This is a genomic window from Hyphomonas sp. (assembly GCF_016125515.1).
GTDB lineage: Bacteria > Pseudomonadota > Alphaproteobacteria > Caulobacterales > Hyphomonadaceae > Hyphomonas.
In genome coordinates, this window is record NZ_WGLO01000019.1 from 1 (window position 1) to 55,756 (window position 55,756).

Annotated in this window: 53 protein-coding genes, 1 tRNA gene and 1 pseudogene (1 of these 55 cut by a window edge); 27 read left to right on the forward strand and 28 right to left on the reverse strand. The window is 64.9% G+C overall.

All coding sequences use genetic code 11. The features are described from left to right. The first annotated feature begins 148 nt into the window (after positions 1-148). Positions 149-469 carry a DoxX family protein gene (locus tag GC148_RS13650; protein ID WP_291071749.1) on the forward strand — a complete coding sequence of 107 codons (321 nt, stop codon included), beginning with the start codon at positions 149-151 and terminating at the stop codon, positions 467-469. A 280-nt stretch (positions 470-749) separates the two neighbouring features. Here GC148_RS13650 and GC148_RS13655 read toward each other — a convergent pair whose 3' ends face one another. From GC148_RS13655 to GC148_RS13665, 3 genes are all read right to left on the reverse strand, one after another. Further along, positions 750-1,085, reverse strand: a complete 336-nt coding sequence (locus tag GC148_RS13655; RefSeq protein ID WP_291071526.1) for a hypothetical protein — start codon at positions 1,083-1,085, stop codon at positions 750-752. A gap of 184 nt (positions 1,086-1,269) precedes the next feature. Continuing rightward, positions 1,270-1,346: transfer RNA gene (locus GC148_RS13660), tRNA-Met, on the reverse strand. Between the two features lie 57 nt (positions 1,347-1,403). Continuing rightward, a complete protein-coding gene (locus GC148_RS13665) occupies positions 1,404-2,531 on the reverse strand; it encodes an NAD(P)/FAD-dependent oxidoreductase (RefSeq protein WP_291071528.1) in 1,128 nt (375 codons plus the stop codon). Positions 2,532-2,653: 122 nt separating this feature from the next. Between GC148_RS13665 and GC148_RS13670 the strand changes: the two genes are divergently transcribed. Further along, on the forward strand, positions 2,654-3,370 hold the full coding sequence (locus GC148_RS13670; protein WP_291071529.1) for a hypothetical protein: 717 nt from the start codon (positions 2,654-2,656) through the stop codon (positions 3,368-3,370). Between the two features lies 1 nt (position 3,371). Here GC148_RS13670 and trxB read toward each other — a convergent pair whose 3' ends face one another. Beyond that, positions 3,372-4,340, reverse strand: coding sequence for a thioredoxin-disulfide reductase (gene trxB / locus GC148_RS13675; protein WP_291071531.1), 969 nt, complete (start codon positions 4,338-4,340; stop codon positions 3,372-3,374). Positions 4,341-4,422: 82 nt separating this feature from the next. Further along, on the reverse strand, positions 4,423-5,409 hold the full coding sequence (locus GC148_RS13680) for a cation diffusion facilitator family transporter (RefSeq protein WP_291071533.1): 987 nt from the start codon (positions 5,407-5,409) through the stop codon (positions 4,423-4,425). 117 nt (positions 5,410-5,526) lie between these two features. Here GC148_RS13680 and GC148_RS13685 point away from each other — a divergent pair, with 117 nt between their 5' ends. After that, the gene (locus GC148_RS13685; RefSeq protein ID WP_291071534.1) at positions 5,527-6,243 is read left to right on the forward strand and encodes a VOC family protein; all 717 of its coding nucleotides are present in this window, start codon (positions 5,527-5,529) and stop codon (positions 6,241-6,243) included. Positions 6,244-6,339: 96 nt separating this feature from the next. Here GC148_RS13685 and gyrB read toward each other — a convergent pair whose 3' ends face one another. Next, on the reverse strand, positions 6,340-8,781 hold the full coding sequence (gyrB, locus tag GC148_RS13690; RefSeq protein WP_291071536.1) for a DNA topoisomerase (ATP-hydrolyzing) subunit B: 2,442 nt from the start codon (positions 8,779-8,781) through the stop codon (positions 6,340-6,342). 164 nt (positions 8,782-8,945) lie between these two features. Further along, a complete protein-coding gene (locus GC148_RS13695; RefSeq protein WP_291071538.1) occupies positions 8,946-10,997 on the reverse strand; it encodes a DEAD/DEAH box helicase in 2,052 nt (683 codons plus the stop codon). Positions 10,998-11,145: 148 nt separating this feature from the next. Here GC148_RS13695 and hemN point away from each other — a divergent pair, with 148 nt between their 5' ends. Beyond that, the gene (gene hemN, locus GC148_RS13700) at positions 11,146-12,501 is read left to right on the forward strand and encodes an oxygen-independent coproporphyrinogen III oxidase (protein WP_291071540.1); all 1,356 of its coding nucleotides are present in this window, start codon (positions 11,146-11,148) and stop codon (positions 12,499-12,501) included. Between the two features lie 3 nt (positions 12,502-12,504). On the opposite strand, the gene GC148_RS13705 is transcribed toward hemN, so the two are convergent. Both GC148_RS13705 and fghA read right to left on the reverse strand, forming a co-directional pair. Next, complete coding sequence (locus GC148_RS13705; protein WP_291071542.1) at positions 12,505-13,026, reverse strand: DsrE family protein; 522 nt, start codon at positions 13,024-13,026, stop codon at positions 12,505-12,507. Between the two features lie 4 nt (positions 13,027-13,030). Next, positions 13,031-13,870, reverse strand: a complete 840-nt coding sequence (gene fghA / locus GC148_RS13710; RefSeq protein ID WP_291071544.1) for an S-formylglutathione hydrolase — start codon at positions 13,868-13,870, stop codon at positions 13,031-13,033. Between the two features lie 74 nt (positions 13,871-13,944). Between fghA and GC148_RS13715 the strand changes: the two genes are divergently transcribed. Next, positions 13,945-15,036 carry a glutathione S-transferase N-terminal domain-containing protein gene (locus GC148_RS13715; RefSeq protein WP_291071545.1) on the forward strand — a complete coding sequence of 364 codons (1,092 nt, stop codon included), beginning with the start codon at positions 13,945-13,947 and terminating at the stop codon, positions 15,034-15,036. A gap of 5 nt (positions 15,037-15,041) precedes the next feature. Here the strand turns inward: GC148_RS13715 and GC148_RS13720 are convergent, their stop codons facing one another. From GC148_RS13720 to GC148_RS13735, 4 genes are all read right to left on the reverse strand, one after another. Further along, entirely contained in the window at positions 15,042-15,323 is a 282-nt protein-coding gene (locus GC148_RS13720; RefSeq protein WP_291071547.1) for a hypothetical protein, read from the reverse strand. Positions 15,324-15,340: 17 nt separating this feature from the next. Next, the gene (locus tag GC148_RS13725) at positions 15,341-15,646 is read right to left on the reverse strand and encodes a hypothetical protein (RefSeq protein WP_291071549.1); all 306 of its coding nucleotides are present in this window, start codon (positions 15,644-15,646) and stop codon (positions 15,341-15,343) included. A gap of 103 nt (positions 15,647-15,749) precedes the next feature. Next, the gene (locus GC148_RS13730; protein ID WP_291071550.1) at positions 15,750-16,130 is read right to left on the reverse strand and encodes a VOC family protein; all 381 of its coding nucleotides are present in this window, start codon (positions 16,128-16,130) and stop codon (positions 15,750-15,752) included. 101 nt (positions 16,131-16,231) lie between these two features. Next, complete coding sequence (locus GC148_RS13735; RefSeq protein ID WP_291071552.1) at positions 16,232-17,338, reverse strand: S-(hydroxymethyl)glutathione dehydrogenase/class III alcohol dehydrogenase; 1,107 nt, start codon at positions 17,336-17,338, stop codon at positions 16,232-16,234. A 123-nt stretch (positions 17,339-17,461) separates the two neighbouring features. Between GC148_RS13735 and GC148_RS13740 the strand changes: the two genes are divergently transcribed. From GC148_RS13740 to GC148_RS13750, 3 genes are read left to right on the forward strand one after another with little or no spacing between them, the layout of a single operon-like run. Continuing rightward, positions 17,462-18,607 carry a hypothetical protein gene (locus GC148_RS13740; RefSeq protein WP_291071553.1) on the forward strand — a complete coding sequence of 382 codons (1,146 nt, stop codon included), beginning with the start codon at positions 17,462-17,464 and terminating at the stop codon, positions 18,605-18,607. An 11-nt stretch (positions 18,608-18,618) separates the two neighbouring features. Beyond that, positions 18,619-19,083 (forward strand): MarR family winged helix-turn-helix transcriptional regulator, encoded by a 465-nt coding sequence (locus GC148_RS13745; protein WP_291071555.1) that lies wholly within the window; start codon positions 18,619-18,621, stop codon positions 19,081-19,083. Positions 19,084-19,114: 31 nt separating this feature from the next. After that, positions 19,115-20,236 carry an alpha/beta hydrolase gene (locus GC148_RS13750; protein WP_291071557.1) on the forward strand — a complete coding sequence of 374 codons (1,122 nt, stop codon included), beginning with the start codon at positions 19,115-19,117 and terminating at the stop codon, positions 20,234-20,236. Here GC148_RS13750 and recF read toward each other — a convergent pair. The 6 genes from recF to GC148_RS13780 all read right to left on the reverse strand — a co-directional run bounded on the left by recF (position 20,145) and on the right by GC148_RS13780 (position 26,146). Further along, positions 20,145-21,257 (reverse strand): DNA replication/repair protein RecF, encoded by a 1,113-nt coding sequence (gene recF / locus GC148_RS13755; RefSeq protein WP_291071559.1) that lies wholly within the window; start codon positions 21,255-21,257, stop codon positions 20,145-20,147. The genes GC148_RS13750 and recF overlap by 92 nt on opposite strands. Before the next feature lie 22 nt (positions 21,258-21,279). Continuing rightward, positions 21,280-21,618, reverse strand: coding sequence for a putative quinol monooxygenase (locus GC148_RS13760; protein WP_366063963.1), 339 nt, complete (start codon positions 21,616-21,618; stop codon positions 21,280-21,282). A 61-nt stretch (positions 21,619-21,679) separates the two neighbouring features. Further along, positions 21,680-22,801 carry a DNA polymerase III subunit beta gene (dnaN, locus tag GC148_RS13765; RefSeq protein WP_291071563.1) on the reverse strand — a complete coding sequence of 374 codons (1,122 nt, stop codon included), beginning with the start codon at positions 22,799-22,801 and terminating at the stop codon, positions 21,680-21,682. Between the two features lie 189 nt (positions 22,802-22,990). Beyond that, the gene (locus GC148_RS13770; RefSeq protein ID WP_291071565.1) at positions 22,991-24,421 is read right to left on the reverse strand and encodes a chromosomal replication initiator protein DnaA; all 1,431 of its coding nucleotides are present in this window, start codon (positions 24,419-24,421) and stop codon (positions 22,991-22,993) included. A 540-nt stretch (positions 24,422-24,961) separates the two neighbouring features. Further along, entirely contained in the window at positions 24,962-25,225 is a 264-nt protein-coding gene (gene rpsT, locus GC148_RS13775) for a 30S ribosomal protein S20 (RefSeq protein ID WP_291071567.1), read from the reverse strand. Between the two features lie 138 nt (positions 25,226-25,363). After that, on the reverse strand, positions 25,364-26,146 hold the full coding sequence (locus tag GC148_RS13780; RefSeq protein WP_291071569.1) for an enoyl-CoA hydratase: 783 nt from the start codon (positions 26,144-26,146) through the stop codon (positions 25,364-25,366). Positions 26,147-26,345: 199 nt separating this feature from the next. On the opposite strand from GC148_RS13780, the gene GC148_RS13785 reads away from it, so the two are divergent. Then, a complete protein-coding gene (locus tag GC148_RS13785; RefSeq protein ID WP_291071571.1) occupies positions 26,346-27,710 on the forward strand; it encodes an AarF/ABC1/UbiB kinase family protein in 1,365 nt (454 codons plus the stop codon). Between the two features lie 100 nt (positions 27,711-27,810). Here GC148_RS13785 and GC148_RS13790 read toward each other — a convergent pair whose 3' ends face one another. Next, entirely contained in the window at positions 27,811-29,085 is a 1,275-nt protein-coding gene (locus tag GC148_RS13790) for a cytochrome P450 (protein WP_291071572.1), read from the reverse strand. An 87-nt stretch (positions 29,086-29,172) separates the two neighbouring features. Between GC148_RS13790 and GC148_RS13795 the strand changes: the two genes are divergently transcribed. Beyond that, the gene (locus GC148_RS13795; RefSeq protein ID WP_291071574.1) at positions 29,173-29,829 is read left to right on the forward strand and encodes a TetR/AcrR family transcriptional regulator; all 657 of its coding nucleotides are present in this window, start codon (positions 29,173-29,175) and stop codon (positions 29,827-29,829) included. After that, positions 29,826-30,002, forward strand: a complete 177-nt coding sequence (locus GC148_RS13800) for a rubredoxin (protein ID WP_291071576.1) — start codon at positions 29,826-29,828, stop codon at positions 30,000-30,002. Before GC148_RS13795 ends, GC148_RS13800 begins: the two co-directional genes overlap by 4 nt. On the opposite strand, the gene GC148_RS13805 is transcribed toward GC148_RS13800, so the two are convergent. Beyond that, the gene (locus GC148_RS13805; protein WP_291071578.1) at positions 29,999-30,781 is read right to left on the reverse strand and encodes a hypothetical protein; all 783 of its coding nucleotides are present in this window, start codon (positions 30,779-30,781) and stop codon (positions 29,999-30,001) included. The two genes, GC148_RS13800 and GC148_RS13805, sit on opposite strands and share 4 nt — an antisense overlap. An 82-nt stretch (positions 30,782-30,863) precedes the next feature. Between GC148_RS13805 and GC148_RS13810 the strand changes: the two genes are divergently transcribed. Then, positions 30,864-31,331 carry a hotdog domain-containing protein gene (locus tag GC148_RS13810; RefSeq protein WP_291071580.1) on the forward strand — a complete coding sequence of 156 codons (468 nt, stop codon included), beginning with the start codon at positions 30,864-30,866 and terminating at the stop codon, positions 31,329-31,331. Positions 31,332-31,337: 6 nt separating this feature from the next. Here the strand turns inward: GC148_RS13810 and GC148_RS13815 are convergent, their stop codons facing one another. Continuing rightward, positions 31,338-32,387 (reverse strand): TerC family protein, encoded by a 1,050-nt coding sequence (locus GC148_RS13815; protein WP_291071582.1) that lies wholly within the window; start codon positions 32,385-32,387, stop codon positions 31,338-31,340. 421 nt (positions 32,388-32,808) lie between these two features. Between GC148_RS13815 and hisS the strand changes: the two genes are divergently transcribed. From hisS to GC148_RS13850, 7 genes and pseudogenes are all read left to right on the forward strand, one after another. Continuing rightward, complete coding sequence (hisS, locus tag GC148_RS13820; RefSeq protein ID WP_291071584.1) at positions 32,809-34,290, forward strand: histidine--tRNA ligase; 1,482 nt, start codon at positions 32,809-32,811, stop codon at positions 34,288-34,290. Further along, the gene (locus GC148_RS13825; RefSeq protein ID WP_291071586.1) at positions 34,287-35,408 is read left to right on the forward strand and encodes an ATP phosphoribosyltransferase regulatory subunit; all 1,122 of its coding nucleotides are present in this window, start codon (positions 34,287-34,289) and stop codon (positions 35,406-35,408) included. The genes hisS and GC148_RS13825 overlap by 4 nt, the downstream gene beginning before the upstream one ends. After that, positions 35,405-36,079: pseudogene (gene hisG / locus GC148_RS13830) on the forward strand (ATP phosphoribosyltransferase); the annotation flags it as partial. The gene GC148_RS13825 and the pseudogene hisG, both read left to right, overlap by 4 nt. A 461-nt stretch (positions 36,080-36,540) precedes the next feature. Next, entirely contained in the window at positions 36,541-37,749 is a 1,209-nt protein-coding gene (locus GC148_RS13835; protein ID WP_291071590.1) for an aspartate aminotransferase family protein, read from the forward strand. A 4-nt stretch (positions 37,750-37,753) separates the two neighbouring features. Continuing rightward, on the forward strand, positions 37,754-38,149 hold the full coding sequence (locus GC148_RS13840; RefSeq protein ID WP_291071592.1) for a GFA family protein: 396 nt from the start codon (positions 37,754-37,756) through the stop codon (positions 38,147-38,149). A gap of 241 nt (positions 38,150-38,390) precedes the next feature. Continuing rightward, entirely contained in the window at positions 38,391-41,054 is a 2,664-nt protein-coding gene (locus GC148_RS13845; protein WP_291071594.1) for an AAA family ATPase, read from the forward strand. Positions 41,055-41,265: 211 nt separating this feature from the next. Next, complete coding sequence (locus GC148_RS13850; RefSeq protein ID WP_291071596.1) at positions 41,266-41,772, forward strand: helix-turn-helix transcriptional regulator; 507 nt, start codon at positions 41,266-41,268, stop codon at positions 41,770-41,772. On the opposite strand, the gene GC148_RS13855 is transcribed toward GC148_RS13850, so the two are convergent. Beyond that, on the reverse strand, positions 41,769-42,896 hold the full coding sequence (locus GC148_RS13855) for a carboxynorspermidine decarboxylase (protein ID WP_291071598.1): 1,128 nt from the start codon (positions 42,894-42,896) through the stop codon (positions 41,769-41,771). The genes GC148_RS13850 and GC148_RS13855 overlap by 4 nt on opposite strands. Positions 42,897-42,995: 99 nt before the next feature. Next, positions 42,996-44,210: a saccharopine dehydrogenase family protein gene (locus GC148_RS13860; RefSeq protein ID WP_291071600.1), complete on the reverse strand. Its 1,215-nt coding sequence runs from the start codon at positions 44,208-44,210 to the stop codon at positions 42,996-42,998. Between the two features lie 136 nt (positions 44,211-44,346). Between GC148_RS13860 and GC148_RS13865 the strand changes: the two genes are divergently transcribed. Continuing rightward, complete coding sequence (locus GC148_RS13865) at positions 44,347-44,667, forward strand: antibiotic biosynthesis monooxygenase (RefSeq protein ID WP_291071602.1); 321 nt, start codon at positions 44,347-44,349, stop codon at positions 44,665-44,667. Between the two features lie 4 nt (positions 44,668-44,671). Here the strand turns inward: GC148_RS13865 and GC148_RS13870 are convergent, their stop codons facing one another. Beyond that, complete coding sequence (locus GC148_RS13870; protein WP_291071603.1) at positions 44,672-45,139, reverse strand: DUF1499 domain-containing protein; 468 nt, start codon at positions 45,137-45,139, stop codon at positions 44,672-44,674. Positions 45,140-45,355: 216 nt separating this feature from the next. Here GC148_RS13870 and GC148_RS13875 point away from each other — a divergent pair, with 216 nt between their 5' ends. The 4 genes from GC148_RS13875 to GC148_RS13890 all read left to right on the forward strand — a co-directional run bounded on the left by GC148_RS13875 (position 45,356) and on the right by GC148_RS13890 (position 48,719). Beyond that, complete coding sequence (locus GC148_RS13875) at positions 45,356-45,610, forward strand: GlsB/YeaQ/YmgE family stress response membrane protein (protein WP_291071605.1); 255 nt, start codon at positions 45,356-45,358, stop codon at positions 45,608-45,610. A 185-nt stretch (positions 45,611-45,795) separates the two neighbouring features. Beyond that, positions 45,796-46,722, forward strand: a complete 927-nt coding sequence (gene argF, locus GC148_RS13880) for an ornithine carbamoyltransferase (RefSeq protein WP_291071607.1) — start codon at positions 45,796-45,798, stop codon at positions 46,720-46,722. A 65-nt stretch (positions 46,723-46,787) separates the two neighbouring features. Continuing rightward, complete coding sequence (locus tag GC148_RS13885; protein WP_291071609.1) at positions 46,788-47,723, forward strand: radical SAM protein; 936 nt, start codon at positions 46,788-46,790, stop codon at positions 47,721-47,723. Positions 47,724-47,795: 72 nt separating this feature from the next. Then, positions 47,796-48,719, forward strand: a complete 924-nt coding sequence (locus GC148_RS13890) for an Hsp33 family molecular chaperone HslO (protein WP_291071611.1) — start codon at positions 47,796-47,798, stop codon at positions 48,717-48,719. Positions 48,720-48,727: 8 nt separating this feature from the next. Here the strand turns inward: GC148_RS13890 and GC148_RS13895 are convergent, their stop codons facing one another. Then, complete coding sequence (locus GC148_RS13895) at positions 48,728-50,221, reverse strand: M20 family peptidase (RefSeq protein WP_291071613.1); 1,494 nt, start codon at positions 50,219-50,221, stop codon at positions 48,728-48,730. 122 nt (positions 50,222-50,343) lie between these two features. On the opposite strand from GC148_RS13895, the gene GC148_RS13900 reads away from it, so the two are divergent. After that, positions 50,344-51,717 (forward strand): MFS transporter, encoded by a 1,374-nt coding sequence (locus GC148_RS13900; protein WP_291071615.1) that lies wholly within the window; start codon positions 50,344-50,346, stop codon positions 51,715-51,717. On the opposite strand, the gene GC148_RS13905 is transcribed toward GC148_RS13900, so the two are convergent. Both GC148_RS13905 and ubiG read right to left on the reverse strand, forming a co-directional pair. Further along, the gene (locus GC148_RS13905; RefSeq protein ID WP_291071616.1) at positions 51,714-52,325 is read right to left on the reverse strand and encodes a DUF924 family protein; all 612 of its coding nucleotides are present in this window, start codon (positions 52,323-52,325) and stop codon (positions 51,714-51,716) included. The genes GC148_RS13900 and GC148_RS13905 overlap by 4 nt on opposite strands. Next, entirely contained in the window at positions 52,322-53,098 is a 777-nt protein-coding gene (gene ubiG, locus GC148_RS13910; RefSeq protein ID WP_366063965.1) for a bifunctional 2-polyprenyl-6-hydroxyphenol methylase/3-demethylubiquinol 3-O-methyltransferase UbiG, read from the reverse strand. Before ubiG ends, GC148_RS13905 begins: the two co-directional genes overlap by 4 nt. A gap of 94 nt (positions 53,099-53,192) precedes the next feature. On the opposite strand from ubiG, the gene GC148_RS13915 reads away from it, so the two are divergent. Together GC148_RS13915 and ptsP are read left to right on the forward strand one after the other, a co-directional pair. Further along, the gene (locus GC148_RS13915; protein WP_291071619.1) at positions 53,193-54,440 is read left to right on the forward strand and encodes an aspartate kinase; all 1,248 of its coding nucleotides are present in this window, start codon (positions 53,193-53,195) and stop codon (positions 54,438-54,440) included. A gap of 23 nt (positions 54,441-54,463) precedes the next feature. Beyond that, positions 54,464-55,756: the 5' portion of a phosphoenolpyruvate--protein phosphotransferase gene (gene ptsP, locus GC148_RS13920; protein WP_291071621.1), read on the forward strand. 978 nt of this gene lie beyond the right edge of the window; the window shows 1,293 of its 2,271 coding nt (coding positions 1-1,293); the start codon lies at positions 54,464-54,466; its stop codon lies off the right edge, out of view.

Here is a 55,756-nt window from a genome sequence, read left to right on the forward strand (position 1 = left end):
ACCCGCGCAATCGTATCCACGCCCTTCAACTCCAGCTCCATCCGCTACCAAAACGCGGATGGTCAAACACTCCAAACGGGGGGTCAAAGTTGGACGCCGATAACCCCGTCTAAGGGGTCAAACTTGCACGCCGAAACACATTTCCGGCCTGTCCAAGATCGCGGGTTTCGCCGCCATGCAGGGCTATATGGAGGCCTATGGCCTGCCCGGCGCACTTCTCGTTCCGGCCATTGCATTTGAGCTGGGAACAGGCACGGCGTTGCTGGTTGGCTTTCGCGTGCGAACGGTTGCGTTCCTGCTTTCGGGGTTCTGCATCATCACCGCGCTCATCTTCCATCGCGATTTCTATGACCAGATCCAGCAGATCATGTTTCTGAAAAACGTGTCGATGGCGGGGGGACTGTTGCTGCTCGCGAAAGCCGGAGCGCCTATGCTGAGCATGGAAGCCCTCTTCCGCGCCAAGGGGTGAGGAATGCATTCACCAACCAGATGACGGAGCCTTGCCTTCAGCAGCCTGCGGACACCGACGTTCGGCGGACTGTGCCGGATGTCTGAATAGGGCCAGCTCGGCTCTGATGTTCTATCTCAGCGACCGGCAGGGTCACCTAAGTGCTGTCGTTCGGCTGCCTCAAGGGAACCAGGCCGGACTTCGCCGAAAGCAGCCATAGACTCTCTGCTAGTTCATGCCCATTTCGGGCACAAAAGCGAATATCGGCCAAGCGGTTTGCCTTCGGCGATCGTATCCTTCTCTAGCGGGTTCTAATTCGCTTCTCCAGCCATGCGATCAGCAGCAGACTTGCTCCAACAAAGCCGAAGAGAGGGATGCGCATCGCATTCGTAGCGGGATTAATCAGGCCATTCTGGAAAAGAAAAAACGCATTCAAACCCAGGTAAGCTGTGCCAGCGAGAGCAATAGCCGCTCTGGAATGCGCCGCGCCACTGAGTGACCACAGCGCCGCGAGCAAGACGATCGTATTCGATGCAATCCGCATTGGCTCGGTCTGATCCACTAGGAAGTGGACAAGGACATCTATCACTTGAACTGCGATCAATAGCGCAGAAGGCAGCAGCCGGTTCGACTTCAAGGCGTCCTCCAGCCCGGCCTCGGGCTTTTTTTAGGTGTACGCGCCGTTCGACCCGGCCTACCTTTTCAAGTCGACCGCCGCAATCGACGACTTCCTGCAGCGCGTTGCGTGTCAGTTGCGTGTTAGTTCGATCTCCGAGTTTCAGATCGACCAGACAAAAGTTGATCAAAATCAGGGCGGTGAATGGTGGTTCGGGAGAGACTTGAACTCTCGACCTCGCGATTATGAGTCGCGCGCTCTAACCAGCTGAGCTACCGAACCATTCGCCGCATCAGCGAAGGCGCCTGATACACATTGGGGCGGGAGCGTGCAAGCGCCCTATCCTGCCAATTCCCTGACATGCTCTGCAATCGACAGCGATGAGGTCAGGCCCGGGCTTTCGATTCCCAGGAGGTTGATCAGGCCGGGGCTGCCATGGGTTTCGGGGCCCTCGATGCGGAAATCGCCCGACGGGGCGCCTTTGGGCACCAGTTTGGGCCGCACGCCGGCGTAGTCGGGGCTCAGGCGCTCGATCGTCAGGCCGGGCCAGAAGCGGGTGATCTCGGCGTGGAACAGTTTCGCGCGGGCTGGGTCCACTTGATAGTCGAAGGGTGGGCGGGCCTCGTCCGGAAGCCATTCGGCATCTGGACCCAGCTTGCCGCGCCCGGCGAGGTCGATCGTCAGGTGCAGGCCGAGGCTGGACGAGGTCGGCATGGGATAGATCAGCCGCGAGAAGGGCGTGTGGCCCTGGATGGTGAAATAGCTGCCCTTCACATAGTGCGGCGCCGGCAGGTGGGCCGTGTGCGGGCCTTCGATGGCGCCGGCGATGCGGATCGCATGGTGGCCGGCCGCATTGATCACTGTGCGGGCGAGGATGGTGGTGGGCGTGTCGCCGCCGGTCTCGAGGCGGACATGGCCGGTCTCGACGGCGCCCGAGAGCATCGGCGTGCCGAAGGCGATGGAGCCCCCGGCATCCTCCAGCTCGCCCTGGAGGGCGAGGAAATAGGCATGGCTGTCGAAGATGCCCGAGACGGGCGACTGGATGGCGCCGGTGACCTGCGCGCTGAGGGCGGGCTCGACCTTGCGGGCGCCGGCGCCGTCGAGGAGACGCAGCTCTTCCACGCCGTTCTCCTCGGCCCGGGCGATGATGGCCGGCAGGCCGGCGGATTCTTCTCCGACGCCGACCACAAGCTTGCCGCAGCGTTTCACCGTGACGCCGTGCGCATCGAGATAGGCATAGAGCAGGCGCCGGCCGTGAACGCAGTGGCGCGCCTTGAGGCTGCCCTTCGCATAATATAGGCCGGCATGGATCACCTCGGAATTGCGCGAGGAGGTGTGCATGGCGATCTGGTCTTCGGCTTCCAGGATGATCACTTCGCGGCCGGCCCGGGCCAGCGCGCGCCCGCACGCGAGGCCGATAACGCCCGCGCCGATGATCACCACGTCTGCCTCGAAACTGTCTGCCATGCGCCGCCGGGGTCCGCCTGTTTGCGCCGCCCGCTCGCCGGACGGCCTGAAACGGTCTAGTATCAGGACTAATGCGTATCCGCAGCCTGATTCTCGCCGCGTGCGTTGTCTTAGCGGCTCCGATGGCCTCCGCCGACATGGCGAGCGCCAATGATGCCTTTCGGGCCGGGCGCTACGATGCGGCGCTGGTGGAGGCGAGCGCGGCCGGGCCGAGCGCAGACGCCTATGCGCTGAAGGCGCGCGCGACACTTGCCAAGACGATGTGTTCCAGTCTGGAACCTGATCCGGCACTGATCCGCGAGGCGCTGGCCTCGGCCGATGCGGCGCTGGCGCTCGATCCGCGGCATGGGGAAGGGCGCCTGCAGAAGGCGATTGCGTTGTCGCTTCTGACCCGGCCGATGAGCCTCGGGGAGGCGAACAGGTCCGGGTACGGACCGGAGGCCAAGGCGCTGGCCGAAGCGGTGCTTTCTGACGATCCGGCAAACCATTACGCGCTCGGCTTCCTGGCGGTGTGGCATGTCGAGGTGCACCGGCGGGGCGGCACGCTGGGCGCCGCCATGCTGGGCGCCAGCCTGAAGACGGCGGGCGCCGACTATGCCGAAGCGATCCGACTGGCGCCGGACGATGCCGGCCTGCGCTGGCAATGGGCCCGCGCGCTGGCAGCCTTCGATGCGAAGAAGTACCGCAGCCAAATCGAATCAGAGCTGGAGGCGGCCCTTGCAATTGATCCGCAGACTGATCTCGAACGTGTGATGCAGAAGCGGGCGGAGACGTTGCTGAACGAGCTCACCAGCAAGCGGGCCCGCGACGTCGAAGACATCGCGAACCGAATGCACTAGCCTATTCCGCCGCGACCGCCTCGGCGTGTGCGGCTTCTTCGGACAGCCAGCGTTCGGCTTCCAGCGCGGCCATGCAGCCCATGCCGGCGGCGGTGACGGCCTGGCGGTAGGTCTCGTCGGTGACGTCGCCGGCCGCGTAGACGCCCGGGATGGAAGTCCGGGTGGAGCCGGGCTCGGTGATCAGGTAGCCGTTCTCGCGCATCGGCAGCTTGCCCACGAAAAGCTCCGTAGACGGCGCATGGCCGATGGCGATGAAGACGCCGTGTACCGGGATGTCGCGCGTCTCGCCAGTCTTCACGTTGCGGATGCGTGCGCCGGTCACGCCGAGCGGGTTTTCGTCGCCGATCACGTCGTCCAGCGCCGAATCCCAGATCACTTCGACTTTCGGGTTCTTGAACAGGCGGTCCTGCAGGATCTTCTCGGCGCGGAATTGGTCGCGGCGGTGCACCACGATGACCTTCGAGGCGAAGTTGGTGAGGAAGAGGGCTTCTTCCACGGCCGTGTTGCCTCCGCCGATGACCATGACTTCGCGGCCTCGGTAGAAGAAGCCGTCGCAAGTGGCGCAGGCGGAAACGCCGAAGCCCTTGAATTTTTGCTCGCTCGGCAGGTCGAGCCATTTTGCCTGCGCGCCGGTAGAGATGATCACGGCATCGGCCGTGTAGACCGTGCCGCTGTCGCCGACGGCCTTGAAGGGGCGCGAGGTAAAATCCACGCTGGCGATATGGTCGTTCTCGACCTTCGCGCCCATTTTCTCGGCGTGTTCCTGCATCTTCACCATCAGTTCAGGGCCCTGGATCTCGGCAAAGCCCGGATAGTTCTCGACTTCCGTGGTGATGGTCAGCTGGCCGCCCGGCTGCGCGCCGGTTACGACCAGCGTGTCGCGCAGGGCGCGCGCGGCATAGATCGCGGCGGTCCAGCCGGCCGGGCCGGAGCCGATAATGAGGATTTCTGCGTGCTTGGTCTCGGCCATCCGGGCCTCCCGTCGAGTTCGTTGCCGCTATATGGGCGCTGATTCCGAGGGTTAAAGCGCTGCGGACGCCTTCGCAATGCGGCTATGCGGCAGACGGGCTCACTTCACCGATCACTTCCACGGTGGCGTGGCTGGCGCCGAAGGCGTGTGCCAGGCGTTCCTTGACCGCGCGGCGCACCGATTCGGCATTCGCGCCGGGCCGGGTGATGACTTCCAGCGTCACCAGCGGTCGCGATTCGGTCAGCGCCCAGGCGTGGACGTGGGAGACGTCCGACACACCGTCGACGTGTTCTTTCAAGTCGGCGATGATCCGGCTGGCTTCGAGGCCATGGGGCGTGCCCTCGATCAGGATATGGCCGGACTCCCGCACGATGCGCACGCCGCCGAAGAGGGCAAGACCGGCCACGAGGATGGAGAGCAGCGGGTCGGCCAGCATCCAGCCCTGCCAGAGGATCAGGGCGGCGGCCAGGATGGCCGCGACCGAGCCCAGCATGTCGCCGGCCACGTGCCATAGCGCACCGCGCAGGTTCAGGTCGTCCTTGTGCTCGCCCCCATGCAGGATGGCGAAGGCCATCACATTGACCACGAGGCCGAGCACCGCGACGCCCAGCATCAGCCCGCCCGTGATTTCCACGGGATTGAACAGGCGGTGGACGGCCTCCCAGACGATCCAGGCCGCCAGCAGGATCAGCAGCACGCCGTTGGTGAAGGCGGCGAGCACCTTCATCCGGCCGAAGCCGAAGCTGCGCGCCGGATCGGCCGGCCGAGCGGATAGCGTATAGCCGAGCCAGGCCAGCAGCAGCGATCCGGTATCGGTGAGCATGTGGGCCGCGTCTGCCAGCAGGGCGAGCGAGCCGGACAGGAGCCCGCCGATGACTTCCGCCAGCATGAATCCGCCCGTCAGCAGCGCGGCGAGCACGACCCGGCGTCGGGCATCGGCGGTGGCCATGTCGGCATGGTGCTGGTGGTGGGCGTGCCCTGCATGGTCGTGTGTATGGGCCAGGCCATGCGCATGGGCATGGTTGTGGGCGCTTTCGGCGGGGCAGTCGGAGGGGGCGTGATCGTGCATGAGGCGGAGGTGGCGCGGGTTTCGGGCGGGGTCAACGGGCGCGTGATAGCATTACGTCCCGAGTTGGGCCTATGCTCACCAGACAAGCATCAATCAATGTATGCTAGGGAGGACAAAATGGCCGGAGTTCGGCTGCGGCAACTCGTGATTGCTGCTGAAACACTGGATGTCGCGGAGGCATTGGCAGAGGTTCTGGGCCTTGGGGAAGGGTTTCCCGATCCGGGCGTGGCGGAATTCGGCCTGGTCAACCGGGTCTACGCGATTGGTGACCAGTTCCTGGAGGTCGTGGTGCCCACCGCGCTGACGGCGCCGGCGGGCCGTTTCCTCGCCCGGGGCGGGGAGGGCGGCTACATGGCGATCTTCCAGACGGATGACCTTGCGGCGACGCGCGCGCGGGTCGATGCGCTGAAGATCCGCCGCGTGTGGAACGCCGACCTACCGGACATCTCCGCGAGCCACCTTCATCCCGCTGACATGGGCGCGGCCATCGTCTCCCTCGACGAGGCGCGCCCCGCAAGCAGCTGGCGCTGGGGCGGGCCGGACTGGGAGAAACGCAGCGTTCCGGGGAAGTTGACGGGGGCGGTGATCCACACGGTGGAGCCGCAGCGGATGGCTGCGCGCTGGGCCGAGGCGCTGGGCGTGAAAGCCGAGGCTGGCCGCGTGGCGCTACGCGATGCGGTGCTCGAGTTTCGTCAAGGTGCGGAAGAGCGGATGGTGGCGTTCCAGATCGGCCTGCCGGATAAGGAGGCAGCGCTGGCGCGGGCGAAGGCAAGGGGTCTGGTCGTGACGGGCAACGAAGTGCGTGTGGGCGGCGTGGGGTTGGTGCTCTCCTGAGCTGAAAGCTCGCGCTCGATTTGCCGATCGTCCCGGCGCACGAAAGCCGGGATCCAGAATTGAGTCGCTAAGCTTCAGGGCAAGTTGGCCTGATGCCTAGACATCCACCTCGGCTTCCAGCGCAAACTCTTCGATGAACTCGCGGCGGGGCTCCACGATGTCGCCCATCAGTTTGGTGAAGAGTTCGTCGGCTTCGTCGGCGTGTTCGACCTTGACCTGCAGCAGGGTCCGGGCGTTGGCGTCGAGCGTAGTTTCCCAAAGCTGGTCGGCGTTCATTTCGCCGAGGCCCTTGTAGCGCTGGACCTTCATCCCCTTGCGGCCGGATTCCAGCACCGCATCGAGAAGGCTGGCTGGTCCGTGTACGGCAATGTCGCCGCCCTTTTCCTGGCGCAGGATTGACGGCGTGCCGTAAAGCTCGGCGACGCCGGCGGCGCGCTCGGCCAGGCGCACGGCGTCCTGGCTGGCGATCAGCGCCGGGGGCAACACGGCGGTCTCATCGACGCCGCGCACGGTGCGTTGCAGCACCAGCGCGCCTTCGACAAAGCGGCCAGCCCAGGTGTCTTCGCCTTCTTCGGCCAGCCAGTTGAGGCGTTTGGCCGTTTCCTGCGCTTCGGCCTCGCCCGCATTCGGGGCGAGCGCCCCGGCGAGGGCGGCATGCTCGATGAGGTCGGCCGGTGCGCGCAGGGCAAGCCGGCGCAGGCTGGCGCGGAAGTTTGCGGCCTGGCGCACACGGTCGCGCAGGTCTTCGCCGCCGATCTGCGTGCCGTCATGCAGGATCAGCGTTTCGCCGCTCGTGCCTTCCTCGATGAGGTAGGCTTCCAGTTCGGCGTCGTCCTTCACATAACGCTCGGACCGGCCGCGCGTCACTTTGTAGAGCGGCGGCTGGGCAATGTAGAGGTATCCGCGTTCGATGATCTCCGGCATCTGACGATAGAAGAAGGTCAGCAGCAGGGTGCGGATGTGCGCACCGTCGACGTCAGCATCGGTCATGATGATGATCTTGTGATAGCGCAGCTTGTTGATGTCGAACTCGTCGCGGCCGATACCGGCGCCGAGCGCCATGATCAGTGTACCGACCTGATCGGACGACAGCATCTTGTCGAAGCGCGCGCGCTCGACGTTCAGGATCTTGCCGCGCAGCGGCAGGATCGCCTGGTTGTCGCGGCTGCGGCCCTGCTTTGCAGAGCCACCGGCCGAGTCACCCTCGACGATGAAGATCTCGGACTTCGCGGGGTCTTTTTCCTGGCAGTCCGCCAGCTTGCCGGGCAGGGAGGTGATGTCGAGCGCCGACTTGCGGCGCGTCAGTTCGCGCGCCTTGCGGGCGGCTTCGCGCGCGGCAGCTGCTTCGACGATCTTCTCCATGATCTGGACGGCTTTTTTCGGGTTCTCCTCGAACCACTCGCCGAGCTTCTCGCCGATCAGGCTTTCGACCACAGGGCGCACTTCGGACGAGACGAGCTTGTCTTTCGTCTGTGAGCTGAATTTCGGGTCCGGCACCTTGACTGAGAGCACGCAGGTCAAGCCTTCGCGGGCGTCATCGCCGGAAATCTCGACTTTCGATTTCTTCGCGATGCCGGTTTCGTTGGCATACTTGTTGATGATGCGCGTCAGCGCACCGCGGAAGCCGGCTAGGTGCGTGCCGCCGTCGCGCTGGGGGATGTTGTTGGTGAAGCAGAGCACGGACTCGTGATAGCTGTCGGTCCATTCCAGCGCCGCTTCCACGGTGATGCCGTCCTTCTCGCCGATCACATAGACCGGCTCGCCGATCAGCGATTGCTTCTGGCGGTCGATATGCTGGACGAAGGCTTTGACGCCGCCCTCATATTGCAGGGTGACCTCGTAGGGCTCGGCATCGCGCTCATCGCGGAAAATGATCTTCACGCCCGAGTTCAGGAAGGCGAGCTCGCGCAGACGGTGTTCCAGCGTCTTGCGGTCATAGTCGGTCATCGTAAACGTCGAAGACGATGCCAGGAAGCGCACGGCGGTTCCGGTGTAGGGCTTGCCATTCTCACGCTTCGGCGAGGGGCCGCGCTTGACCAGCGGGGCCTCGACACGGCCGCCATCGATGAAGCGCACGAAATGCTCGAAGCCTTCGCGGTGTATCGTCAGGTCCAGCCAATCGGACAGCGCGTTCACCACCGACACGCCCACGCCGTGCAGGCCGCCGGAGACCTTGTAGGAGTTCTGGTCGAACTTCCCGCCCGCGTGCAGCTGGGTCATGATGACCTCCGCCGCCGAGACGCCTTCGCCGGCGTGCATGCCGACCGGAATGCCGCGGCCATTGTCAGTGATCTCGGCAGAGCCGTCGGGGAACAGCGTCACCGTCACGCGGTCGGCATGGCCGGCGAGGGCCTCGTCGATCGCGTTGTCGACGACTTCGTAGATCATGTGGTGGAGGCCCGACCCGTCGTCGGTGTCACCGATATACATGCCGGGGCGCTTGCGCACCGCATCGAGGCCTTTCAGGACCTTGATGGAGTCCGCGCCATAGTCGCCTTCGCCCGTTTCAGGGCCTTCGGGGATCGTGTCATCCGCCATGTGGAAGTTCTTTCTCGGTGATTCTCGTAGAAGTCCCGAATTATAGAGGGTTTACCCCGCCAAGGGAACGTCTCCGGGGGTTATTTCGCAGTCGCAAAAGCGAGCGAAAAAACCCCGCCGGAACAAGGTGTTGCGGCGGGATTCTGAGCCAGATTGCGCGGGGTCTAGTCGAACCCGCCGGGCGGCTTGCGGTTTGCCGGTTTTGCGCCCGGTTTTCCGCCCTTGGAGAACCCGGTCTTTCCCTTGAAACCAGTCTTGCCGCGCGGTCCGCCTGCGCCCGGTTTCGGACGTCCCTTGCCACCCTTGGCGGGCTTTGCTCGGTCGTCCTGCACATAATCCACCGGCGAAAAGGCACGCGACGGGGCTTCGTCGCGCGTGCGTTCGCGCGGAGCGGCCGGCCGTTCGCCGCGAGAGGCGGGCGGGCGGTCTTTCTTGTAGGCCGGGCGGGGCTGATCCTCGCGGCGCTCGCGGCGCGGCGTGTCGGAGGAGAACGGTTCCAGTTCTGGCACACCCGGCAACGGAAACGCCTGCAGGCTACCTTCCAGGCGGCCGGACTCGCCCACGGTGTCGAACAATTGCTGCGCGCCTTTCGGCGTCAACTCGACATGGGTGTTGCCCGAATTAATGCGGATCTGGCCGATATCGTCGCGGGCCAGGCCGCCGGCTTTGCACAACATTGGAAGCAGCCATTTCGGATCGGCATTCTTCTTGCGGCCCACATTGATGGCGATCCACACGGCGCCCGGAATGTCGGCGCGCTCGGTGCGCGGGCGTTTCTCGCGCGGGGCGCGGTCCTCGCGCGGCGTCCATTCTTCGCGGGGGGCACGTTCGGCGCGCTCACGCAGTGCGCGTTCGGGACGGTCCCAGTCGCGCTCCGGCTTGTCCCGGCGCGGTGGCCGGTCATCGACATCGCGCAGGTCCTCGGGCGCCGAGCGGCCTTCGCGCGAGAGGCGCAGGAAGGCTGCTGCCACCTGTTGCGGGCCGTGCAGGTCCAGCATGGCCGAGATGATCGCTTCTTCGCTTTCGTGAACCGGACGCGACAGACGCGGATCCGCCAGCAGGCGCTCATCGTCGAGGCGGGCGATCTCGTCGGCGGAAGGCGGCTTGCCCCAGGTGGCGGAGATCTTGGCATCCTGCAGCAGGCGTTCGACGCGGCGGCGGGCTTTGGGCGCAACCAGCATGGCGCTGACGCCCTTGCGGCCCGCGCGGCCGGTGCGGCCGGAACGGTGGAGCAGGGTGGCCGGATCGCGCGGCAGGTCGGCATGGATCACGAGGCCGAGATTCTGCAGGTCGAGGCCGCGCGCGGCGACGTCGGTGGCGATACAGACGCGGGCGCGCCCATCGCGCAGGGCTTGCAGGGCGTTGGAGCGCTCCTTCTGGCTCAGCTCTCCCGACAGGGCGACGACCGGGAAGCCCCGGTTGCCCATGCGGCTCATCAGCTTGTTCACCGCGGCGCGGGTGGAGCAGAAGACCAGCGCGCTTTCGGAATCCGAATGGCGCACGATGTTGACGATGGCGTTCTCTTCGTCGCCGGGGGCGACCAGCATGGCCTTGTACTCGATGTCGAGGTGCTGGCTCTTCTCCGCTTCGGTGGTCACGCGCGCGGCGTTCTTCTGGTAGCGGGAGGCGAGCGCGGCGATGCCTTTCGGCACCGTGGCCGAGAACATCAGGGTACGGCGTTCTTCGGGCGTGCCCTCGAGGATCAGTTCGAGTTCCTCTCGGAAGCCCATGTCGAGCATCTCGTCGGCTTCGTCGAGCACCACGACGCGCACGCCGGCGGTCACCAGCGAGCCGCGCTTGATGTGGTCGGCGAGGCGGCCGGGCGTGCCGATCACGATATGCGCGCCGCGTTCCAGCGCGCGGCGTTCGTCGCGCATGTCCATGCCGCCCACGCAGGTGGCGAGGCGGGCATTGGCGATGCCGTATAGCCAAGTGAGTTCGCGGGCGACCTGCATGGCCAGTTCGCGCGTTGGTGCGACGATCAGCGCCAGCGGGGCAGAGGCCGGGGCGAGCGTGTCTTCACCGGAGAGGAGATCTTCCGCCATGGCGAGGCCGAAGGCGACGGTCTTGCCGGAGCCTGTCTGGGCGGAAACGAGAAGGTCCTTGTCGGCCAGGTGCGGCACCAGGACGGCGGACTGCACCTGCGTCAGATCGGTATATCCGCGTGCGGACAGGGCGCCGGCGAGTGCGGCGGGTAAGGTATCGGGGAGGTTCATGTACGGGCTTTCGGGCGTCAATCCGGCCTATTGGCACGTTTGGAGGCCTGCGGCTACGCCCAACCTGCCGTAACTGAAGCCCATCCGGCGCTGGTTTAGGGGAAATCCCTTAGGGTGTTCCCGCAAGGGGACGTGTACGTCCGCAACCATGAAACCCGCATGGATCCCTTTCGCGTCGCGCGCGGTCCCGCGCTATACCAGCTACCCGACAGCCGCAGACTTCTCTGCGGCCACCGGCGAGCTGGAGGCGCGCCGGTGGGCCGCTGATGTGGCCCGGGGCGAACCAATCTCCGTTTACCTTCACGTGCCCTTCTGCGAGACGCTTTGCTGGTATTGCGGCTGCGCCACCAGCGTGCCGAATGGTTACCGCCGGGTGCGCGACTATGCCGGGCGGCTGAAGGCGGAAATCGCGCTCTGGGCTGCTGCGCTGGGTTCGCATGGCGGCATTGGTCACCTTCATTTCGGTGGCGGATCGCCGAACGCGCTCCAGCCGGGTGACTTTGCCGCGCTGGTCGAGACGTTGCGCCGCGAATTCGGTATTCGCCCGGACGCCGAGATCGCAGTCGAGCTTGACCCGCGCACCATGCATGACGGCCAGGTGGAGGCGTTCGCCGCTGCCGGTGTCACACGGGCGAGCCTCGGCGTGCAGACGCTGGCGCCGGACGTGCAGACGGCCGTCAACCGCATCCAGCCGCCGGAGATGGTGGCCCGCCTGGTCAACGATCTGCGCAGCGCGGGCGTCAAGGCGATCAACATGGACTTGATGTACGGCCTGCCGTATCAGACCGTGGGCGATGTCGTCACCGCGGCGCGCTTTGCCGCCGAGATGGGCGCAGCCCGCGTGTCGGTGTTCGGCTATGCGCACGTGCCCTGGTTTGCCAAGCACCAGAAGGCCATAGACGCAGACGCGCTGCCTGGCCTTGAAGCGCGGTTCGAACAGGCCGAAGCGGCCACCGAAGTGCTGCGTGCGGCTGGATATGAACTGATCGGACTGGATCACTTTGCGCGGGCCGACGATCCGCTGACCTTCGCTGCGAGGGAAAGGCGGCTGCGCCGGAACTTCCAGGGGTACACGGATGATCCGCACGAGACGCTGATCGGCATCGGCGCCACTTCGATCTCGCAGTTCCGCGGAGGCTTCGTGCAGAACCTGAAAGACCGGAAGTCCTGGGGCGAAGCGATTGTAGACGGCTGTCTGCCAGTCGAACGCGGCATCGCTCTCACCGACGAGGATCGTCTGCGTGCCCGCGCAATCGAGCAGCTGATGTGCCAGCTCAGTGTTGATGCCTGGGCGGTGTGCCGCGAGATGGGCGCGGCCGAAGGCAGCCTCGACGGCGCGCTGGAACGCGCGCGGGCGCTGGTGCCGGCAGGCCTGTGCGAAGTCGATGGCAGCCTTGTAACCGTGCCGCCCGCCGCCCGCCCATTCCTGCGCACGGTGGCGCAGTGCTTCGACGGACGTACGCCGGCCGTTGAAGACACAGCGCGCCACGCCAAGGCGGTCTGAACGTCAGAACGGATTCAGCGTGTAGCCGTGCTGCTGCAGCAGGGCATGCGCCGTCATGGCCGACAGCGCGAGCGTGACGCCGGGCAGCAGGTCGTCCGGCGTGATGCCGCGTGCTGCAGCCGTCTGCCCGCAGAGCTGGATCGAAGTCCCCGCGGCAACCAGCTCGGCAATCAGCGGCGCGTTCGGGTTCGGCCCGCCGCGCTTCGCGTCGTTCACGAGGTCGATCGCCGCCGGCCCGTGCACCACGATCGCGACCGACACATACGGATCCGGAACGCCCGCCAGCGCATGCATATTCAGGAAGCGCGCCGCGCTGTCGAGATTGCGGTTGACCGCGTCGCCTTCGCTGGCGGCGGAGATGTCGAACGCCACCTTCAAGTGCGCATCGGCGGGCAGCGCCGTGCCCGGCACCGGAGCGGTCTTGCCGAAGGAAGGCACGCGCGGCCCGGCAACAAAGTCCTCAGGCCCGGCGAATGCCGGCAGGGTTAGACAAAAGGCAGCAGCGGCAAGAACGGCCAAGCGCATCAGATCACTCCTTGAGGGCACCAGCATGGTGGGCGATGTGTTCGTCCATGTAGGTTGCGATGAAATAATAATCGTGACCGTATCCTTCGCGAAGGCGGTAGTCGAGCCGCTGGCCATTCGTTTCGCAGGCCGCGATGAAGATCTCCGGTTTAAGCTGCGTTTCGAGGAACGTGTCGGCCGTGCCGGTATCGACCAGGATCGTTGCGCGGCTCTGGCGCTCCTTCACAAGTTCGGTGGAATCGTACTGTTCCCAGGCGACCGAGACGGGCCCCAGATAGGCGGTGAGGGCTTTCTCGCCCCAGGGCACGCGGGCCGGCGACGTGATCGGAGAGAAGGCCGAGCAGGATTTGTACGTACCCGGAAGCTTTAGGTGCAGCGTGATCGCGCCGTGCCCGCCCATCGAATGGCCGAAGATACCCTGACGCGCCATGTTGGCCGGGAAATTTGCGGCGATCAGGCCGGGCAGTTCATCGGTGATGTACTCGTCCATGCGGTAATGCGTCGACCAGGGCGCCTGCGTAGCCGTCAGGTAAAAGCCGGCCCCTTGTCCTAGGTCATACGCCTCATCATCGGGCACATCCTCGCCGCGCGGGCTGGTATCCGGCGCGATGATCATCAGGCCGTGGCGCGCCGCATGCTCCTGCACGCCGGACTTCTCCATCATGTTTGCCCAGGTGCAGGTCAGTCCGGAAAGATACCACAGCACAGGCACCGGCCCGTGGGCGGCCTGCGGCGGGGTATAGACGGCAACGCGCATGGTGCAGCCCAGCACCGCGCTCGCATGGTCGTGCACCGAAAGGGTGCCACCGAAGGACTTCCAGGAAGATACAGGTATCAGTGCCATGTCGCTGCTTACTCTCTTGAACCGGGGCCACAATGCCCCGATAGAACATCGGCCATCAAGGCGGGAGGCCAGTTTTGAATCGTTACGTGCTCTTTGGCGCCGAAGTGAGCTATTTCTCCGGCAAGGCTAGGGCCTATCTGCGCTGGCGCGGGGTCGACTTCGAAGAGCGCCTCGCGACGCGCGAGGTCTACCGCGACGTGATCTTGCCGAAGGTTGGCTGGCCGGTGATCCCGGTATTGGAAATGCCGGACGGCCGGATCGTGCAGGACACTGCCGACATTCTCGATTCGGTTGAGGCATTGGAAAAGGCCTCGCCGCCGGCGATGCCGGAGGGCGCGTTGCAGCGTCTCGCCTCGCGCCTGTTCGAACTCTTCGCGGATGAGTGGCTGGTGCTGCCCGCCATGCACTACCGATGGAACTATAACGAAGACTGGGCCTACCGCGAATTCGGTGCGATCTCGGCGCCGGACGCGCCGCTCGCCGAGCAATACGCCATTGGCAAGAAGAATGGCGAACGCTTCAAGGGCGCGCTGCCGATGCTGGGCGTCAGCGAAGAAACGCGCGACGGCATCGAGGCCGCTTACGAGACCTTCCTGCGCGATCTGACCGCGCATCTGGAGCGCCACCCCTATCTTCTCGGCGCTCGCGCCTCGCTGGGCGATTTCGCGCTCAACGGCCCGCTCTACGCCCACCTGCTGCGCGATCCGGAAAGCGGCCGGCTGATGAACAAGCTCGCGCCCCGCGTGGCGGACTTTGTGCGCCGAGTGCAGGCCGGCGAGGGCAGGGACGGGACGCTCGCGCCGGACGATGTCGTGCCCGAGACGCTCTCGCCGATCCTCCGTGTACAGATGCACGACCAGATGCCCGCGCTGGTCAAGACGGCAGAACTGTTCGGCAAATGGGCGGCCGGCATGACACCCAGCGCAGACCTGCCGCGCGGCTTCGGCATGATCGAGTTCGAGACCGGCGGCTTCGAGGGCAGCTGCGCAGCGCGCAGTTTCCCGCTCTGGCGCCTGCAGGCGGTCACCGACGAGATCGAGGCGATGAGCGCCGCAGACAAGACGCGGGCAGAGGCCTGGCTCGATGCGCTTGGCGGCGCGCCGTTGATGACGTTCCGCCTGCCCGCCCGCATCCACCGCGCGGACTTCCGCTTGAAATTGGCCTGAGCGTTTCAGCGCGCCAGCGGAAAGGAGACGGAAAATTCGTCCTCGATATACCCCTCATGAGCCGTCATGTGCAGGGTGGCGGCCTCGGTGAAATGTTCGAGCGATGGGAAACGTTCAGAGATTCGCGCCCGCAGCGGCGCCGATAGCGGATCGCGCATGTGCGCCACCAGCGCCTTGGTCCACGGCGCAATCACGTCGATCGCATTGCCGTCAGCGATTGCCGCATCGATGATCCACACCATGGCGCCGGACTTGAAGGCATCGAGCTGGGGCGTATCGGCGGGCAAATTGCGGCGTCCGGGGTCTAGTTCAGCGACCGGCCGCCATCGTCATAACGCGAGAAGCCGACATCGTATCCGAACGGATGATCTTTGGCTTCAGCGTCGGGCGCCGTCACATAGATCTCGATTTCCCCGGCCAGCTTGAAGCCAAACCGGTTGCTAACCTCCACAATCATGTCGGCGGCCTCTTCGGCATTGCTAGCCCAGGCCTTCATGGAAATGACCGCTGGGCCGGGCTCTGTACCGAACTCTGCATTGGCCTCGACAATCCGGCCGTCTGCCACGATGGCATAGTGCGTGAAGCCGCCGGCGGTTGTTTCGCTGGTCATCCGTTTACCTCGTTCTGGCCAGCGCCGGTCGCGCCGCAGTGCAGGAATGCGGGCTCCGCAACGGGCCGGTTCTGCCGGCCAGCCATCACGGAGCCCTGCTCACTCAGCCAGCGCGGTGCAGGGCGCAGAGCTTGTTGCCATCGGGGTCGCGCAGATAGGCCAGATAAAGCGCGCCCGGTCCTTCACCGCGCCAGCCCGGCGGATCCTCGATGGGCTTGCCGCCCGCCGCCGCGCCGGCCTTGTGCCAGGAATCGGCCTGATCGGTGGTTGCCATGGCAAAGCCAATCGTCATGCCGTTGCCATGTGTTGCCGGTTGCCCGTCGATCGGAGGGGTCACGAGGAACACGCCGCCATTGTGCAGGTAGACGAGCCGGCCCTTGGGATCGGTAATGCCCGGCTTGCCGCCCACCGAGGTAAATAGCGCGTCGTAGAATCTCTTCGATCTGTCGATGTCGTTCGACCCGACCATCATGTGGCTGTACATATTTTTCTCCCTGGTGCGTCCAACCCGGAGCGCACGTGGCGCACTATCTGCGCTTCAAAGCTGGCCCTGCCAACCAAAAACTTCTGTGCTGGTTCGCGCCGTCAATACACCACCACGCTGCGGATGCTCTTGCCTTCGTGCATCAGTTCAAACGCGTCGTTGATCTTGTCGAGGGTCATCACGTGCGTGATCATCGGGTCGATCTCGATCTTGCCGTTCATGTACCAGTCGACGATCTTCGGCACGTCCGTGCGGCCTTTGGCGCCGCCGAAGGCCGTGCCGCGCCAGTTGCGCCCGGTTACCAGCTGGAAAGGCCGTGTGCTGATTTCCTTGCCGGCTTCAGCCACGCCGATGATGACTGACGTGCCCCAGCCGCGATGGCAGCACTCGAGCGCCTGGCGCATCACGATCGTGTTGCCGGTGCAATCGAAAGAATAGTCCGCTCCGCCGCCCGTCATCTCGACAATGTGCGCCACCACATCCTTGGTCTCTTTCGGATTGACGAAATGCGTCATGCCGAACTTGCGGCCCCATTCCTCCTTGGACGGATTGATATCGACGCCGACGATCATGTCGGCGCCCGCCATGCGTGCGCCCTGGATCACGTTGAGGCCGATGCCGCCGAGGCCGAACACGACAACATTGTCGCCGACCTGCACCTTCGCCGTGTTGACCACAGCGCCGACGCCCGTCGTCACGCCGCAGCCGACATAGCAGGCCTTGTCGAACGGCGCGTCCTCGCAGATTTTCGCCACCGCGATCTCCGGCAGCACGGTGAAGTTCGAGAAGGTCGAACAGCCCATGTAGTGATAGATCGTCTGGCCCTTGTAGCTGAACCGGCTCGTTCCGTCCGGCATCAGGCCCTTGCCTTGCGTCGCGCGGATGGCGGTGCAGAGGTTTGTCTTGCCGGAAAGACAGCTTTTGCACTGGCGGCATTCCGGCGTGTAGAGCGGGATCACATGATCGCCCGGCTTCACGCTGGTGACGCCCGCGCCCACTTCGCGCACGATGCCTGCGCCTTCATGGCCCAGTACGCTCGGGAAGAGGCCTTCGCTGTCCAGCCCGTCCAACGTATAGGCGTCCGTGTGGCAGATGCCCGTCGCCATGATTTCCACCAGCACTTCGCCGGCCTTCGGCCCCTCCAGGTCCAGCTCGACAATCTCGAGCGGTTTCTTGGCTTCAAAGGCGACGGCGGCGCGTGTCTTCATGGGGAGGTCTCCTTGTTTCCGGTCCTACCTAATCCGCTCCGCCCAGCGAATCTACCTCCCGGGTCTTGACAAAGGTTCGGTATCAAATTAAAAAGTATGACATCGCACCAAATGGAGCGCTCCATGTCTTCCCGGCGAGGTGTCCTGAAACTGATTGGCGGCGGCATCGTGCTCGCCGCGGCCGGCGCTGGCGGCTTTGTCGCGCTGAACCAGCCTTCCCGGGCCGCCCGCGAGGCCTGGCGCACGGCGGGGCAGCCCGCCGAGTACCGCCGCCGTTTCCTGTCCTATGCGTTGCTTGCGCCCAACCCCCACAACCGCCAGCCCTGGATCGTGCGTCTCGACGGCGATGATGCACTGACGCTCCATGCCGATCTTGGCCGCCTGCTGCCCGCCACCGATCCGTTCGACCGGCAGATCGTCATTGGCTGCGGCGCTTTCCTAGAACTCCTGCGGCTCGCTGCGGCGGAGGAGGGCTACAGCGCCGAGATCGTCCCGTTCCCGGAAGGCGCGGGTGACGTCACCGACCGCCTCGACGCGCGCCCAGTGGCGCAGGTGCGCTTTACCCCGAGTGCGGCCACGCCGGATCCCTTGTTCGCGCACGTGCTGGCCCGACTGACCAACCGGGAGGTCTATGCGCCCCGCGATGTCGAGCCGGAAAAGCTCGCCGCCCTCGCTGCCGCCGGCACCGCCTTCGGGACGGAGGCCGACACGTGCAGCAATGACGACCTCGCCGCCCGTCTGCGCGACCTCACCTGGCGCGGCCATGAGCGCGAATCCCTCACCGATTACACCATGCAGGAGAGCATCGACCTGATGCGGATCGGTCCGGCCGAAGTCGCGGCGCACCGCGACGGCCTCACGCTCGAAGGCCCGGTCATGGGGCTGGGCCACCTCGTGGGCGCGGTGACGCGCGAAACGCTGGCTGATCCGGACTCGGCCGCCTTCCGACAGGGGCTCGACATGTTCCGCGCCCGCGCGGCATCGGCCCGCGCGTTTGCCTGGCTGACGAATGACGGCGCCGACCGTGCCGGCCAGATCGCGGCGGGCCGCGCCTACATGCGCCTTACCCTGGAAGCCGCCGGGCAGGGGCTCGCCGTGCATCCGTGGAGCCAGACGCTTCAGGAGTATTCCGAGATGGCAGAACTCTATGACGAAGTGCACACACTTGTCGGCGGCGCCGCCCGGGTACAGATGCTGGTCCGGGTCGGCTATGCGCCGCCGGTCGTGCATGCCCCGCGCCGGGGTCTGAACGCCTTGTTCGCGACATGAAGGAGACGCGCGTGTCTCCCAGATCCAGGCCAGCCCCCGCCGACGCCGGCGCGGTCTATTTCCAGCTCTTCAACGAGATCGGCATCATCGCGCAATTGTCGGCAAACCGGCTCCAGCGGATCCTTCCGCACGGCCTGACCATGGCCCAGTTCGGCCTGCTCAACCACTGCGTCCGGCTGGGCGATGGCTGGGGGCCGGCGCGACTGGCCGCCGCTTTCCAGGTCACCAAGGGCACCATGACGAGCACCCTGCAGCGTCTGGAAGCAAAAGGCTTCATTCGCTTCGATCCGGATGCAGAGGATGGCCGCAGCAAGCGCGTCGTCCTGACCGCCGCTGGCCGGGCCGCGCGCGACGAGGCGCTCAAGGCGCTGCAGCCGGCGCTGACAGATCTTCCTGAGGGATTTCCGCCCGCGCTCGCCCGCGAAATTCTCCCCACGCTAGAACGATTGCGGATCTGGCTCGACACGCACCGCTGAACCCGACATCATCGGGTGGTGGGAGGATGTCATGAAGTGGGTAGTCTGGGTCATCGGCCTTCTGGCCTTCGCCATGGGCACAAGCTGGTGGGCTGCGGGCAGCAGCCTCAAGCCGCTTGATGACATCGAACGCGCGCGCGCGCCCGGCCAGTTCGTGCAGCTGCCCGGCGCTAAGGTGCACTACCGTTTCTCAGGCCGTGAAGGCGCGCCGCTGATCGTCATGATCCACGGCTATTCCACACCCGGCTTCATCTTCGAGCAGAACGCTGCCGCCCTGCGCGATGCCGGCTTCCGGGTGTTGCAGTTCGACCATCTCGGCCGAGGCTGGTCCGACCGGCCGGATTCGAGATACGACACCGATTTCTACGACTGGGAACTCCTCGCGCTGCTCGATGCCCTGTCGATCAAGGAACCGGTCGGCCTCGTCGGCCTGTCGATGGGCGGACCCATCGTGGCGGAATTCGCCGTGCGCCATCCCGAACGGGTCGCGCGCGTCTTCCTGTTCGTGCCGGCGGGATTCGACGTCGCGGGCCTCGATGGCTTCCGGGCCGATCTCGTCCGCACGCCGGTCATCGGCGACTGGATCTGGCGGATGGTGGTGATGAAGAACATCATGGATGACCCGCAGTATGACGAGTCCGGCCTTGCGCCGGAGAACCGGCTTCAGGGAGATTTCCGTGAGCAGATGAAATATCGCGGCTATGGCGGCGCGCTCCTGTCGACCGTCCGCCACTTTCCGCTCTCCGGCCGCGAGGACACGTACCGCGCGCTCGCCGCGACCGGCATTCCCGTGGCCGCCGTGTTCGGCGACAAGGATCCTACAGTCCTCATCTCCAGCGCCGACAAGTTCGCCGAAACGATGCCGAAAGCTGACCTGCATGTGCTGGAAGGCGCTGATCACGGCCTGAACTATAAGCGTCACCAGGATGTGAACCCGATCCTCACTGGTTGGTTCGAGCAGGAAGCGCGCTGGTTCAACGATGAGCTGGAGGCTGTGGATGAAGTGGCGGGCGATACGGCCATCGACGACGAATTCGGCTTCGATCAGCCGCCGCTCGAGGTCACGCCTCAACAGTCGCAGAAGATCTATCCACGCGAACCTTCTGTGCGCCCGTGCCGAACGTCTCGAATAAATACAAGTCGGTGCCAGTAAGCCAGGCCTGACCGTTCATCGCCGTCAGTTCAGTGAACAGCGCCGTGCGCCGGTCGGGGTCGAGATGCGCCACCGCCTCGTCCAGCAACAGCAGCGGCGCCGGTCCCGTGCCGCTCTCGGACAGCGCACCTGCCGAGGCAAGCACCAGCCCGATCAGCAAGGCCTTCTGCTGGCCGGTCGAGGCTTCGCCCGCCGGCGCGCCGGATGGCCGGTGGATCACGCCGAGGTCAGACCGGTGCGGCCCGCTCAGCGTCCGCCCCGCTGCAATGTCGCGCCGCCGCCCGCTGCGATAAGCATCGGTCAGCAGGTCGAAGATCGTGCGGAAATCCTCGCCCTTTAGCGCCGCCGCTTCGGCCTCGCCCTCCAGTGACAGGTCGGCCTTTGGGAAGTGCCCGTCCGGGCGCGCGTCGATGGCCGCCTGCAGCTCACTCAGCACCAGCGCGCGGTTCACCGCCAGCTCCGCGCCCGCCTCCGCCAGCCGCGCCTCAATGGCATCGGCCCAGGCCGGATCGACATGCCCGCGCTCCAGCAGCGCGTTGCGCTCCGCCAGCGCCTTCTCGTAGCGCGAGGCCGCCGTGCCGTGCGAGGGCTGGTGTGCCATCACGATGCGGTCGAAGAACCGCCGACGCTCCGACGCGCCGCCCCGGAACACGCCGTCCATCGCCGGGGTCAGCCAAAGGATACGCATCCGCTCAGCGAGGTCCCCGGGGCTCGCGGGTGCGCCATCGATCCGCACCGAACGCTTCGCCGTGCCGCCCTGGTCGAGCGACACGCCGATCTTCTGGTCGTCGTCGAGGGTTCCCGCGATGGTCCAGCCGCCCGGCGCGCCATGCCGGGTCATCTCCGCCAGCGTCGCTGCCCGCAGACCGCGCCCGGGGCCGAACTGGCTCACCGCTTCCAGAAGGTTGGTCTTTCCCGCCCCGTTCGCGCCATAAAGGCACACCGGCCGTCCATCGAGCTTCAGGGCGAGGCTCTCATAATTCCGGAAGTCGGTGAGGGTGAGACGGGTAAGAGCGGTCATCCGGGCCTTCGCCGCGCCTGTATCAGGCGCCTGTCAGACCATGCCCGCCGACGGGCTGGGTTTCAGCAATGCGCTGCATGCCTGCGATCAGCGGCCGGCCTTCGGCAATCGCCGCCTGCACGGAGGGCAATGCCAAGCTGGCCCGGTGGCTCTCCGGCGAGTCCCAGGCTTCGGTGATCCACAATGCATCGGGGTCGGCCGGATCGTTGGCCACGACATAGCTCAGGCAGCCCGGCATATCGCGCAGGCCTGTGAGCAAGATCGCCGACAGCCGGTCGCGCGCGCCGGGCGTTGCCGCGAATTTTCCGATCAGTCCATACATGGCCGTCTCCGGTTCCGGCCTGGTGGCACATGCCGCCAGGCCTGCAAGCGCTGCCGCGCCGATCAGGACCTCCCGCCGGTGCAGCGTCTGGATCACGCGCCTAGACGCGAAGCGGCATCAGCACGTAGCGCGCAGACTCGTCAGACGGGTCGAGCACCAGGGCAGGGGAGGCCGGATCGTTGAACATGAACTCGGCCTCGTCGGCTTCGATCTGTCCGGCAATGTCGAGCAGGTACTTCGCGTTGAAGCCGATCTCCATCGGGTCGGCGCTATACTCGGCTTCGATTTCCTCGTTGCCCGCGCCGGTCTCGGCATGGTTCACCGCCAGGGTCAGCCGGCCTTCGCTGAGGCTCAGCTTCACCGAGCGCGAGCGCTCTGCAGAAACGGTCGAGACGCGGTCGACTGCGGCTTCGAAGGCCTTGTTGTCGACGGTCAGTTTCTTGTCATTGCCCTTCGGGATGACGCGCGCATAGTCGGGGAACGAGCCGTCGATTAGCTTAGAGGTCAGCACGGCGCGGCCGGCGCGCACAACGATCTTGGTGTCGGACACTTCCACCGCCACATCGTCCTCGCGTCCGTCGATCAGGCGGCGGATCTCGTTGACGGTCTTGCGTGGCACGATCACGCCGGTCAGCTTGTCGCTGCCCTTGGGCGCTTTCAGCTCGGCCAACGCCAGGCGGTGGCCATCGGTCGCCACCGAGCGCAGCACCGGCTTGCCGGCATCATTCTTGGCCGCATGCAGGTACACGCCGTTCAGGTAATAGCGGGTCTCCTCGGTCGAGATCGCGAAACGGGTCTTGTCGATCAGGCGCGCCAGGTCGCGGGCGCCGAGGCTGAACTGCACGCTGCCTTCATCGGACGCCATCGTCTGGAAATCGGCCGCCGGCAGGGTCGGCAGTTCGAACTTCGAGCGGCCGGCGGTCAGCACCAGGCGCTGCGTCTCGGGGTCCAGCTCAATCTGCACTTCCGCGCCCGACGGCAGCTTGCGCACGACGTCGAACAGTGTGCCGGCCGGTGCTGTCACGGCGCCGTCGCGCGACACCTTCGCCTCGGCCGAGTCGATCGCTTCGATGTCGAGATCGGTCGCCGTCAGGCGTAGCTCGCCCTTCTTTGCTTCCAGCAGCACGTTGGACAGAATGGGGATTGTCGTCCGGCGTTCGACAATGTTCTGCACGTGGCTCAACGCATCCAGCAGGGCACCGCGTTCGATCGTCAGTTTCATCTTCGGGTCCGTCCATCACGGGGAAGCCGCAGCGCCGCTTTCCCAGGTCTTCTAGTTTCTGCTTCCGTCGGGGTCCGGTTCCCGGTCATACCGGGAATCAGCCCGCTCCGGTCCCGGAGCGGGCTGGAGACCCTTAACCAAGTTCTCGAAAAAGCCAAGCGCCTGCGGGCCCGGCCCGCAGGTCCAGCGTCAGCTTTGACCGCTCTCGAGCAGGTCCAGCACGATTGCCTCGACCTTGGCGACGTCCTCGGCAATGCGCACATCGTCCGGCACGGCTTTCTTGATGCGGCGGAACGCGTAAAGCACGGTTGTGTGGTCGCGCTTGCCGAAGGCCCGGCCGATCTGCGGGAAAGATTTCCGCGTCATCGTGCGGCAGAGGTACATCGCGATCTGGCGCGGGTAGACATAGGCCTGCATCTTGCTCGGCCCTTCCAGATCGGTCTTGTTGATCGGGAACACTTTGAGCGTAGCCTTCTTGATCACGTCGATCGTCGGCTCGCGCGTTTCACCCGAATGCCTGCGGATCACGCGGTCCAGCATGTCCATGGTGGGCGTTTCTTCACCGAAATTGGCTTCCGTGAAGAGACTCCACACCGCGCCGGTCAGTTCGCGGCCGGGGCCACGGATGCCGGAATTCAGTTTCTGAATCATGTCGTCTCCGAGGAGGAAGTCTGGGTGGTTCGCCGCAATATGGCGGGCGAGGCGGGTCAGGATTTCACGGCGCATGGCCCCGTCGGGCAGGCCGACTTCGACGGCCGTGGCGCCTTTGATCTCTCCGCGCAAACGTTGACCGAAGCCAACGGTCTCGCCCGGAGCCGCGTCGCCGACCAGAACCACCTGTCCGCCATTGCCGGTGACCTCGCGGATGTTCTGGTAAAGCTCGTTCTCTGTGCCGGGTTTTCCGGCGATGCGATGCAGGTCATCGACGATCAGGATCGCGGCGGTGCGCAGGCGGCGCTTCAGGCCGCTGGTGTCGCGCGCCTTCACGCCGTCGAGATAGGCCGACATGAATTCCTCGGCGGTCAGGTAGACGACCTTGCGCTTGGGATCGCGCACTTCGACCTCGGCCCGCAGCGACATCACGATATGCGTCTTGCCGGTGCCTTGCGGACCGTAGAGCAACGTGATCGGTGTGCCGGCCGGAAGCCCTGCAGCGATGCGCTTGGCCATCTCGGCGGCGATCTGGTTCGACGGACCCACCACAAGGTTGTCAAAGGTCATCGCAGGTCCGCCGGTCGACGGGGCCGGCATCACGTCATCGGCCTCGGCTTCCGCGCCGGCTTCCCACGGGTCGCCGATCAGATCGCGCAGCTCCGCCGGAGCCGTCCGCCAACAGATCAATTTGAGCGCACGGCCCTGCGGGTCCATGCCCGCCCAGAGACGCTCGATTTCACGCTTGTGCCGCGTATTCACGCGGTCCAGTGCGACCGGATCACGCGCAGCAAGCAGGAACTCGCCATCCACTTCTGCCACGAGGCAGAGGTCCGCAATCCAGCGGTCAAATTCTTCCGGCGGCAACCGCGAAGCCAGAACAGCCTGCACGTCTTCCCAGACCCGCTGCCCGGTGGCCTCGACACCCTCCTGGTTCTCGTTTCCCTGGTTTACGCGAGAAGCAAACAATCTTTTTCGGTCCATCAACCCGACCCCGTTTCTAGTTTTGATCGCTCTTTCCAACTCGCACTCGACGTTCCCGGCAGGCCCCCGCCTGATACGCAAAAAATACTCTTTACCGGGACGAAATCAGCTGGCGAAGCCGAAACTATTCGGCACACAATTCCATTACAAGTCCCTCTTTTTCTTGAACGCCGCAATTAGCGTGTTGACTTGTGGGTCGTGCCAAAAATGCACATAGAATTCATGTGCTTGTCATGTGAAAAAAACTTTCGAGTGAGCGTCCGATCACGTTTGTTCGCAGAAGTTCTGTCAATCGGGGACCTCCATAAATCGCTGTGGAAAAAGCAGATTTATCTACGGCCTTGGCAGCCTGGCAACACACCCGTATTTGCCCTTATTCGAAAACTCTCAAAGGTAGAAAATCACGCACCTGAGTTTTCAGGCGGCGCCCTTTTTTTTGCACGCAGCACGCAAAAAAACAAAGCCCGCTGGGCAAACCCGGCGGGCTGTTCTGCAAGGCCGCCGGAGCGGCGCTTCAAATGTGGATCAGGCCATCGCCTTCACACGGGCCGAAAGGCGCGAAACCTTGCGAGAAGCCGTGTTCTTGTGCGTGACGCCCTTGGTGACGGCGCGCATGATTTCCGGCTGGGCGGCTTTCAGCGCTTCGGCTGCAGCGGCCTTGTCGCCCGAAGCGATCGCTTCTTCGACCTTGCGGACATAGGTGCGCACGCGCGAGCGGCGGGCTTTGTTGACCTCGGTGCGCGCTTCGATCTTGCGCACCATTTTCTTGGCTGATTTGGTATTCGCCATGGTAAACTCCTGGAGCCCCGGGAAAGACCCCCGTCAGGCCGAAGGCGCGGAGATACATAAAGGCCGAGGGTGCGTCAACCGCGATCTGCGCGCAAAAGCAGCCCGGTCGCGGCCTTTCTGCCGGGCGTGGCGGGAACCCTAGCGATCCTTGAAGTGCGCGGTACGTTTCTCGATGTAGGCGCTCATGCCTTCTTTTTGGTCATCGGTCGCGAACAGCGAGTGGAACAGGCGCCGCTCGAACCGGATGCCCTGCGACAAGGGCGTCTCGTAGGCCGCATTGATGGCCTCCTTGGTCATCATCGCGGCGGCCCGCGGCATAAGCGCAATCGTACGCGCCATTTCCCGGGCCTCGTCCATCAGGTCATCGGCCGGCACGATCCGGCTGATCAGGCCGCAGCGCTCGGCTTCGGCCACTTCCATCATCCGCCCGGTCAGGCACAGTTCCATCGCCTTGGACTTGCCGATCACACGGGTGAGACGCTGCGTCGCGCCCGCGCCCGGCATCACGCCGAGGCGGATTTCCGGCTGGCCGAAACGGGCATTGTCGGCCGCCAGGATGATGTCGCACATCATCGCCAGCTCACAGCCCCCGCCAATGGCATAGCCCGCCACCGCCGCGATCAGCGGCTTGCGGGTGCGCGCGGCGCGTTCCCAGTTCCGGGTGATGAAGTCTTCATAATAGGACTGAGGGAAGGTCTTGGCCTGTATCTCCTTGACGTCGGCGCCGCCAGAAAAGGCGCGCTTCGATCCCGTCAGGATGATGCAGTGCACCGCGTCGTCCGTCTCGAACCGGTCCAGCGCCGCGGTCAGCTCGGTCATCATCTCTTCGCTCAGCGCGTTGAGGCTCTCCGGCCGGTTCATCTGGATCACGGCATAGCCGTCTTCGGCGTCAATCTCGGTGATCAGGGTCTTGTAAGACATGGGAACTTTCTGGTTTCGGGGTGCGCGGAGGCGCTGCGGGTACGCGGGAGGTTCACAGGGGCGAACAGCGGCGATGGTGCAGGTCGGGCCTCGGGAAATGTGGCAATCCTGCGGCGCTATACGCCAACCGTTCCCCCTTGTCACGCCGCCTGCGGCCGCCGGCCTGTGCAATGCAGCAGGCGCCCTCTATATCCCCTGCATGAGCGACATGCCCTCCCGCCCCGGTGATCCTGAACGCAACCGCCTGACCGGCCGCCTCGTGCGCACGGCCCGGGTCGGCGCGAACCTGTCCGGCGCTGGCATGGCCTTCGCGGCCCAGTCCTTGTTCGGCGGGGAGGCGGGCGACGAGAAAATCGCCAAGGCCCTCGCGGCGGCGCTCGGCAAATCCAAGGGGCCGCTGATGAAGGTCGCCCAGCTCCTGTCCACCGTGCCGGACCTGCTGCCCGCCGAATACGCCGCCGAGTTCAGCCAGCTGCAGGCTGAGGCGCCCGCCATGGGCTGGCCTTTCGTCAAACGCCGCATGCGCGCCGAGCTCGGCCCCGGCTGGGAGGCGAAGTTTGCCAGTTTCACCCATGAGGCTGCCCATGCCGCTTCGCTCGGCCAGGTTCACCGCGCCACGCTGCATGACGGGCGCCAGGTCGCCTGCAAGCTGCAATATCCTGATATGGCCAGCGCCGTGGAATCCGATATCGGCCAACTGCGCACACTGCTCGGCCTGTTCAAGCGGATGGACGGCTCGATCGATCCCGATGCCATGGTCGAGGAAATCACCGACCGGCTGCGCGAGGAACTCGACTACGGGCGCGAGGCCAAGCACATGGCGCTGTATGGCGCGATGCTCGCCGACAAGACCTTCGTCACTTGTCCCGAACTGGTGCCCGACCTTTCCGCTGAACGCCTTCTCACCATGACCTGGCTGTCCGGCGACAAGCTAAGCGCCTTCGAGGACGCCCCGCAGGAAACCCGCAACCGGATCGCCGAGATGCTGTTCTGGACCTGGTGGGGCCCGATGAATTCTTACGCCGTCATCCACGGCGATCCCCATCTCGGCAATTACCAGGTCACCGGCGGCGGCACCGGCATCAACCTCCTCGATTTCGGCTGCGTGCGGGTCTTCCCGGCGAAGTTCGTCGGCGGCGTGGTCGATCTCTACCGCGCGATGCGGTCGAACGATTTCGATGCTGCCTATGCCGCTTACGAAACCTGGGGCTTCGAAAACCTCTCCCGCGACCTTGTCGAGGTGCTGAACGTCTGGGCCCGTTTCATCTACGGCCCGATCATCGACGATCGCGTCCGTACCGTCGCCGACGGCGTGACCGCCGGCGAGTATGGCCGCAAGGAAGCCTTCCGCGTCCGCCAGCTCCTGAAAGAAAAGGGGCCCGTGAAGATCCCGCGCGAGTTCGTCTTTATGGACCGCGCCGCCATCGGCCTCGGCGCCGCCTATCTCCGCCTCGGTGCAGAGCTGAACTTCCACAAGCTTTTCGAGGAGAGCCTCGAAGGCTTCTCCATCGAAACCGTCGCCGCCCGTCAGGCGGACGCGCTCGCCGCCGCCAGCCTGACCTGAGCTGACCCCAACCTCTTACCCCTTGTTCTCCCGGCGCAAGCCGGCGACCCAGATTTGAGCAAAGCCAGCCCGAAGGCTGCGTCCGGACGCCCGCGCAGCGTCAGTTCATCTTGAAGCGGATCGGCACGGTTTTCGGCCCGCAGACGAAGTTGGCCTGCGTGCGGGTCGGGGTGCCGGCCAGCTCGACCGACTGGAGGCGCGGCAGCAGTTCCTCCCACAGGATGCGCATTTCCATCCGGCCGAGGTGCTGGCCGAGGCAGACATGCGCGCCATAGCCGAAGGCCACGTGCTTGTTCGGCGTGCGGTCGGCCTTGAACGTGTACGGATCATCGAACACGGCCTCGTCGCGGTTGCCCGAGGGATAGGACAGGAACAGCCAGTCGCCTTTCCGGATCGTCTTGCCCGACACTTCCGTATCGGCAGTCGCCGTGCGCATGAAGTGTTTCACCGGCGTCTCCCAGCGGATCGATTCCTCGACCATCGACGGGATCAGCGACAGGTCGTTCTTCACCTTCCGGAACTCGCCTTGATTTTCCGCAATCGCCCACAGCGTTCCGGCCGTGGTGTTGGAGGTCGTGTCATGGCCGGCGGTGGCTGCGATGATGTAATAGCTCATCGCCTCCAGATGGCCGAGCGGTTGTCCGTGTACGGCGCCATTGGCGATCACGCTCGCAAGATCGTCGCGCGGATTCTTGCGGCGGTCCTCGGTCATTGCGTTGAAATAGGTCATGAAATCGAAGATCGTGGCGTTCAGCATGTTCAGCGCTTCGCCCGCATCCTGCATGTCCTTGCCGCTGCGGTTCACATCGGGGTCCTGCGTGCCGAACAGTTCCTGGGTCAGCTTCAGCATGCGCGGCTCGTCGATCGCCGGCACGCCGAGCACTTCCATGATCACGTGCAGCGGATAAAGGAAAGCGACATCGCGGGCGAAGTCGCACGCGTCGCCTTTCTCGGCCATCTGGTCGATGAAGCCGCGGGCGATCTCGCGGATCCGGTCTTCCAGCTTGCGCAGGTTCTGCGGCATAAACCAGGACTGGGTCAGCCGGCGGTACTGCATGTGATCGGGGTTATCCATCTGCACCAGCGAGCGCAGGATATTCGGCGAGCCGCCCATCATTTCGCGCACCCGCTTGTCGGCCTCGATCGTTGTCAGCGTCGCGGAGCGGTCCTCATTGTGGAAGAGGTCGTTCTGGCGCTCTATGTTCAGGATGTCCGCATGACGGCTGACCACCCAGAACGGGTCGAAGCCCTCGACCTCGGCTACATCCAGCGGCGCATTCTGGCGCAGCCAGGCAAACGCCTTGTGCGACCTGCTCCAGTCCGCATAGGCCCTGGGATCAACGACATCATTTGCGATTTCAGCGGGTATGGCCATGGGTTTCCTCCAGAGGTCAGGTCTTGTGGTTGCGATGTTCGTATCACTTAGTTGATATACAACCAACAATTATGTTAGGGGTGCGACATGAAGGAAAGCAACACGCAGCTGGGCGCCCCGGCGCGCCGCATGACGCAGGCCGAACGGCGCGACCGGTCGGAGCGGGAGCTGATCGCGGCGGCCATCACGGTCGTGGCGGAGCAGGGGGTATCGGCCGCCACATTCGACATGATCGGCCGGGAAGCGGGCTTCTCGCGCGGTCTGGTCACCCAGCGGTTCGGCTCGAAGGACGGATTGATCCGGGCACTGATCAGCCACCTGCACGACTGGCAGGCTGACATCCTGGACGCCGGCCATGTCGAGGAGATGGACGGGCTGACGGCGCTGATCGCCTTCGTCCAACTGCACACCGACCACCTGCGCGAGTCGCAGGAGGGCGACGCCTATTTCATGCTTCTCGCGGGCGCGGTGGCCGACCGGCTGGACACCCGCGCCGCCTTTGCCGAGTCGCATGAGGTGGAGCGCGCGCTCATCCGCGCCATCATCCGCCGGGGCCAGGCCAGCGGCCATATCCGGCCGGACATCGACGCCGATGCCGAGGCGCTGCTCGCCGGCTGTAGCCTGCTGGGCATCCGCATGCAGAACATGATCGATCCCGAATTCGACGCCCGCCCGGTCCGCGACGCGCTGATCGGGTCACTCCGTAGCCACCTCGCCCCCAGATCCGGAAAGGCCTCCCAATGAGCGAACCCTACAAGACCTGGCAGTGCCGGACCTGCGGCTATCTCTATGAGGAAGCGATCGGCGATCCCGGCGAAGGCCTCGCGCCCGGCACCCGCTGGGCCGACATTCCGGATGACTGGATCTGCCCGCTCTGCGGCACGCCGAAAGCCGAATTCGACATGGTCGAGATCTAGCGGGCCGCCACCCGCCGGCACTTGCCGCTGGCCGTTTCGCAATCCATCCGGTCAACGTCGATCAGGTCGCCGAACGGGTTGAGCGTCGCCGGGTCGTCCACCTTCAGGGTCAGCGCATAGGCGTCGCCGATATTGGCGGCGCTGCGGAACCACGAGAGGGACGTGCCCGCGCACAATGTCTTTGTTTCGCCCGGCTGGAGCGACAGCGACGAGACGCCGGGCGCCGTAGCCACCCATTCGCCCTTGGCATCATGCAGGGTCATCAAGTAGCGCAACTTGCGGTTCGAGGCATTGCGCGCCTCGGCGCAGGCTTCGAGGTGGCGCGTGCCATTGAGCCCTGCACTGACGGACTGGGACACGGCGCCGAACTGGCCTTCGGTCACCCCGCCCGGATAGAGCATGGAGCCGAAGCGGGAATTGACCGCCCGGTAATAGGTGTAGGCGGCGACCTCGCAGGCGGCATGCTGTCCCCCGGCTTGGGCCCTTGGGTATGTCGCGTCGCAGGCCTCGCGCATGTCGGCAAGGAAGTCAGCGTCGCAGACGCCCTGGTTCAGCGCGCCGGAGCGGTAACAGGCATCGTGGAACTTGCAGGCCTCCAGGAAGGGGCCATCCGGCACGATCGCATCCAGCACGTCCCGGCCTCCGCAGGCATCGAGGGTTTCGCGGGCGCCCAGCACCGAGGCGGAAACGACGGCATTGTCCCGGTAGCGCGGGTCGGCCAGCGCGGGGGCTGCGAGCGTGCTGGCGATCAGGGCGGCGGCAGGCAGGACACGGAGCATGGACCGCATGGTTTGCGATCCCCGATGGCAAATTCAAGGCATCCCTTGCAGTTGGCCCGGCAGAAGGTTTATCCCGCCCGCCATGACCGATGATTTCAACCGCTACCAGACTACCGAACTGCCGCCCGGCTACAGCCAACTCGCTTGGCATCGCGGCTTCGGCCGGCAGATCGGCCCTCTGTTTGAGAAGCGCGAGAACCGGCTGCTGACCCGAGCCTTCCGGGTGGAGGAGTATCACACCAACGGCATGCTCAACGCGCATGGCGGCATGCTGATGACCTTTGCCGACATGGCCTGGGGCGGGGCGGTGGAGCAGGACGAGGACACCTGGTGGGTGACCGTGCGCCTGCTGTGCGACTTCCTCGCGGGCGCGCCGCTCGGCAGTTTTGTCGAGGGCAACGGCGTCGTGGTCGGCGTGCAGGACGACGTGATCACGGTCGAGGGCCGCATCCGGGTCGGCGACAAGACGGTCATGCGCGGCACCGGCATCTTCAAGATCATTCCCCGCCGCGAAGGCGCGCCGGGACGGGGCGCGGCCCCGGCGCCCTGACCGGGGTCAGGCGCGGTGGGCCCTGGCCTCCATGCCGGTTTTCCATAGCGAGAACAGGATGGCGCCGCCCAGCAGCGACACGGTCGCGATCAGTGACCATTGCGGCTCCAGATACGGCACCAGCTTCATCTCCTTGTAGAGCAGGAAGTTCCAGAAGATCTTCAGGCCGATCAGGACCAGCACCAGCGACAAGCCATACTTCAGGTACTTGAACCGTTCCACCGCCGCCGAGAGCATGAAATACATCGAGCGCAGGCCGAGGATGGCGAAGATGTTCGAGGTGTAGACGATGAACGGGTCGCGCGTGACCGCAAAGATGGCGGGCACCGAGTCGACCGCGAAGATGATGTCCACCGCTTCGACCATCAGCAGGCAGAGCAGCAGCGGCGTCGCCCAGAGTACGGCCTTGCCGGTGACGGGGTGGGGCCGGCGCACGACGAAATTGTGGTTGTCGATGGTGTCGGTCACCCGCATCCGTTTGCGCAGGAATTTCAGGACAGGGTTCTGGTTGAGGTCCATCTCGTCATCGTCGCCAGCGCCCGACAGCAGCATCTTGCCGCCGGTGAAAAGCAGGAAAGCGGCAAAGATGTAGAGCACCCAGGTGAACTCGTTGACTACCGCAGCGCCGAGCGAGATGAAGATACCGCGGAACACGATGGCGCCGAGGATGCCCCAGAACAGGACCCGGTGCTGGTATTCCCGCGGGACCGCGAAGAAGGTGAAGACGAGGCCGATGACGAAGATGTTGTCGAAGGCGAGGGCGGTTTCCAGCAGGTAACCGGTCGCGAACTGCATCGTGGCCTGAACGTTCAGGTTCTCGGGCTCGTTGTAGAAGGCCGGATCGGGCTCGTAGAAGAAATAGATGTAGGCGCCGAAGGCCACTGCCAGCGAGGCGAAGCAGGCCCACATGACGGCGCTCTTGGCCGGCGAGACGACGGCGTCCTTGCGGTTCAGGAGGCCGAGATCAACCCAGAGAAGGCCGATGATGAGACCGAGGAAGGCAAGCCAAAGCCACAGGGGCTGGCCTGCGTAGGCGACAGTCACGATTTCAGGCATGGGTGTCCAGAGGTCCGGAGAAGCGCGCCGCGTCAGCGCAAGTTCCGTGAGGGATCCGACATCGCATTTGCCGCCGCAAATGCCAGAGGGGCCCGGCTCCAATTCCGTGGCAGAACGTAGTACGTCCCCGCGCCGGGTCAAGCGGCGGCGCTCAGGCCGGCGGGGCCGGGAGCGGTTGACTCCGGCCCGGCACGCCAGTATCCGCCAGCGCCATGAACGCCCATCTGTACCACCACCATTACGCATGACGCGCCGGCGAGGCGCGAACCGGTCCGGCTGCGCCTCTGATAGTGTTCACTCCCCAGAACCGAAGCAGATGAGGCAGGCCAGGGCCGGGGCCCGCGCCCGTTCGACGTGCCGCCTTCCCATTCCGGCCCGCGACGTTTAAGCGGGCCCAGCCCGATACAGGACCCGACTGACTATGAGCGACAAGGCCTCCCCGCCCGCCACCGGCAAGGATCTCGCCCGCAAGCCGCGCGGCTTTCCCGACAAGCGGGAAGGCCTGATCCATGCGCAGGCCCGGCTGGTGGAGACGGTCACCGGCGTTTACCGCCAGTGGGGTTTCGAGGCGCTCGATACCGGCGCGTTCGAATATGCCGACGCGCTCGGCAAGTTCCTGCCCGATGACGACCGGCCGAATGCCGGCGTGTTCGCCATCCAGGACGATGACGAACAATGGATGTCGCTGCGCTATGACCTGACCGCGCCGCTCGCCCGGTTCGTGGCGGAGCAGGGCCAGGGACTGGGCCGTCCGTTCCGGCGCTATGCGGCGGGCCCGGTCTGGCGCAACGAGAAGCCCGGCCCCGGCCGGTTCCGCGAATTCTGGCAGTGCGATGCCGATACGGTGGGCGCGTCCGGCTTCCATGCCGATGCCGAGATGATCGCGATGGGCGCCGAGGCCCTGCGTGCCATCGGCATGCGGGACGGCGAATTTGTCGTGCGCGTGAACACACGGCGGCTGCTGAACGGCGTGCTCGACTCTGTCGGCGCCGAGAAGGCCGAAACGCGCCTTGCGATCCTGCGCGCGCTCGACAAGCTGGACCGGCTGGGCGCTTCGGGCGTTGCCGACCTGCTCGGCGCGGGCCGCAAGGATGACAGCGGCGACTTTACCAAGGGCGCCGGGCTCGGCGCGGACGAGGTGAAGCGCGTGCTGGCCTTTGCCGAAGCGGGCGCTGCCACGCGGGCGGTGACGCTGGCCAACCTCGCCAAGGCGGCAGGATTTACCGACGAAGGCAAGGCGGGCCTTGCCGAACTCGAAGCCATCGCGCTGGCACTGGAAGCGCTTGGCGCGCCCGAGGACGATGTGAAGATCGATCCGTCCGTGGTTAGAGGACTTGAATATTATACCGGCCCGGTCTTCGAGGCCGAGCTGCTGCGCGAGGTCACCGGCGAGGACGGCAAGACCTATCGGATCGGTTCGATCGGCGGCGGCGGACGCTACGACGACCTCGTCGCGCGCTTCACGGGTGAGACGGTTCCAGCGACGGGGTTCTCCATCGGTATCTCGCGCCTCGCTGCGGCGCTGGCGATCCTGGGCGAGGGCGCAAAGCTCGACGGGCCGGTGGTCGTGCTCAATCTGGACAAGGACAATCCGGCGCTTGCGCTCGGCCTGGCGACAGAGCTGCGCCGAGCCGGCCTGCGCGCCGAGGCCTATATGGGCGCGTCGTCCATGAAGGCGCAGATGAAGTATGCCGACCGCCGCGCCTCGCCGGCCGTTGTCATCGTTGGCGGCGATGAGGTGGCGAAGGGCACAGTGACCATCAAGGATCTCGAGATGGGCGCGATGAAGGCCAAGGCCATCTCGTCGAATGAGGAATACCGCGACGCGCGGCCGGGCCAGATCGAGGTGCCGCGGGCCGAGATGGTTTCAGCCGTGCGCGCAATTGTCGAGGCGCAGCGATGAACCACGACGCTCTTGTCGCTGTGGCGCGCGCGGTGTTCGAAGCCGCTGGCGGCACGCCGATCGATCCCGACTATGTTCTGCCAGCGGACATTCCGCTGGAGCTGTCCGGCGAAGCCGTCCGCGCACGCCTGTGCGTGTTCACGGACAATCGCGGCGCCGAGATGGTGATGCGGCCGGACCTGACGTTGCCGGTGGCCCAGCGCGAAGTGGCGCGGCTCGCAGAGGCGGGCGCCTCGGCCAAGACCTACACCTATGCCGCGCGGGCGTTCCGCCTGCCGGCGGCAGCGGATGATCCGTTCGAGTTCACGCAAGTCGGCGTCGAGCGTTTCGGACATGACGCCGGCCCAGCCGCTGATGCCGAACTGTTCGCGCTGGTCCACCGCGCGGTGGAAGCCTGCGGTGTGCAGCCGGTCGCAGTGGTCACGGGCGATCTCGGCATTTTTCCGGCCTTCATCGATGCGCTCGGGCTCCCCACTGTCTCGACCGATCTTCTGAAGCGGGCCTTTCGCCAGGAAGGCGGCGTGCGCGCCGTGCTCGACGCGGGTGCGCGCGAACTCGATGCCGACGTGCTGGCGGCGCTGGACGCGGACGGTGCCGAAGCGGCGCTCGGCGCGGTGCTGGCGGCGCGGGCCATTCCGCTCGCCGGTGCGCGCAGTCTCGCCGAAATCGTGGACGGCCTGCGGGCGCGGCGCGCCGCGATTGCGGCGGGCGGCCTGCCGGAGACAGCGCGCGCGGCGCTGCTGGCGCTGCGCGATGTTGATTGTCCGCTTACGGAGGCACCCGGCCGGCTGAGCGATCTGGCACGCACGTATGGCCTTGCCGGCGCGGACGCGGCGCTCGCGGCATTCGCGGCGCGGGTCGAGAAGATCATGGCGCTGGTGCCGGCGGCCCGCCGCACGGCGGCTTTCCGCGCAGGCTTTGGCCGCCGCTTCACCTATTATGACGGCTTCGTGTTCGAAGTGCTCGCAGATGGTCTGTCGGCCAGCCAGCCGGTGGCGGCGGGCGGCCGGTATGACGGCCTGATCGCGGGTCTGTCTTCGGGGCGTGTCTCGGCGACCGGCATCGGCGGCATCGTGCGGCCTGACCGTATGGTGCGTGTACGGAGGGCGGGCGCATGAGCCGGCTGACGATTGCAATCCCGTCCAAGGGGCGGCTGAAGGAACAGACCGAGGCCTGGCTCGCCGGCATCGGTCACCCGCTTCGTCAGATCGGCGGGGAGCGGGGTTATACCGCAGAGCTCGAAGGGCTGGACGCCGAAGTGCGCCTCCTCTCGGCGCGCGAGATCGCGCAGGGCCTGATCGAGGGCAGCCTACATTTCGGGGTGACGGGCGAAGACCTGCTGCACGATCTTGCCCCGGACGGGCCGGCGGAGTTCCGTGTGCTGAAGCGGCTCGGCTTCGGCGGGGCCGATGTGGTGGTGGCGGTGCCACAGGCCTGGTTCGACGTTGATTCGATGGCGGATCTAGAGGCGGCCGGCGCCGCTTTCCGCAAAGCCCACGGCCGGCGCCTGCGCGTGGCGACGAAATACATGCGCATCACGCGCCGTTTCTTTGCCCAGAAATCCGTCGGTGAATACCGTCTGGTTGAAAGCGCGGGGGCGACCGAGGCGGCGCCGTCAACGGGGACCGCTGACGTCATCGTGGACATCACGACAACTGGCGCCACGCTGAAGGCCAACGGACTCAAGATCCTTGGAGACGGCGTGATCCTGAAGAGCGAAGCGGCGTTCACGCAATCTGTGCGCGCAGACTTCGGCGGCGGGGCCGGGCAGGCCGCAGAACAACTGATGGGCGCCTTGTCGCAGGCGGATCACATTTCCTGAAAAAATGTTTCGACACATTCTTGACACAAGTCCGGATTCCGTGACGTATGAACAGGCAAGTTTCTGGGAGGAAACGCTGCAAACGGTGGAGGGGCGCAGCTAGCCGGCAACGGCGCTGCGCCTCTTTTTCGTTCCAGCTTCCGTTAATCAACAGTCTGCCGTGGGGGCCGCCCTTTTCGGGGAAGGCCGGGTTCCAGTTCGTCAAGACTTCAGGGGGAGTCGAGGGGCGTTGGAGGATCTTGGCGTCCAGAACCCGGCTTCACGAATAACAATAAGACCATATCGAATAACGTCAATACTTTTTATTGTTATTCGATCACCCCTTGGATTAATTCTCGGTAATCCGGCCCCTCATGTTGACTTGGCGTCCGCTCCGTCCCAAGCGTGGCCCTCCCCAATTTACCCCCCAAGCCGCCGGAGCCGCCGCGATGCCTGAAGACAATTCCCTCAAGGACCCCCGCCAGCATATCCTGCCGGTGTACCGTCCGCCGGAGGAGGTCTTCGTTGAAGGTCAGGGCGCCTATCTCTTTACCGAGGATGGCCGCCGCTATCTCGATTTCATTGCCGGCATCGCCGTCACGGCGCTGGGCCATGCGCATCCGGCACTGGTCGATGCGTTGCGCGACCAGGCCGGCAAGCTCTGGCACACGTCCAACATGTTCCGCGTGAAGGGTCAGGAAGATCTCGCCGACAAGATCTGCCGCGATACGTTTGCCGACCGTGTGTTCTTCACCAACTCCGGCACGGAAGCGGTAGAGTGCGCGATCAAGTCGGCGCGCAAGTATCACTGGTCGCAGGGCAATGCCGACCGGATCGACATCATCACTTTCACCGGCGCCTTCCATGGCCGCTCGATCGGCGCGATCAATGCCGGTGGCAATCCGAAATACCTTGAAGGCTTCGGCCCGAAACTGCCGGGCTTCGTGCATCTCGAATGGGGTGACCATGAGGCGCTGAAGAAGGCCGCTGCGGCGCCAACGGCGGCGGCGATCTTCGTCGAGGTCGTGCAGGGCGAAGGCGGCGTGCGCGCCATGCCGGAAGCCTGCATCAAGGGTCTGCGCGAGCTCTGCGACGAGCACGGCATCCTACTGATCTTCGACGAGGTCCAGTGCGGCATGGGCCGCACCGGCAAGCTCTGGGGTTATCAGTGGGCCGAGGGCGTCGAGCCGGACATCCTTTGCGCCGCCAAAGGCATCGGCGGCGGCTTTCCGTTCGGTGCGTGCCTGATGACCGAAGCCGTCGGCGCACCGATGCAGCCTGGTAGCCATGGCTCGACCTATGGCGGCAACCCGCTCGCAATGGCGGTCGGCAATGTCGTGTGGGATATCGTCAGCGACGAGGCCTTCCTCGCCAATGTCCGCCGCGTGTCGGGCGTATTGCAGCAGGGGCTGAAGAGCCTCGCCGACTCGCATCCGGACAAGGTGGAGAGCGTCACCGGCAAGGGCCTTCTGACAGGCATCAAGCTGAAGGCCGATCCGAAAAGCCTGCAGGGCCTCTGCCGCGATTCAAACCTGCTGGTGGGCGTGGCCGGTGCCAACGTGCTACGCCTTGCGCCGCCGCTGGTGATCGAGGACGCGCATGTCCGCGAAGCCGTGGGCGTCATGGATGCAGCCCTGACAGAGTGGGTTCCGGACTGACCCCATGACGAGGCTGGAAGGCAGCTGCCATTGCGGCGCGGTGCAGTTCCGCATCGAGAGCGATCTGGCTGACCTCTACAGGTGCGACTGTTCGCTGTGCCGGATGAAGAATGCGGTCATGATCACCGTGCCTGAGCGTGCCTTCACGCTGGTCGCCGGCGCGGATATGCTGAGCGAGTACAACTGGAACGCACGGATCGCCCGGCACTTCTTCTGCTCGAAATGCGGGATCTATACGTTCCACCGCAAACGGTCGATGCCAGACCATTACGGGATCAACGTGAACGGCCTGGCCGGCGTCGATCTAACGGGGCGACCGATCCGGCTGGCGGACGGAACCGGCATGAGCGTCAAAGCGCAGGGCGCGCGCGAGGCCTGGACCGGTCCGCGCACGGATTAACTATCGAGCATGGAAGACGGAATGTCGGGGGCAGGCAGAGAGAGCGTCGCCTACCCCCGAGTTCAGCGCGCGCGTCCCTTCACCCGCAAATTTAAACTAAGGAAAAATTGAGGCGCGCGCTTCCGTGGCGGTACCTAGATTTAGGCGGTTAACTACCCAATTTTCGGCTTTCCCTTTCAGGTCAACGCACTAACCTGTCGTGAACAGGCCCCTCCGGGCGTGGATTAAGCAAGGCGGAATTGTGGCAGAGCCGCGCGAGCGAGCGATACTGATCGAACGGGACAAGCCTCTGGCTTCGCTATCGGCCCTGATGGCGGGCGTTGCGGGCGGCCGGGGACACGTCGCGCTGGTCTCGGGAGAGGCGGGCATCGGCAAGTCCTCGCTGATCCGGCGTTTCCTGGCGACGGCGCCCGCAGGATGGCGCACGGCGCTGGGCGGGTGCGACGCGCTGTTCACGCCGCGCCCGCTCGGCCCGGTCGAGGATTCGGCGGCCGTGTTCGGCGCCGGATTCGAAACCCTGTTCCGGGAGGGCGCCGACCGGACGAAGTTGTTCAACGCGCTTCTAGCGGCGCTGGACGGCGCAAAAGGGCCCCACCTGCTCGTCTGGGAAGACCTGCACTGGGCTGATTTCGCGACGCTTGACCTGTTGCGCTTCCTCGGACGGCGGATCGCGCTGCTGCCGGTGCTGCTGGTGATCACGTTCCGAGGCAATGAGGTCGGCCCTGACCACCCGCTGAGCAAGGCCCTGGCCGAATTGCCACCAAGCAGCGTGACGACGATTGAGCTCGCCCCTCTGTCGGCGCGGGCGGTGAACCTGATCGCACGCGATGCGGGCCTGCCGGGGGACTGGCTGTTCGAGAAGACCGGCGGCAACCCGTTCCAGGTCGGCGAGATGCTGGCGGCTCTGCCGGCTGACGGATCGAGCCTGCCGGCGTCGGTGCGCGAAGCGGTCACCGCGCGGCAGGCGCGCCTTGATCCGCCGGCGCGCGACCTTCTGGAGCAGATCAGCGTGATTCCGGCGGCTGTGCCGCCCCCGCTGGCGCGCGCGCTGATGCCGGATGATGCCGACCGGCTGATCGCCGATCTTACCAGCCAGGGCATTCTTCAGGCCTCACCGTCCGGCGACTTGCGGTTCCGGCACGAGATTGCGCGGATCGCGACGCTCGACCGGATTCCGGCCGCCCGGCGCCGGGACTATCATGCGCGCATCCTGGAGGCGCTGAAGGCGCTCGATCCGGGCGCGCATCTCGATCAGATGGTGCACCATGCGGCCGGCGCACTGGATGGCGCGGCGGTGCTCGCGATTGCGCCTGAGGCGGCGGCGCGCGCGGCGGCCAGCGGCGCGCACCGAGAGGCGGCGGCCCACCTCGGCACGGCGCTCAAATTCGTCGACGAGGCCGGGCCGGATCTGGCGGCGACGCTCTATGAGCAATGGGCCTATGAAGCAGCGCTGGCGGCGCGGATCGATGACGAGGTGCTCGACGCACGGCGCCATGCGATCACGCTGTGGCGCCTGCTGGGCCGGCCGGAGAAGGTGGGCGAGAATTTGCGCTGGTTGTCGCGGCTGCATTGGTATCGCGGCGAAGCACCGGAAGCGGCGCGCCTGTCAGACCAGGCGATCCGGGTGCTGGAAAAGCTGCCGCCCTCGGCTGAGCAGGCGATGGCCTATTCGCTGCGTTCCCAGCTTCACATGCTGAACGACCAGATGGACGACGCCGTGGCCTGGGGCAATCGAGCGTTGGCGCTGGAGGCGCAGTTTCCAAACCCCGAGATCCGCGCGCATGCGCTGAACAATATTGGCACCGCGCTGGTCTTCCGTGGGCGGAGGGAAGGTGAGGCGATGCTGCAGGAGAGCCTGCACGTGTCGCTCGATCACGGCCTGCATGAACAGGCAGCGCGGGCCTATACGAACTTGTCCGAATATGCGGTGGCGTTCCGTCGCTTCGTTCTAGCCGAGAAGGTCCTGTCGGACGGGATTGCATTCGACAGCGAGCACGATCTCGACTCGTGGACCTATTATCTCTCCGGCCGGCAGGCCCTGCTGAGGCTGGAGCAGGGGCGCCTCAAGGATGCCGAGACGATTTCCTGCGGGGTGTTGGCGCGCGATGACCTGACGCTGGTGATGCGCCTGCCGGCGCTGCTTGTGCTGGCGCGGGCCCGGATGCGGATGGGCGCCTCCGACGCGGGCACGCTGTTGGACCAGGCCTATTCCGACGCGCTGGCGACCGATGAGCTGCAGCATGTGGTGCCGGCCCGGTTGAGCCTGATCGAGCAGGCCTGGTTGTCCGGCAACCTGGCCGCAGGGCAGGAACATCTCGATGCGCTGATGCTGCTGTCGGTGGACGACCGCCACCCGTGGAACATGGGGGAGCGGGCCGTCTGGGCGGCGCGCTACGGGCGCAGCGTGGACGGGCTGCGCCAGAACGATCTGCCCGAACCGTTCCGCCGGGAGCTGGACGGGGATTTCGAGGGGGCGGCTGCGGCCTGGCAGGCCTTGTCAATGCCCTATGCGGCGGCGCTGGCCCGCCTGCAGAGCCCGGACGGGGCGACGCTGTCGGTGGGGGTTCGGGAGTTGGAAGCCATTGGCGCACAGGCGGCAGCGGCGACCGGGCGCCGCCGGGCGGCCGAACTCGGCTTGTCGCGGGCGCTGCCCCGGTCAAGGCGGGGGTCCTACAGCGCGGCGCGCGACCACCCGCTTGGTCTGACGCGGCGCGAGCAGGATGTGCTGGCGCTGATCGTGAAGGGGTATTCGAACCGCGAGATTTCCGAAGCGCTCAAGCGCTCGCCCCGGACGGTCGAGCATCATGTGTCGTCTGTGCTGGCGAAACTGAATGCACAGAACCGGATGGGGGTGATGCTGCGGGTTCAGAAGGAGCCGTGGCTGCTTGGCCCGGACGCGGCGTGAGCGGGATCGCCGGGCAGGCAGACGGGTTCCGGGGATCAAATGGGGGGACGATCCCCGGAAAACGGTGGGACGCTCGCGCGCTGGGTAACGCTTAAACTGGCCGCTACTTCCCGTCTGCCTGCTGGCTGGTGCGGTGATGTATCCAGTGTCGGGCCGGGTCCATGCGTCATATGACGGATAGCGGCCAGCGCGCAGGAACGAGAGCAAACGCATGTCGAATGACGCAACCGGACGGTGGGGATCCCTGGGCGGGGCGGCGCTGTTTGCGTCGATCACGCTGTTCATCTCGATCGATATCCTGATGGATCATCAGGAAGGTGCACCTCTGACCCACCTCGTGGTGGAGGGCGTGATTCTGGTTAGCGCTGTATTCGGATTCTGGACGATGATGATGAACATCTGGGGGCTGCGCCGCGCACTGAAGGCGGCGCGGGAGGATGCCACCCACTGGCAGGAAGCCAACCGCAACCTGGTGCAGGGGCTAGGCGCGGCAATCAACCAGCAGTTCGCGGCCTGGGGGCTATCTGACGCGGAGGCTGAGGTCGGCCTGCTGCTGCTGAAGGGACTTTCCCTCCAGGAGATCGCCGACCTTCGCCAGACAAGCGAGCGGACCGTGCGTGAGCAGGCAAGGGCCGTTTACCGTAAGGGCGGTCTGTCCGGCCGCAACGAATTGTCGGCCTTTTTCCTTGAGGACCTGCTGCCCGATCTGGCGGACTAGCGGCCGAGGCGGCGGCGGAATTCGCTGTAACCGAAATCACTGACCGGTTCGATGCGGCCGTCTTCCCACCGGATGGCGAGGTTGGCGAGCGGCGTGCCGTTGAATGTATTCGTCTTCACGAAGCTGTAGTGCATCTGGTCGGTGAAGATGATCTCGTCGCCGGGCTGAAGCGGCTTGTCGAAGGAATAGTCGCCAATGATGTCGCCGGTCATGCAGGTCTTGCCGCCGAAGCGGTAGGTGTGTGCCTTTTCTCCGGCGGCGCCGGCGCCGATCACGTCCGGCCGGTAGGGCACTTCCAGCACGTCCGGCATATGGGTCGAAGCAGAGGCGTCGAGGATGGCAAGGTCCATCGCGTTCCAGTGGAGCGCGAGCACGGTGGCGTGCAGTTCGCCCGTGTTGACGACGAGGCCGGCGCCGGGCTCGAGAACGACCTCGACGCCGAAGCGGGCCCTGAAGGTCTTGATCGCCTCGATCAGCGCATCGACGTTATAGCCCGGCTTGTTGAGGAAGTGGCCGCCGCCGAAGTTCACCGCCTTCACCTGGCCGATATAGGGCGCGAAGTGTTCGGCCACAAAGTTGATCAGGCCGACCGAGCCGTCGGCCATGCTTTCGCAAAGGGCGTGGGCATGGAAGATGTCGACGCCGGACCAGTCCACCTGCGAAAGCTTTTCCGGCACTTCGCCGAAGCGGCTCGTCGGGGCGGTGGGGTTGTAGAGGTCGCCGCCGAGCGTGGCGTTGGAATAGCCGGGGTTCACGCGCAGGCCGACCTGGCAGCCGGCATCGCGCGCGATGTCGCCGAAACGCGCGAGCTGTTCGGCGGAATTGAAATAGATGTGCTGGGCGACTTTCGTCAGCCTGCGGACTTCATCTTCCGTATAGGCCGGCGAATAGACGTGGACTTCCTTGCCGAATGCTTCATGACCCATGATGGCTTCATGCTCGCCGGAGGCCGTCGTGCCGTCGAGATAGTCCCGCATCAGCGGGAAAGCCGCCGGCATGGCGAAGGCTTTCGTGGCGAGCAGGATCTTGCACGCCGCCTCTTCACGCACGCGTTTGGCCGTCTCCAGGTTTTTCCGGAGGCGGGCGGCGTCGAGGACGAAGCAGGGGGTGTTGATCTCGGTCATGTCCGGTATCCGCTTATCCCCGCGAAGGCAGGGGTCTGGTCATGCAGTCCTGACCGCTCTGGATCCCCGCTTTCGCGGGGATACGCGGCACGGGAAGGCTCAGGTCACAACCTCAAACAGCTCATCCTGGTCGCCCGGGTTGATGTCGATGATCGTGGTGGGCAAGCCGCGTTTGGCGACGTCGTCGAGGAAGGGCTTGGCCGGGAATTGTTCGACGTTGAACACGCCGGGGCCTTTCCAGATGCCACGGAAGAACATTGCCGCACCGGAGACGGGCGGCACACCGGTCGTGTAGCTGACCGCTTGCGCGCCGACTTCCTTGTTGGTTTCGGCATGATCGCAGACGTTGTAGAGCATCTTGGTCAGCGGCTTGCCATCCTTCTTTCCACGGATGATCACGCCGATCGATGTCTTGCCGGTATAGTTTTCGGCGAGCGACGAGGGCGGCGGCAGCAGGTCGCGCAGGAATTCCATCGGCACGATGTCCATGCCCTTGTGCTTGATCGGCTCGAGCGAGATGAGTCCGATGGATTTGAACACTTCGAGGTGCTTGATGTAGGCATCGCCGAAGGTCATCCAGAAGCGGATTTGCTTGAGGCCGCGGATGTTCTTGACCAGGCTTTCCTCTTCCTCATGGTAGATGAGGTAGGATTTGCGCGGGCCGACTTCCGGATAGTCCACCATCGTCTTGATACTGAGGGCCGGGATCTCGATCCACTCGCCGTCTTTCCAATATTTCCCGTCCTGCGTGACTTCGCGCAGGTTGATCTCGGGATTGAAGTTGGTGGCGAAGGTCTTGCCATGGTCGCCGGCATTGCAGTCGACAATGTCGATGTATTCGATCTCGTCGAACAGGTGTTCCTGCGCATAGGCGCACCAGATGTTGGACACGCCCGGATCGAAGCCGCAGCCGAGGATGGCGGTGAGGCCGGCCTTCTTGAACTTGTCCTGATAGGCCCACTGCCAAGAATATTCGAACTTCGCCACATCGCGCGGCTCGTAGTTGGCCGTGTCCATGTAGTTCACGCCAGCCTCGAGGCAGGCATCCATGATTGGCAGGTCCTGGTAAGGCAGGGCCATGTTGATCACGAGGTCCGGCTTCACCTTCTCGATGAGGGCGACCGTCTCGGCGACGTTGTCGGCATCGACCTGGGCAATCTCGATCGGCGTCACGCAGTGCTTGGCGACCTTCTCGCAGCTCGAGAGGCGGCGCGAGGCGAGCGTGATTTTCTTGAAAGTGTCACGGTCCATCGCGCACTTCTTGGCGACGACCGAACCGGCTGCGCCGGCACCGATGATGAGCACATTGTCCATGGCAGGGCATAACTCCCGGGTAGGGTGGAAAGGATGGCCTCCCCTTAAGGCAGTTCGGCTGGGGCGGCTAGGAGGGGGCTAGATAGTGTGGGCGGGCTCGTGGCACAATCGGTAGCCTGTCCACAGGGGAATCGCCATGATCGCCAAGACACCTGCGCCGCCCTACTGGGCCGTGATCTTTTCAGCCGTGCAGAGCGGCGACGACACCGCCGCCTATGAGGGCATGGCCGAACGCATGGTGAAGCTGGCGCACGACCAGCCGGGGTTTCTCGGCTACGAGTCGGCGCAGGCCGAAGGCAATGCCGAGATCACGATCTGCTATTGGGACACCGAGGAGAACCTCAAGGCTTGGAAGCAGAACTCCGCGCACCTGGAGGCGCAGCGGATGGGGCGAGAGGTCTGGTACTCGGCCTATCATATCCGCATCGTACAGGTGACGCGTGCCTACGGGTTCTGAGGCGTCAGGCTTCCACCTCTCGGGTAAGTTGCCGTGTCAGGCCTTCGATTCGTCTGGCATTTGTGCCGAGATCGGACAGGCCGACACGCGAGCGGGAATAGACCGCCATGCGGGTCATCTGGTTTTCGGACGGATGCAGCAGCACGTCCACATCATCCCGGAATCGCAGGGCCGGCGTGACGGCGACCCAGCGAATATGGATGTCACCATTGGCTTCGGTGCGCCGCTCAGCGCCGGGCTCAAGACGCAACAAAGCGTCCGCCAGAATTTCCGCACTGGCTGAAAACTCCGGCGCGGAAGAATAATTGTTGGCGGCTTTGCAGATGTCCGGGGCGCAGGCGAGGGCGCGGTTCGGAGCAAGCCCTGGTTCGAGTAGATCGAAGCGGATCCAGTCACCGGAGGGCTTGGGCGCCGTGGTGCAAGCGGCGAGCAGCAGCAGGCCAACCAGAGCGAAATTGAGGCGATGGGTCATGCGCACGACTCTCTGTTTGCTGACATCTTGTACGTTGCATTTCCGGAATGGATGACCTCCTCGCGGCAGCGCGAGTCTGAACAATCCGCAATGTACTCGGGCATTACCATCCTTGAATCGCCTCAATTCGGCCTGCTGCGCCGTGTGCCCTAGACCTCCCAACGCAACCTGCGCGGGCCCGACCGGGCCGCGCGCATCAAGACTGGGAGTTTTGAAATGACTATTACGAGCTTGCTTATCTTCCTATTCATCGGCGCTGTTGCCGGCTGGCTTGCCGGCGTCATCGTCAAAGGCTTCGGCTTCGGCCTCATCGGCAACATCATTGTCGGTATCGTCGGCGCCTTTGTCGCCGGACTGATCTTTCCCGCCATCGGCCTGAGTATCGGCGGCGGTATTCTGGGTTCGATCATCTACGCTACGCTGGGCGCGGTGGTCCTGCTGTTCTGTATCCGTCTCGTCAAAAGCGCCTGATCGCTTCTGACCACCGGACCCTAAGACCCCCTCTCTTCGGCCCGGCGCGGTATGACCCGGCATCAGCGGCGTGGCGGGAGGGGGCATCCCGGCCGGACGGGCCGGTTTCCACCCTTCAAGCTTGATAATGACATCCGGCGCGTAACACGCTATGCCGCCCGCTTATTTTTGCGGGGGCCGCGCCGATGACGATCCGCCATTTCCTTGACCTCTGGCCGCTCGAGCGGGCGGACCTGCGTGCGATGCTCGATGAAGCACATCGCATGAAGAAGGCCCGCGCCGGCTGGACCAAGGGCCGCATCGATGCGGGCGCGCCGCTGGACGGACATACGCTGGCGATGATCTTCGAGAAGGCCTCGACGCGGACGCGCTTTTCCTTCGACATGGCGATGCGCCAGCTTGGCGGTTCGTCGATCACGGCGAACAGTTCCGACATGCAACTCGGCCGGGGAGAAACCATCGAGGACACGGCGAAGGTCCTGTCGCGCTTCGTGGACGCCGTGATGATCCGCGCCAATGACCATACCGATATCGAGACCTTTGCCGAGGCCTCCAGCGTGCCGGTGATCAACGGACTGTCGGACCGCTCGCACCCCTGCCAGATCATGGCGGACCTGATGACGCTGGAAGAGAGCGGCGTGACGCTGAAAGGCGCGCGTCTGGCATGGGTGGGTGATGGCAACAATGTGTGCGCGAGCTTCATCCACGCCGCGCCGAAGTTCGGTTTCTCGCTGGCGATCGGCACGCCCTCGCGCTATGCGCCGGACGAGGACGATCTCGAGATCGCCGCCGAACTTCAGGGCCGGATCGAGTTGTTCGACACGGCCGAGGAGGCCGTCGCCGGGGCCGATGTGGTGATTGCCGACACGTTCGTGTCGATGGGCGATCTCGACGCCGAACTGCGGCTGGAGATCCTAGAGCCGTTTGCGGTCACCGAAGAGCTGATGGAGCTGGCCAATGGCGGGGCGAAATTCCTGCACTGTCTGCCGGCGCACCGCGGCGAGGAGGTCGATGCCGAAGTCATCGACGGCCCGAACAGCCTGGTCTTCGATGAGGCCGAGAACCGGTTGCACGCGCAGAAGGCAATCCTGCGCTGGTGCTTGCAGAAATAGGGCGATGGTGATCACGAATGCGTGCTCCCCTTGGCGACGCGGCGGGCGCGCTTTAGGTTTGCGTCATGCCTGACAGCCTTGTACCCACTGCGAAGTTCGTGGATCCCGACATCACCGCCAAGGGGGAGACGCGCGCCAGCGTCGCTTGGGCGGGGCTGAAGACGCTGTGGTTCAATACCGGCACGCTGTGCAACATCAGCTGCGCGAATTGCTATATCGAGAGCAGCCCGACGAATGACCGGCTGGTCTACCTGACACGCAGTGATGTGGAGCCGTATCTGGATGAGCTGACTGCGCCGACCGAAATCGGCATCACCGGCGGCGAACCCTTCCTGGCGCCGGAGATCATTGGCATGTTCAAGGCCGTGCTGACGCGGCGTCACTCGCTCCTTGTGCTGACGAATGCGATGCGCCCGATGATGCGTCCGCGGGTGCATGCCGGACTCGTGGATCTCGCCGGGCAGTTTCCCGGCAAGATGACCTTGCGCGTGTCACTCGATTCGCACGACGCGGCCTTGCACGATGCCGAGCGTGGTGCAGGCGCCTTCGAGGAAGCGTGCAAAGGGCTCCGTTGGCTCGCCGATGCGGGGATCGGCCTTGCCATCGCCGGCCGGAAGGCGCTGCATGAAGACGAAGCGGCCGCTCGCGCAGGCTACCGTGAGCTGATCGCCGCATTGGGTCTGGGCCTTGATGCCGACGACCCAAAGCAGCTGGTCCTGTTCCCCGAGATGATTGCGCGGGACGACCCGCCGGAGATCACGACAGCCTGCTGGGGCATCCTGAACAAGGCGCCGGAGAGCATCATGTGTGCCAGCCAGCGCATGGTGGTGCGCCGCAAGGGCGCGCCGGGGCCCCGGGTGTTGGCCTGCACGTTGCTGGTGGACGATCCGGCCTTTGACCTGGGCAATACTTTGGCCGAGGCGACAGCGGCGCCGGTCAGGCTGAACCATCCTTGGTGCGCCAGTTTCTGCGTGCTGGGCGGCGCCAGCTGCTCGGCCTGACGGCCGCCCCCTTGTCGTTCGGGCGCCTCGCTGCCACATGGGGCCACTTGAAATCCCCGCGAGGCGCACCCCATGACCCAGAACGCCCACGATACCGGCGACTTTGCCGCCAGTTTCCAGATTGAAGGCCGTCCCGTGCGCGGGCGGGCTGTTCGCATGGGCGCTGACAGCGTCTCGCCGATCCTCGCCCGGCACGACTATCCGCCCCACCTGGCGAAGATCCTCGGTGAAGCGATCACGCTGGCGGCGCTGGTTGGCACCTCGTTGAAATTCGAAGGCCGCGTGCTGGTGCAGGCGGAGGGGGATGGCCCGATCAGCCTCATGGTAGGCGAGTATGCCAGCCATGGCGGGGTGCGCGGGTATGCGCGCTTCGACAAGGATGCCTGGGCGAACCTGGAGCGCGTCAACAAGGGCGCTGAACCCCATATGCCGCAATTGTTCGGCCGCAGTGGGCGGCTGGGCCTGATCCTGATCCATGACAATCCGGACGTGCAGCCCTATCAGGGCATCGTGCCGCTCCACAAGGCAACGCTTGCTCAGTGTGCTGAGGACTACTTTGCAATGTCTGAGCAGGTGCCCTCGCGCATTCGCCTCGAAGTCAAACACCTGGACGGCTATGCGGGTTGGATCTCCGGCGGCATGATGGTGCAGCGCATCGCCGGCGACGAAACGCGCGGCGATACCGATGAGGAATGGCGCGAAGCCGAAGCCCTGTTTGCGACGCTGACACCGCAGGAGCTGGTCGATCCGGAGTTGCCGATGACGGAACTGTTGTTCCGCCTGTTCCACGAAACGGGCGTGTCGCTCGAGTCCGGCATGGCAGTTGCGGACAAGTGCACCTGCAATGAGGAGCGCCTCGTATCGACGCTACGCCAGATGCCGGATGAGTCACTGCGCGAGCTGGTGGAGCCCGATGGCAACCTGTCCATCGACTGCCAGTTCTGCGCGCGCCATTACACGGTCGGGATCGATCAGGTGACCGGCCCGGTCAATTAGGCCGGGGTCTATTCCGGCGCGTCCATTGCCAGGATGATCTGGGCATAGCCGCGTGCAAGCCGGCCCATGTTTTCGACGCTGGTGCGTTCGTTGGTGCCGTGAAAGCCCGTCAGTTCCTCCGGTGTCAGTAGCGAAGGCTGGAACCGGTAGACGTTGGGAGTGATCGCTTCGGCATAACGCCCATCGGTGGCGCCGAGCACCAAGCCGGGTGCTGCGGGCGCGCCGGTCAGGACCGCTTCGGATACGCTGGCGAGCACGGCATAGGCGCGGTTGTCAGTGGGGGAGACATTGGAGGCGCCCTTGCCGCGGATGCCTTCCTTGCCGAGTTCCACCGAAATGCCGTCAATGCCGGACGTGACCGTCTTCACGTGCTCAATGATTTGGTCTTCGGTGTTGGAAGGGTGAATTCGGAAATTCACCGTTGCGGTGGCACGCTGCGCAAGGACGTTCTCCTTCGCTGAGCCGGCGAGCATCGTCGGCGCCGTGGTCGTGCGGATCATCGCATTGCCGGCGGGAACGTCCGCGAGCTGACCTTCAATGGCCCCCTTGAACAACCAGAGGTTCGCAAAGGCCATGCGCTGCCCAAAGGGCATGTCCTTGCCAGCAGCCTTGAACATGTCGGACGCCGGAGGTTGGTCGAGTGCCGACGGCATCTGGTTTTCGTCCAAGGCCACAACCGCCCGGGCGAGACGCACCGCTGCGGAATCGCGGGGCGGCGTCGACGAGTGGCCGCCTTCACCGGTGGCAACGATGTCGAGCGTCACATAGCCCTTCTCTGCAATGCCGATGAAGCCCATCGGCTTGCCGGTCAGCGGGGAGGGATTGAGCACCATGAAGCCTTCATCGAGGGCGAATTCGGGCTCGACACCGCGCGACTTGAGCAGTGCCACGCCGGCCTCTGCGCCGGAGCCCGACACTTCTTCATCATGGCCGAACATGAACAGCAGGGTCCGCTTCGGTTTGAAGCCGGACTTTGCGAGCGCTTCGGCCGCCTCCATCAGCCCGACGAGCGAGCCTTTGTCGTCGATCGCGCCGCGGCCATAGATGTAGCCGTCGATGATTTCACCGTCGAAGGGTGCGCCGGTCCAGTCGCCCTCGGTGCCGATATTCACCGGCACGACATCCTGGTGCGCCATCAGCAAGAGCGGCTTCAGGGAAGGATCCGATCCCGGCCATGTGTAGAGCAGCGTCAGCGTGTCCGGAACGAGTTCTTTCGTCATGGCCTCGTGCGCAGCCGGATAGGTCGCTTCGAGCCAGGCATGCAGCGCCAGCCACTCGCCTTCCTGTCCGGGACGGGGATCGCCGCTGGCGAGGGTCACGGTCTTGAAACGGATTGCCTCGGCAAGGTGCTGTGCGCCAAGTTCTGCCGAAATTTCCGGGGGTTCGGGCAACGAGACACGGTTGCCGACGGGTGCGCCGCCATAGTTGACCGTGTTGAACACGACGAGACCCACAAGCGCCGCAAGGGCAAGGCCGAGTCCGATGAGAATGTTGCGGATCATGTCCTGCGTGCCTCCCGTTCTTTTTGTTGCAGGATCGATTGCGCCGGGGGGGCGCTGCGTCAAGCAATCATCCGATAAAAAATGACTTGGCCGTCACCTTTAGGCGCGGCAGTGTGGCGCACATGCCCCAAACATCTTCGAAGCGTCTTTCGTTTCCACGCGTGCTGGCTTTTGCATCGCTGAGCATCCCGATTGCCGGCGTCGGCCTGCCGGTCGGCGTGTACCTTGCGCCGCTTTATGCCAACGAGGTCGGCCTCGGGCTGGAGATGACCGGCCTGTTGTTTATGCTGCTCCGGTTCTGGGACATCGTAACCGACCCGGTGATGGGGTACATGGTGGACCGGTACCGCAGCCCGCTCGGGCGGGTGCGCCACTGGATCCTGCTGGCTGTGCCGGTGCTGGGGATATCGACCTTCTTCGTCTACATGCCGCCGCAAGGGGCAGGGCCGGGGTATTTCATATTCTGGATGCTGATTTTCTATGTCGGCTTCACCTTGCTCCAGACGTCGCGGTCATCCTGGGTGCCGGCGATCGCGAGCGACTATGACGACCGGTCGCGTCTTTTCCTCTGGCCCGAAATCATCTCGGTCGCGGCGATGCTGTTCCTGCTTGCGGTGCCGTTGATCCTCCAGATCGGCGGCGTGAAGGCCGACCGGTTCGGGCAGGTCGCGGTGATGGGATGGATCCTGATCATCGCCTTGCCGCTCGCCGCCGGGCTGGCTTGCCTCTTCGTCCCGGATCCACCGCTCAAGGGCGAGTCGAAACAGGTCGAGAAGTTCGAGTTCAAGCCGCTGATCGCCGCGATCCGCAATCCGGTTTTCAACAAGGTCCTGTCGATCGAGCTGCTGGTTTCAACGGCCATTTCGGTGACGGCGGCCAACTTTCTCTTCGTCGCCGAGTTCGCTTTCGGCGCCAGCGACGCGCAGACGAGTCTTGCGCTGATGCTGTTCTTCGTCATGGCAATCATCGCCCTGCCATTCTGGCTGTGGCTGGCCAAGCGCACCGAAAAACGCACCGCCTTTTTTGCGGCTGTGACCTGGTCCGGCGTATCATTCATGGCCTTTATACCGCTTGCGCAGTTTGCCAATTATAATGTGTTTCTGGCCGCGTCGCTGGTCGCCGGTATCCCGTTCAGTGCGCCGATCTTTCTCTCACGCGCGATGACGGCCGATGTGGTCGAGCTGCAGGCGGCGGAGACGGGCGAGAACCGGGCCGGCAATTTCTATGCGCTGCTGACCAGCTTTAACAAGGTCGGCTCCAGCCTGGCCTTCGGTGTCGGTTATTTCATTGTGGGTCAGATCGCCGGATTCCATCCGCGTGAGGAGAATTCGGAGGCTTCGATATTCGGGCTCGTTCTGGTTTTCGGGTTCTTGCCTGCGCTGCTTTACCTGTCAGCCGGCCTGCTTGCGCGGACCTATCCGCTGACCCGGGCCGTGCAGGAAGACACCGCGCGCCGGCTGGAGACGCGTATCGTGATCACGGAAGCGTCGAACTAGAAGCCGCCGCCTTCGGCAAGCCAGTCGAGTTCTTCCGGCGTGCTGACGCGGCCAACGACGGCGTTGCGATGCGGGAAGCGACCGAATTGGCGGATGACGTCCTGGTGGCGTTTCGCATAGTCCAGGATGGTGAGGGTGTAGTCCTCGTAGCCGGGGCGGGCATCACAGTGGAGCGCCGCCATCAATTCCACCGCGCGGACCTGATCGCCGGCATCTTCGGAATGTTCGAGGGGCAGATAGAAGAACACGCGTTCCGGTTCGGACAGGGTCAGATCCTCACGCGCGGTCAAACCCTCCTTGCACAGATGAAGCGCCAGCTGGTCCTGCGCGAAGGCGCGGGGATTGCCGCGAAAGATGTTGCGGCTGAACTGATCGAGCACAAGGATGGCTGCAAGCCGTCCGCGCGGCCCGCGCGCCGCCCAGTCGGCAGCGAGCGGCCCGGCGGACAGGATTTCGAGCAGCGTCAGGAACCGCTCCTTGAGCGTCTTGTCGAGTTCGGGGCCGCCGCTGAACCAGATCTTGTTCTGTGCCTTGAGCGCCTCCGGCCGGGAAGCGGTTTCGCCGATCCAGAAGGCGATGATGTCATGCGGGGCAGGCAGTCCCGTCATGTCGCAGGCCGGGCCGCGACGACCATGTAATTCACGCTGGTATCACCGGCGATTCTCCATTGGCCGGACAGGGGCTGGAACACGACGCCGACCGTGTCCTTGATCGTCAGGCCCGCGCCGGACAGCGGCGCGCGGACATCTTCGGGGTCGAGGAATTTCGACCAGTCATGCGTGCCCCTCGGTAGCCAGCCCAGAATGTACTCGGCGCCAATGACCGCTGTTGCGAGCGCCTTGGCCGTCTTGTTGAGCGTGGCGACGACCATCAGCCCGCCGGGATTCACCAAGCGGGCGGTGTCGGCCAGGAACTGCGCCGGATCGGCAACGTGCTCGACGACTTCCAGGTTCAGGACAATGTCGAACGGCGGCTCGCCGGAGGCGAGCAGGCCTTCGGCTGTGCCGGCGCGGTAGTCGATCCTCAGGCCTTGTTCCACGGCATGGGTGAGGGCGGTCTTGATATTGGCTTCGGAGGCGTCGACCCCCGTCACCTTGGCGCCAAGGCGGGCCATCGGTTCGGACACCAGACCGCCGCCGCAACCGATATCGAGCAGGCGAAGGCCTTCCAGCGGGGCGCGCAGGCCGAGCTTGAGACCGAAATGGGCTTCTGCGGTTTCCCGAAGGAATTTCAGGCGCACCGGATTGAACCGGTGTAGGGGCTTGAACTTGCCGTTCGGGTTCCACCAGTCGGCCGCCATGGCCGAAAATTTGGCCACTTCGGCCGGATCGATGCTCGGTGTGACCGGAACGTCGGTAGACGCGTCAATTGTTCTCGCCATCATTTAGCAATCCTGTTTGATCCGCGCCGAACTTTACCCTAGAGGGGCGAAATATAGGACGCCCCGGACGGGGCAGGTAGTCGGTTGGGGCGAAATGGCGCGCACGGTACTGAAATTCGGCGGCACATCGGTCGGCGATCTGGACCGCATTGCCAATGTGGCGGAAATCGTGGCGGCCCGCGCCGCCAAAGGCGAGCACATGGCTGTGATCGTCTCGGCCATGTCGGGCGAGACCAACAAGCTGGTCGCCCTGGCGGACGGTGCGGCCGGCAAGGACCTCGCCCGGCATCTTTACGATGATGAGTACGACGTCGTGGTCGCCTCGGGCGAGCAGGTCACAGCCGGCCTTCTGGCGCTGGCCTTGCGCCGCCGGGGCCTGAAGGCCCGTTCCTGGCTCGGCTGGCAGCTGCGGCTCAAGACCGACAACAGCCATGGCCGCGCGCGGATCATGGGCTTTGACGATTCCTCGCTGCCGGACTCGGTGGATGCGGGGGAGATTGCCGTCGTGGCCGGTTTCCAGGGCGTGACCGACGATGAGCGGGTGACCACGCTCGGCCGGGGCGGTTCGGACACCAGCGCTGTGGCCGTGGCGGCCGCGCTCGGCGCGAAAGTTTGTGATATCTATACTGATGTGGACGGCGTCTACACGACCGACCCGCGCATGGTGCCCAAGGCTCGCCGGATCGACAAGATTTCGTATGAAGAGATGCTCGAGATGGCCTCGCTCGGCGCGAAAGTGCTGCAGACGCGCTCGGTCGAGCTGGCGATGAACCACAATGTCCCGGTCAGGGTGCTGTCGAGCTTCGTGAAGCCCGGCGAGGAATCCCCCGGAACGCTTGTCTGTGCAGAGGAAGAAATCGTGGAAAAGCAGGTTGTCAGCGGCGTCGCCTATTCGCGGGACGAAGCAAAGGTCACGCTCTACGGCGTTCCGGACAAGCCGGGTTCGTCGGCCAAGATCTTCTCGGCGCTGGCGAAAGCGGGTGTCAATGTAGACATGATCGTTCAGGCGAGCTCGCGCGAGGCGTCCAAGGCGAACCTCGTGTTCACTTGTACCGAGCGCGACAGCCCGTTTGCCCGCGAGACGCTGGAAAACCTCAAGGCCGAAGTCGGTTTCGAGCGGCTGGAAGTCGTGCGCGACGTGTCGAAGATCTCGATCATCGGCGTCGGCATGAAAAGCCATACCGGCGTTGCCGAGAAAATGTTCACTGCCCTGTCGGAAAAAGGCATCAACATCGATGTCATCTCGACTTCCGAGATCAAGATTTCCGTTCTGATCGGCGCCCCCTATACAGAACTGGCCGTCCGGGCCCTACATACGGCCTTCGGTCTAGACGCTGAGTGATCAGCCATCCCGTTCGGGAGATCATGCCTTACAATATGCCGGCCACCCGCGTGCTCATGAACAACCTTCGCCAGGTGATGGCGGAGGATGGAGACACGCGTTCCCGGCTCGACCATGTGGTGCGCCTGATCGCGACGACAATGGTGGCGGATGTGTGCTCGATCTACGTGCGCGAGGCAGATGGCGCCTTGCTGCTGATCGCCACCGAAGGCCTGAGGCCGGAAGCCGTGAACAAGACCCGCTTGACCGAGAACGAAGGCCTTGTCGGCTTCGTGGCACGCACCGCCGAACCGATTGCGATCGAGGATGCGCCGCGCCATCCGGCCTTCTCCTACCGGCCGGAAACGGGCGAAGACCCGTTCCACGCCTTCCTCGGCGTGCCGATCCTGCGTACCGGCGGCGTGACCGGTGTCCTGGTCGTACAGAACCAGACCGAGCGCACATATGGCGAGGAAGAAATCGACACGCTGCAGACCATTTCCATGGTTCTGGCCGAGATCGTCCACACGCTGAACGAGGCGCCGTCGCCGCAATCCGCGCCTGATCGGCGCATGCGTGGGGCGGGGGGCGGCAACCTCAAAGGCCGGGTCTTCTGCGAAGGCCTCGGGTTCGGTCGCGCCGTACTTCATGATCCTGTCGTGCCGCCGGCGAAGTTCTTTGCTGCCGATCAGGTCCAGGAAGCCGAGCGCCTGAACCAGGGTCTCGTGGACCTGCGGGCGGCGATCGACCGGATGATGCTGATCGACGGCGCCGCATTGGGGGAGGACCCCCGCGACGTGATGGAGACCTACCGGCTGCTGGCATACGACACGTCCTGGGCGGAGAAGTTGCACGAAGGCATCCGGGCGGGCCTGTCCGCTGAGGCGTCGGTCGACCGTGCCCGGCGCGAACACCGCGCCAAGCTGCAGCATGCCCGCGACCCCTACTTGCGCGAGCGGCTGCATGATCTGGAAGACCTGGACAACCGGCTGTTGCGCGTGCTGGGCGGGGAAGAGGGCAAGCTGCTGATTACCGGAGACGAAAGCGTGCTGGTGGCGCGCCGTCTCGGGCCCGCCGAACTGCTGGAATACGCCAAGGCGGGCCTCAAGGGTCTGCTGATGGAGGAGGCTGCGGCCTCCTCGCACGCCGCCATCGTGGCGCGCGCGCTCGGCATTCCGGCCATCGGCGGTATCGAGGGGCTGACAACCCGGATCGAACAGGGCGACTACATCATTGTCGATGCCGAAGAGGGCAGCGTCCATATCCGGCCGGACGATGTCGTCTACGACGCTTACCGGTCGCGGGTCGCGCTTCGCTCGGAGCGTCAGGCGGAATAT

What these genes read in the sequence shown, in the direction of transcription:
- GC148_RS13665 (WP_291071528.1), bottom strand. Translation starts at nt 2,531, where the DNA reads ATGGCAGACAGTTTCGAGGCAGACGTGGTGATCATCGGCGCGGGCGTT.
- GC148_RS13670 (WP_291071529.1), top strand. Translation starts at nt 2,654, where the DNA reads ATGGCCTCCGCCGACATGGCGAGCGCCAATGATGCCTTTCGGGCCGGG.
- trxB (WP_291071531.1), bottom strand. Translation starts at nt 4,340, where the DNA reads ATGGCCGAGACCAAGCACGCAGAAATCCTCATTATCGGCTCCGGCCCG.
- GC148_RS13680 (WP_291071533.1), bottom strand. Translation starts at nt 5,409, where the DNA reads ATGCACGATCACGCCCCCTCCGACTGCCCCGCCGAAAGCGCCCACAAC.
- GC148_RS13685 (WP_291071534.1), top strand. Translation starts at nt 5,527, where the DNA reads ATGGCCGGAGTTCGGCTGCGGCAACTCGTGATTGCTGCTGAAACACTG.
- gyrB (WP_291071536.1), bottom strand. Translation starts at nt 8,781, where the DNA reads ATGGCGGATGACACGATCCCCGAAGGCCCTGAAACGGGCGAAGGCGAC.
- GC148_RS13695 (WP_291071538.1), bottom strand. Translation starts at nt 10,997, where the DNA reads ATGAACCTCCCCGATACCTTACCCGCCGCACTCGCCGGCGCCCTGTCC.
- hemN (WP_291071540.1), top strand. Translation starts at nt 11,146, where the DNA reads ATGAAACCCGCATGGATCCCTTTCGCGTCGCGCGCGGTCCCGCGCTAT.
- GC148_RS13705 (WP_291071542.1), bottom strand. Translation starts at nt 13,026, where the DNA reads ATGCGCTTGGCCGTTCTTGCCGCTGCTGCCTTTTGTCTAACCCTGCCG.
- fghA (WP_291071544.1), bottom strand. Translation starts at nt 13,870, where the DNA reads ATGGCACTGATACCTGTATCTTCCTGGAAGTCCTTCGGTGGCACCCTT.
- GC148_RS13725 (WP_291071549.1), bottom strand. Translation starts at nt 15,646, where the DNA reads ATGACCAGCGAAACAACCGCCGGCGGCTTCACGCACTATGCCATCGTG.
- GC148_RS13730 (WP_291071550.1), bottom strand. Translation starts at nt 16,130, where the DNA reads ATGTACAGCCACATGATGGTCGGGTCGAACGACATCGACAGATCGAAG.
- GC148_RS13735 (WP_291071552.1), bottom strand. Translation starts at nt 17,338, where the DNA reads ATGAAGACACGCGCCGCCGTCGCCTTTGAAGCCAAGAAACCGCTCGAG.
- GC148_RS13740 (WP_291071553.1), top strand. Translation starts at nt 17,462, where the DNA reads ATGTCTTCCCGGCGAGGTGTCCTGAAACTGATTGGCGGCGGCATCGTG.
- GC148_RS13750 (WP_291071557.1), top strand. Translation starts at nt 19,115, where the DNA reads ATGAAGTGGGTAGTCTGGGTCATCGGCCTTCTGGCCTTCGCCATGGGC.
- recF (WP_291071559.1), bottom strand. Translation starts at nt 21,257, where the DNA reads ATGACCGCTCTTACCCGTCTCACCCTCACCGACTTCCGGAATTATGAG.
- dnaN (WP_291071563.1), bottom strand. Translation starts at nt 22,801, where the DNA reads ATGAAACTGACGATCGAACGCGGTGCCCTGCTGGATGCGTTGAGCCAC.
- rpsT (WP_291071567.1), bottom strand. Translation starts at nt 25,225, where the DNA reads ATGGCGAATACCAAATCAGCCAAGAAAATGGTGCGCAAGATCGAAGCG.
- GC148_RS13780 (WP_291071569.1), bottom strand. Translation starts at nt 26,146, where the DNA reads ATGTCTTACAAGACCCTGATCACCGAGATTGACGCCGAAGACGGCTAT.
- GC148_RS13785 (WP_291071571.1), top strand. Translation starts at nt 26,346, where the DNA reads ATGAGCGACATGCCCTCCCGCCCCGGTGATCCTGAACGCAACCGCCTG.
- GC148_RS13790 (WP_291071572.1), bottom strand. Translation starts at nt 29,085, where the DNA reads ATGGCCATACCCGCTGAAATCGCAAATGATGTCGTTGATCCCAGGGCC.
- GC148_RS13795 (WP_291071574.1), top strand. Translation starts at nt 29,173, where the DNA reads ATGAAGGAAAGCAACACGCAGCTGGGCGCCCCGGCGCGCCGCATGACG.
- GC148_RS13800 (WP_291071576.1), top strand. Translation starts at nt 29,826, where the DNA reads ATGAGCGAACCCTACAAGACCTGGCAGTGCCGGACCTGCGGCTATCTC.
- GC148_RS13805 (WP_291071578.1), bottom strand. Translation starts at nt 30,781, where the DNA reads ATGCTCCGTGTCCTGCCTGCCGCCGCCCTGATCGCCAGCACGCTCGCA.
- GC148_RS13810 (WP_291071580.1), top strand. Translation starts at nt 30,864, where the DNA reads ATGACCGATGATTTCAACCGCTACCAGACTACCGAACTGCCGCCCGGC.
- GC148_RS13815 (WP_291071582.1), bottom strand. Translation starts at nt 32,387, where the DNA reads ATGCCTGAAATCGTGACTGTCGCCTACGCAGGCCAGCCCCTGTGGCTT.
- hisS (WP_291071584.1), top strand. Translation starts at nt 32,809, where the DNA reads ATGAGCGACAAGGCCTCCCCGCCCGCCACCGGCAAGGATCTCGCCCGC.
- GC148_RS13825 (WP_291071586.1), top strand. Translation starts at nt 34,287, where the DNA reads ATGAACCACGACGCTCTTGTCGCTGTGGCGCGCGCGGTGTTCGAAGCC.
- GC148_RS13835 (WP_291071590.1), top strand. Translation starts at nt 36,541, where the DNA reads ATGCCTGAAGACAATTCCCTCAAGGACCCCCGCCAGCATATCCTGCCG.
- GC148_RS13840 (WP_291071592.1), top strand. Translation starts at nt 37,754, where the DNA reads ATGACGAGGCTGGAAGGCAGCTGCCATTGCGGCGCGGTGCAGTTCCGC.
- GC148_RS13850 (WP_291071596.1), top strand. Translation starts at nt 41,266, where the DNA reads ATGTCGAATGACGCAACCGGACGGTGGGGATCCCTGGGCGGGGCGGCG.
- GC148_RS13855 (WP_291071598.1), bottom strand. Translation starts at nt 42,896, where the DNA reads ATGACCGAGATCAACACCCCCTGCTTCGTCCTCGACGCCGCCCGCCTC.
- GC148_RS13860 (WP_291071600.1), bottom strand. Translation starts at nt 44,210, where the DNA reads ATGGACAATGTGCTCATCATCGGTGCCGGCGCAGCCGGTTCGGTCGTC.
- GC148_RS13865 (WP_291071602.1), top strand. Translation starts at nt 44,347, where the DNA reads ATGATCGCCAAGACACCTGCGCCGCCCTACTGGGCCGTGATCTTTTCA.
- GC148_RS13870 (WP_291071603.1), bottom strand. Translation starts at nt 45,139, where the DNA reads ATGACCCATCGCCTCAATTTCGCTCTGGTTGGCCTGCTGCTGCTCGCC.
- GC148_RS13875 (WP_291071605.1), top strand. Translation starts at nt 45,356, where the DNA reads ATGACTATTACGAGCTTGCTTATCTTCCTATTCATCGGCGCTGTTGCC.
- argF (WP_291071607.1), top strand. Translation starts at nt 45,796, where the DNA reads ATGACGATCCGCCATTTCCTTGACCTCTGGCCGCTCGAGCGGGCGGAC.
- GC148_RS13885 (WP_291071609.1), top strand. Translation starts at nt 46,788, where the DNA reads ATGCCTGACAGCCTTGTACCCACTGCGAAGTTCGTGGATCCCGACATC.
- GC148_RS13890 (WP_291071611.1), top strand. Translation starts at nt 47,796, where the DNA reads ATGACCCAGAACGCCCACGATACCGGCGACTTTGCCGCCAGTTTCCAG.
- GC148_RS13895 (WP_291071613.1), bottom strand. Translation starts at nt 50,221, where the DNA reads ATGATCCGCAACATTCTCATCGGACTCGGCCTTGCCCTTGCGGCGCTT.
- GC148_RS13900 (WP_291071615.1), top strand. Translation starts at nt 50,344, where the DNA reads ATGCCCCAAACATCTTCGAAGCGTCTTTCGTTTCCACGCGTGCTGGCT.
- GC148_RS13905 (WP_291071616.1), bottom strand. Translation starts at nt 52,325, where the DNA reads ATGACGGGACTGCCTGCCCCGCATGACATCATCGCCTTCTGGATCGGC.
- ubiG (WP_366063965.1), bottom strand. Translation starts at nt 53,098, where the DNA reads ATGGCGAGAACAATTGACGCGTCTACCGACGTTCCGGTCACACCGAGC.
- GC148_RS13915 (WP_291071619.1), top strand. Translation starts at nt 53,193, where the DNA reads ATGGCGCGCACGGTACTGAAATTCGGCGGCACATCGGTCGGCGATCTG.